Source organism: Streptomyces shenzhenensis (assembly GCF_021462265.1).
Taxonomy (GTDB): Bacteria; Actinomycetota; Actinomycetes; order Streptomycetales; family Streptomycetaceae; genus Streptomyces; species Streptomyces shenzhenensis.
In genome coordinates this window covers 57,672-112,711 of the sequence record NZ_JAJONF010000009.1, presented here as the reverse complement: position 1 = coordinate 112,711, position 55,040 = coordinate 57,672, and the positions used below count along the sequence as shown (strand labels likewise).

Below are 55,040 nucleotides of genomic sequence, written 5' to 3'. Positions count from 1 at the left end.
GAAGCAACCGGCATTCGTAGGTGTACAGCGTGATCGCCGCCGCCTCCATCCGCGCCCACCGCCGGAACCAAGCCGCCAACCCCGGCTGCCGAGCCACATGCCCCGCCGCCCGCCGTAAGGCCCCCGTGTTTCCGAGCGCGTCCTCCGCCGCCTCCACGAAGGACTCGTCCGGCATGCGGCGCCCCAGCTCCACCGACGCCACCGTGTGTTTCGAGAACCGCACCCGCTCCCCGAACTCCTCCCTGCTCAGCCCCGCGTGTTCGCGCAACGCCTGGACCACCGCGCCGAAAGTCCGCAGACTGTCCGACGGCTCCGGCTCGACTCCATCGCCCACCTAGGCCACCTCCCGCCCCACATGGTGACGGCGAGTCACCGGTACGGTCCAGTCGGTGACCGTGTACGCGGGCCCGGCGTACGTGGCTCTCACCTGGTGAACCGGCCGTTCCAGGCGCCAGATTGGGGGCATGGACGCACCCCCCATCACCGTCACCGTCAGTCGAACACTCGCCCAGCGGCTGAGTTGCACCCCGCGTGGTGCCCGGCTCGCGCGCCATCTCGCCGTTGCTCAACTCCACGTGTGGGGAGGACGGTTCGCGTCGACGGAGGTGATCGACAAGGTCTCGGTGATCGTCGCGGAGCTGGCCGCGAACGCCGTGACGCACGGCCGGGTGCCGGGGCGGGACTTCGAGCTGCGGCTCTCGCCGGTGACGGGGAGCGTGCGGATCGAGGTCACCGACACCCGGGCCGAACGGCGGCCGCCCGGCCCCCGGGAGGTACGGCCGTCGGGGCCGCTGGACGCCGGCGGGCGCGGGCTCGTGCTCGTGGACGCGTTGGCCGATCGGTGGGAGGTGCTGGAGCGGGACTGCGACGGCGCACCGGGCAAGACCGTACGGGCCGAGGTGGACCTGCCGCTTCGCCGCAGCCCCTGAGCGGGGCCTTCGGTCATCTCCTCCGTGAGGGTGCTGACCGCCGCCGCGGCGGCCGGCTGGAGGCCGGGGCGGCCGCGGCCGCGGGGGCCTCGGTCGAGATCGCCGCGCCTACGGCCCCGGAGCTCGGGCCGGCTGGTGGTCTACTGAGACGTCACCCGCGCGTCGCCTGGACGAAGTGTCCCCGGCAGCCCACGTTTCCCGGCGGCACAGTCCGCGTTGATAGCGTCCCGGTACCTCGTGCACCGCATGCCGTCCGACCGAGAGAGGCCTGATGTCCCCGACGATCCGCAGGGCCGTGATCCCCGCCGCCGGGCTGGGCTCCCGCCTGCTGCCCCTGACCAAGGCCACGCCGAAGGAGATGCTCCCGGTCGGTGACAAACCGGTGATCGAGCACACCGTGCGCGAGCTGGTGGACTCCGGGATCACCGACATCACCATCGTCGTCTCGGGCGGGAAGAGCCTGATCCAGGACCATTTCCGGCCCAACCCGGCCCTCGTCGAGCAGCTTCGCGGCGACGGGAAGACCGCCTACGCGGACGCCGTCGAGGAGGTCGCCGAGCTGGCCCGCAAGGGACACATCACCTACCTCGACCAGTACGGCCCGTACGGCAACGGCACCCCCGTGCTGAACGCCGCCCGCTCCTTCGGCAACGAGCCCGTCCTCGTGCTCTGGCCCGACGACGTGTTCGTCGCCGAGGTGCCCCGCGCCCAGCAGCTGATCCGCGCCTACGAGCAGACCGGCTGCCCGGTGCTGGCCCTGCTGCCCATGGACCCCGCCGACTCCCAGCGCTACGGCGTGCCCATAGTCAAGGAGGACCTCGGCGACGGCCAGTTGCGCATCACCGGCCTGGTCGAGAAGCCCGCGCCGGCCGACGCGCCGTCGCCGTACGCGGCCATCGGCGGCTACGTCGTCACCCCCGGCATCATCGACGAGCTGCGCGAGCAGACCCGCCGCTGGTACGAGCACCGGACCGGCGAGGTGTACCTGACCGACGCCATCAACGCCTACGCCGCCAGCCGGGCCGTGTACGGGCAGGTCATCCAGGGCCGCTGGTACGACACCGGCAACCCGGCCGACTACCTCGTCGCCCAGATGGCCTTCGCCCTCGCCCACCCCGAGTACGGGCCGGTGCTGCGCGGCCTGGTCAGCAAGCTCGACGAGGGCTAGCCAGGCCGGATGCCGTCATACCGCCCCGCGGACTCGACGATGCGCCCAGCCGCGCAAGGGCGCATCGATCACGCGTGCACGGCGGGGGGACGGCTGCACGGTCGGGTGACGGGCGGGGTTCACGCAGTGGGTGAGCCTCAGACCGACTTGGTCTCTCCACCGTCGACGCGGAGGTTCTGGCCGGTCATGTAGGCCGACTCCTCGCCGGCCAGGAAGCGTACGATCCGGGCGGCCTCCGCGGTGCTCTGCGCTCGGCGCAGCGGGATGCCGCTCGTCCAGTCGGGCGGGACGGTGCCGGGGTCGTCCTTGGTCAGCCCGGTGAGGACGTTGTTCATCCGGATGCCCTGCGGGCCGTACTCGTTGGCGTACAGCTTGGTGAAGGAGGCCAGCGCCGCCCGCATCGTCACCGACACGGGGAACATCGGGCCGGGTTCGAAGACGCCCGCGGTGGAGATGTTCACGATCGCGCCGCCGCCGGAGGCGATCAGCTGGGGTGTCACGAGGCGGGCCATGCGCACGACGTTCAGCAGGTAGAGGTCGACGCCCTCGGACCACTGCTCGTCGGTGATCTCGAGCACCGGGCCGCGCGCCGCGTGACCGCTGCTGTTGACGACCGCGTCGACCCGGCCGTACCGCGACACCGCGAGGTCGACGCACGCCCCGAGGTCCGCGACGCTGGTGTTCGAGCCGTCCAGACCGGCACCCCCGAGCGATGTGGCCAGGGCCCGGGCCCGGCCCGACGGCGACATCGCGACCACCCGGTAGCCGTTCGCGGCGAACTCCCGCACGCACGCGGCGCCGATTCCGGATCCGCCACCGACGACGATCGCGACCTTCCCGGCAGCGGACGAGGGGGTCTCAGGCACGCGCGTACTCCTTCAGGCGGGTGGCGACCAGGGACTCGAGCGCGTCGGCGGCCAGCTCGGCGTACCGGGCGAAGTCGGTGTCGTCGCCGGCGGCCGCGGCCACCCGGAAGCCGTCGGTGAGCGCGCGCCCCATGACGGCCATGTCGTGCGCCAGTTCGGTCGCGACGTCCTCCGGCACCTCCCGGTACGAGGTCCGCAGCCGGGCGATGACGAACTGGAACATCTCCTCCCGGATGGCGAGGTACCGCTGCCGGGCGAGGTTGTCCTCCAAGCGCCGTTCGAACGCGAAGACGAGGCCGATGCTCCAGAACGCGGCGGCCGGTTCCGCCAGGCTCGCGGAGGCTGCCGCCGACTCGGTGATGCTGCGTCGTAGCAGCTCACGCATGCCGCCGACGGACTCGTGGGCCTGCTTCCACACCTCCCAGCAGTAGTCGAGCAGTTCGACGAAGAGCTGCTCCTTGTTCTGGAAGTGCCAGTAGACCGATCCGATCGGCAGACCGGACACACGTGCGACATCGGCCATGGTGGTGCCCTCGTACCCGGCCTCGACCGCCAGCGAGACCACCGCCTCGAGGATCGCCCGTTTCGACACCTCGGACGCCCGGTGGGTCTTCCGCTTCGCAGCCATTGGTCCCCCTCGCTCTTCGGACTCTCGTTCTACCAAATCCAGCGCCAGCCCTTGACACCGTGATGGGCGCTAGCGATCGTAATGCCAATTCTAGAACGTTGCTTCTAGATTTCGCTCATGGAACGCGACCCGCTGCGCGCTCCACCTCATCCCGGCGGGCCTGCGATGGCGCGTGCCCGCCCTGTCCCCAGACAGGAAGCCCTCCATGAGGACCACCGATCATCTCGCTCAAGAGAAGATGAGCGGCCTGCAGATCCGCGCCGTCGTCGTCGCGATCGCCCTGATCGTGCTCGACGGCTACGACGTCTCGCTCACGTCGTTCGCCGCCCCGTACGTCGAGAAGGGCTTCGGGGTCTCGAAGGCCGAGCTCGGACTCGTCATGTCCGGCGCCCTGATCGGCATGCTCGTGGGCTCGATCATCGTCGCGCCGCTCGCCGATCGCATCGGCAGACGCAAGATGGGCGTCCTTTCCGCCGCGACGATCGCGGTCGGCATGTTCATCGGCCCGTTCGCGACACCGGAGACCGGAACCTGGCCCCTCGTCCTGAGCCGCGTCGTCACCGGCGTCGGCCTCGGCTGCCTGGTGGCCGTGGCCGGCGTCGTCCTCGCCGAGTACACGGGCAAGCGCGTGTACTCCCTGGTGATGGCCCTCTACGCCGCCGCGATCAACATCGGCGGGCTGCTCGGCGCCATGATCGTGGGCCCGATGCTCGGCGCACACGGCTGGCAGTTCGGCTGGTGGGTCGGGTTCGCCGTGAGCGCGGTCGCCGCGGTCGCCACGTTCGTCTTCCTCCCCGAATCGCTCGCCTGGCTCTCCGAGAACCGCCGCCCGGACTCGCTGCCGCGGCTCAACGCGCTCCTGGCCAAGATGGGCCGCCCCGCGGTCGAGGCGCACCCGGAGCCGGACCCGACGGCCGTCAGGGCGAAGGGCTCGCTGCGCACCGTGTTCACCGGCCGGACCGGCTTCTACACGCTGCTGATGATGGTCGGATACCTCGCGTACATGCTCAGCTTCTACTTCATGACGAACTGGGCGCCGAGCACCGTCGCGGACGCCAACCACAACCCCGCGCTCGCCCCGCAGCTCGTCGCCGCCTTCAGCATCGGCGGCATCCTCGGCAACGTGCTCTTCGGCTACCTCGGCGGCAAGTTCAACGTCCGCCTCCTCACGCCGGTCTTCCTGGTCCTGGCCACCGCCGCCCTGTCGCTGTTCGGCATCGCGGGGCCGGGGATGCCGACCGCCTGGTGGACCCTCTTCCTGGCGTCGTTCTTCCTCTGCGCGGGCACCGCCGCCTTCTACGCGATCGTCCCGACGCTGTACCCGACCCTGGCCCGCTCGACCGGATTCGGCGTCGTCATCGGCTTCGGCCGGTTCGGCGGCATCGCGGCGCCGATCGTCGGCGGCGCGGCCTTCGACGCCGGCATGGGGATGGGGGCGGCCTTCACCGTCTTCGCGCTGCCCATGCTCGTCGCCGGCCTCTGCGTCCTGGCCCTGCACCTGGGCCTGGGGCGCCGCTCCGACGGACAGGACGCCCAGCCGCAGCCCACGCTCGCCGCCAAGTCCGCGTAAGCGCCGTCCACCACTTCCGAGAAACACTCCGAGCAAGGGGAACCACCGCCATGCCACTGGCCGTCGCAGCGCTCTCCCACGCGCCCTCCTTCGGCAACGTCGATCCCGGCGGGGACACGTTCGCCGAGATCAACGCCGCCATCGACGAGGTCGCACGGTTCGTCGCCGACTACGGCCCCGACCTGGTCGTGGTCTTCGGACCCGATCACTTCAACGGGCAGCTGTACTCGCTGATGACCCCGTGGGCTGTCGGTGCGGCGGCCGAAGGCGTCGGTGACTACGGCACCACAGCGGGGCCGCTCCCCGTCGACGGCGCCGCTGCCCGCGCCTTCCACGCGGCAGTGCTGGCCGAGGGCATCGACATCGGCCGCAGCGAGCGGATGAAGGTCGACCACGGCGTGGTCCAGCCCCTGGACTTCGTGTTCGGGAAGGGCTTCACCCAGCCGATCGTGCCCGTGTTCGTGAACGCGATCGGCCTGCCGCTCTCCCCGATGCGGCGGGTGCGGCTGCTGGGCGAGGCGTTCGGCCGGGCCGCCCGGGCGATGGACAAGAAGGTGCTGTTCTTCGCCTCGGGCGGCATCTCCCACAGCCCGCCGATCCCGCGCTGGGACGGTGCCCCCGACACCGTGCACGAGCGCCTGGTCTCGTACGCGCCCTCGCCCGAGGAGCGCCACGAGCGTGAACAGATGATCGTCAAGGGCATCCAGGCGATCGCCGACGGCAAGGCGCCGAGCGACCCGCTGAACGAGGAGTGGGACACCCTCGTCCTCGACGTGCTCCGCTCCGGCGACCTCGCCCCGGTCGACGCCTGGGAGAACGGCTGGTTCATGGCGGAGGGCGGCTCGGCCGCGCACGAGATGCGCAGCTGGATCGCCGCCTACGCGGCGCTGTCGACCGACGGCCCGTACCGCTTCGCCGTCGACCACTACTGGGCGGTGGAGAAGTGGGGCGCCGGCTTCGCCATCCAGGCGGCGGTGACCGCATGAGCCGGGCAGGAAACCCCAGCCAGGCGGGAAGGACGCACTTCGCGACCTTCTGGGAGGAGATCGCGGACCTGGCGCACACGCTGCGGTACGTGGACGCGGGCGGCTACCGCACCCGAGTCCTCGACTTCGAAGGAGCGGCTCCCGACGCGCAGACGGTCGTGCTCGCCAGCGGCACCAGCGGCCACATCGAGGCGTGGACGCAGAACGTCCGCGCGTTCGTCGAGGCGGGCTTCCGAGTGATCGGCTACGACTACCCGGGCCACGGATACACCTCGCTGTCCGACCATCCGCTGGAGATCCGCGACTACGAGGAGCACCTGCTCGCGCTGCTCGACGCACTGGAGCTGCAGCGCGTGCACCTCGCCGGTGAGTCGCTCGGCGGCTGGCTCGCGCTGAAGTTCGCGCCCAAGCACCCCGACCGGCTGCGCACGGTGATCCTGTCCGCCCCGGGCGGGCGGATGGTTGGGGAGTCGCGGCTGGACCGTACCCAGTCGGTGAGCGCCCACGCGGTGAGCGAACCGACCTTCGAGAACGTGAAGAAGCGCCTGCAGGTCGTGATCCACGACCCGGACCACATCACCGACGAGCTCGTCCGCGTCCGCCAGGCGATCTACGCCCGCGAAGGGTTCAGCATGGCGAACGTCTCCGCGCTGCGGGAGCCGGAGCGGCGCCGGCGCAACCAGGTGACGGACGACGACTTCGCGGCGCTCCCGGTCCCGGCCCTCATGGTGTGGACCGACAACGAACCGACCGGCGACGAGGCCGAGGGCGCGCGCCTGTGCGCCCTGATCCCCGACGGCGAGTACCTGCTGGTCCGCGGCGCCGCGCACTGGCCGCAGTGGGAGGGCGCCGCGGAGTTCAACGCCGCGGCGGTCGCCTTCCTGAAGAAGCACCTCTGAAGAAGCACCTCTGAAGAAGCACCTCTGAAGAACCACTGCTGAGGAAGCAGGCCTGACGAAACATGCCTGGCGAAACATGCCTGATGAAAGGACCGGAGTGAGCGTCCCCCAGGAAACCGTCAACCGGATCGCGCGCGAGCTGTTCGAGGCGAAACGCGACGTGTACACCGTGCCGTACGTGAGCCCCCGGCTCCCCGAGCGCGATCTCGACGCGGCCTACGCGATCTCCGCCGAGTTCGCCGCCCTCCGCGAGCGCGAGCTGGGCGTGCGGCGGGTGGGCCGCAAGGTCGGCCTGACCAATCACCTCGTACAGCGGCGCGTGGGAATCGAGGAGCCCGACTACGGGATCATCCACGACGACATGGTGCACGCCTCGGGCACCCGCCTCCCGCTGTCCAGGTACAACCGCCTGCTGATCGAGGCCGAGGTCGCCTTCGTGCTGAAGGCCGACATCCTCGAGGCCACCCGCGAGGCCGTCGAGGCCGCGATCGACTACGTGACCCCCGCGTTCGAGGTCGTCGACTTCCGCTACGACGGATCGGTCGGGCAGATCGTCGACACCATCGCCGACAACGCCGGCTGCAGCGGCATCGTCCTCGGCGAGGAGCGGCACCCGTACGGCGAGGTCGACCTGACCAAGGTCGAGATGGTCATCACGGGCGGTGGCACCGAGATCACCCGGGGCGTCGGCAGCAATGTGCTCGAGGACCCGGTCAACGCGGTGATCTGGCTGGCCGGAACCGCGATCCGCACCGGCGAGCCGCTGCGCGCCGGCGAGGTGCTGCTGTCCGGGTCCGTCGGCTACATCGAGCCGTGGCCCGCCGACGTCGAGTGCGTCGCCACCATCACCGGACTCGGCCGCGTCGTCGCGACCGCCGACTCGAAAGGCTGAGTGACCCATGAGTGACTACCGTCCCGTCGACGCGACCACCCGCGTCGAGATCGAAGCGCTCATCGCGGAGATGCTCTACCGCCTCGACCACAACCAGGCGGACACCACCTGGGAGCTGTACACCGAGGACGGCGTCTCCATCGGCCCGATGGGGGAGATGGACCGCGAGGCCATGAAGGCCTGGGGTGCCAGGCGCGCCCGGCAGACCGACGTCGTCGGCCGCCACTTCATCGGCGGGATCCGCCTCGTGCGCGCCGACGAGGAGGTCGAGGGAACGGTGCAGTACCTCACCTTCCGCGACACCAACGAGCCGCAGACGCAGCCCGCCTCGGTCGGTGAGTTCCGCGAGCGGTACCGGAAGGTCGACGGCCGGTGGCTGTTCTCCCGCCGTGAGATCGTGCCGGTCTTCGGCGGCCGGGCGGCCGCGGCGCACGCCGCGCGGCTGGCCGGGCGAGAGGGGCCGGCGCAGTGAAGCGGGCAGCCCTCGGCAGCGTGAACCCGGTCCTGTACCACCAGTCGGTGCCGTCCTTCTCGATGCCGGAGTGGGCGGCCGCCGCCGGCTACGACGGGGTGGTCCTCGACCTCCAGCATGGTGAGCTGGGGCTCGACGCGGCCTGCGGGATCCTGCGCTCGCTCCCGCGGGACAACGCGTACGCGTACGCGCGGGTGGGCTCGCTGGACGCCGCCCCCGTCCTGCGGCTGCTCGACAGCGGGGCCCGCGGCATCATCGCGCCCACCGTCGAGTCCCGGTCCCAGACCGAGGCTCTGGTCGCCGCCACCAAGTACCCGCCGGCCGGCAACCGCAGCCTGGGCCCGTCCAGGCCCGCGCTCTACCCGGCCGACCCGGGCGACCCCGCTGACTCGTACACCGAGGCTGGCAACCGCGCGGTGTCCGCCATCGCCCAGATCGAGACGAAGGCCGGTCTCGACCGTGCCGAGGAGATCGTCTCCACGCCGGGTCTGGACTCCGTCTACATCGGGCCGGCCGACCTGGCCGTCTCCTACGGCATGCCCGGACGCGGCGACTGGGCGGACGGCCCCGTGCGCGAGGCGATCGCGTACCTGCGTGAGGTGACGACCGCGCACGGCGTCACCCTCGGCATCTACTCCGGCCGGCCGGAGTACACGGCCGGCCTGTTCGCCGAGGGCCTCGTCGACTACGTGGCCCTCGGCATCGATCTCGTCCTGCTGAACCGCGCGTTCGGCGACACCATCGCCGCGCTGAAGGCGGCACGATCCACCGGGAGCACCTCATGACCACCGCTTGCGACGTCCTCGTCGTCGGCGCCGGCCCCGTCGGCCTGACCCTGGCCAACCTGCTCGGGCAGCAGGGCGTCGACGTCCTCGTCGTCGAGCGGGAGCACGAACTCATCGACTACCCGCGGGCCGTCGGCATCGACGACGAGGCACTGCGCGCCATGCAGACCGCCGGCCTCGTCGACGAAGTGCTCCCCCACACCATCCCCGACCAGAAGATCTACATGGTCAACGGGGACCGGATGATCCTCTCCGAAGTCAACCCGACGACACGGGAGTTCGGCTGGCCGCGCCGCAACGGCTTCGTGCAGCCACTGGTCGACCAGGTGCTGCTCGCCGGCCTCGACCGCTTCCCGAACGCCACCGCGCGCTTCGGCGCCGAGGTCACCGACCTGGCCGAGGACCAGGACGGCGTGGTCGCCACCCTGGCGAACGGCGAGACGGTGCGCGCGCTGTACGCCGTCGCCGCCGAGGGCGGGGCCTCGCCCACCCGCAAGCGCCTGGGCATCTCGTTCGAGGGCGAGACCCGGCCGTCCGACGGCATCGTGATCGACGTCGCCAACGACCCGATCGGCACGCCCCACGCCGTCTTCGGCGGGGACCCGGCCCGCAGCTACGCCTCCATCGCCCTGCCCCACGGCATCAGGCGCTGGGAGTTCACGCTCTTCGAGCACGAGGCCGCCGACCTCGTCGACAGCGACGAGTTCGTCTTCGGCCTGCTGGCACCGCATGTGCCGGACCCGGCCGGGCTGGACATCATCCGCCGCCGCGTCTACCGGCACCACGCCCGCATCGCGGGGCGGTTCCGCCACGGGCGGATCTTCCTCGCCGGCGACGCCGCCCATGTCATGCCGGTCGTCGGCGGCCAGGGCTGGAACTCCGGGATCCGCGACGCCTTCAACCTCGGCTGGAAGCTGGCCGCCGTCGTCAAGGGCCTCTGCGCGGACGGCCTGCTGGACACGTACGAGACCGAACGGCTCGGCCACGTCACGCAGATGGTGGCCGTCTCCCTCGGAATGGCGAAGGAGATGACCGACCACGATCCGGTCAAGGCCGCCGAGCGCGACCGGATCGCCGCCAACCGCACCCCCGAGGAGCGGGAGGCCCAGAAGCGGCAGGCATTCAAGCCCCAGCCCAGGTTCGACCGGGGCGTCGTGGTCCACACGCCGCTGCCCGCGTTCAAGACGCTGCCGGCCCGCGACGTGCCGCGGCTCGCCGGCTCGATCTTCCCGCAGCCGCCGGCCACCGACGCGGACGGTGCGGAGATGCTGCTCGACGAGGCCACCGGGCAGGGCTGGCGTGTGATCACCTGGAACAACGACCCGACGGCCTTCCTGTCGGCACGGCGGCGCGCCGTGCTCGATCGCCTCGGCGCCCGCTTCGTGCAGGTGGTCCCGGAAACGCAGCTGCCGTGGGCGCGCAAGCAGGCCGCACCCGGCATCACCCTCGTCGGCGACCTCGGCGGCGAGTCGAGCCTGCGGGCCTGGTTCGACGCACGCCCGGTCGGCGCCGTCGTCGTCCGCCCCGACCATGTGATCGCCGCCGAGTGCCTCGCCCAGGAACTCGACGGCGTACTCGGCAAGGTCTTCGAGGCCGCCCGCATCGCGTGATCCCGGCATGTCCCCGAGAGACCCCGGACACGCCCGAACACGCCCGAACACGATGGAGAGCCGATGACCGACCCGAGCGAGGCCGCCCGGATCGACGACGTGTACTGGCGCGACGAGTACCCGCCCGTCACGGAGGACGACGCCTTCCTCGAACGCGTCGTCGCGGAGGCCGACCTGCCGTCGCTGCTCACGGCGCTGGCGGCACTGACCGGAGATCACTCGCTGATCCCGGCGGAGCTCCGCCCCCCGCTTCCCCCCGTCGACACGACCCAGCCCCCGCACGGCGGCATGGGCGAGGCCGCGCAGGCGCGTGCGCGTGAGCTCGCGCTGTCCGCGCTCAAGCGCGTACGCGACGAGGGGCTCACCCGGCCCCGTCTGCTGGACCCCGAGGAAGCACGCACCGTCGTCGACTTCATCACCGGCGGGGCGAGTGCCGAGGACGCGGCACTGATGATGCACGAGCTCGACCTGGTCGCGCGGCGTCCGGGAGCACCGGCCTGGCACGTCGACGAGGTCGCACCCGACCGCGACTTCGAGGTCGCCGTCATCGGCACCGGGATGAGCGGCATCGCGGCGATGTACCGGCTCAAGCAGGCGGGCGTACGGTTCGTCGCGTTCGAGAAGCACCCCGAGGTCGGCGGCACCTGGTGGGCCAACACCTACCCGGGCGTACGCCTCGACACCCCGACCTTCGGCTACAGCTTCTCCTTCGCGCAGCGGGCCGACTGGCCCGACGCGTACGCCGAGGGCGCGGAGATCGAGGCGTACGCCGTCGAGATCGTCGATCGCGCCGAGCTGCGCGAGCACATCGAGTTCGGCACCGAGGTCGTCTCGATGACCTGGGACGAGGCATCGGCCACCTGGGAGGTCCTGGTACGGCACGACGGAGCCGAGCAGCACCGGCGGTTCCACGCCGTCGTCGCCGCCACCGGGCAGCTGGAGAAGCCGAACATCCCGGAGATCCCCGGCCAGGACGGCTTCGGCGGCGTGCGGATGCACTCCGCACGGTGGGACCACGACGTGGACCTGACCGGGAAGCGCGTCGCGGTGGTCGGCACCGGCGCCAGCGCCTACCAGATCGTCCCGAGCATCATCGACCGCGTCGCCCACCTCGATGTCTTCCAGCGGTCCGGACCGTGGACGGTTCCCGCCCCGAACTACCACGACCCGACACCGCCGGCCCTGGCCTGGCTCAGCGAGCACGTCCCGCACTACGGACAGTGGTTCCGCTTCCAGACGTTCTGGGGCGCGCGCACCGGACGGCTGCACACCGTCGAGGTCGACCCGGAGTGGGACCGCACCGACTCGGTGTCGGCGACCAACCTGCGGGTGCGTGAGGCACTCACCGCGATCATGCGCGAGCAGTGGGCGGACCGTCCCGAGATGCTCGATGTCGTCGTGCCGGCGTATCCCCCCGGCGGCAAGCGTATGCTCCGCGACAACGGCGTGTGGGCGCGTGCGCTGCACCGGGAGCACGCCGAGGTCGTCACCTCCCCGATCGAGCGGTTCACGCCCGGCGGCATCGTCACCGCCGACGGGGAACACCACCCGGCCGACCTCGTGATCTACGCGACCGGGTTCAGGGCGTCCGACTACCTCGACCCGATCGTGGTCACCGGGCCGTCCGGACAGACCCTCAAGGAGCACTGGAACGGTGATGCGACGGCCTGGGCCGGCATATCCGTGCCCGGCTTCCCGAATCTCTTCCTCATCCAGGGACCCAACACGAACTACGTGGTGCACGGCCAGTTCCACTTCATGATCGAGTGCGGGGTCGAGTTCACCACCGAGGCGATACACCAGCTGCTGCGCCGCGGGGCGGCGTCGATCGAGGTCGGGCAGGAGACCCTGGACCGCTTCCGCGCGTGGGTCGACCGGGGCAACGCCTCGCGGGCGTGGGGGCAGCCGCAGGTGCGCACCTGGTACAAGAACTCCCGCGGCCGGGTCTCGCAGGTATGGCCGTACGGCCATCTGGAGTACTGGAAGCTGACACGGGGCGCCGACTTCGACACCGACTTCACGCTCCGCCCACGGCATGAGGCGACGTCGTGACGGCGCGGCGTGACGTGCTCGTGGTGGGTGCCGGTCCGGCCGGGCTCGTCGCCGCTCTCCTGCTCGCCGACGCGGGGGTGCGTACCACGCTCGTGGAGAAGGAGACCGGGCCGGGCGACCTGCCCCGCGCGATCAGCCTCCAGGACGAGTCGTTCCGCACCCTCGAACAGCTCGGTGTGGCCGACGCGCTCAAGGCCGAGTCCCTGCTCGACACCGGCAGCCGCTACTTCGGGCTCGGGGACCGCCTCCTGCTCGAGGCCAGGCCGGTCGCGTCGCGGCTGGGGCATCCCGCCAAGACCCAGTTCGACCAGCCGGTCCTGGAGCGGCTGCTGTGGGACCGGGCGGTCGCGCACGAGGGGCTGGAGTTCCTGCGCGGCGCCGAGGTGACCGCGATCACCCAGGACGGTGACGGGGTCGGCGTGACCGTGACGACAGGCGGGAAGACGCGGACTCTGACCGGCGACTGGCTGATCGGCGCCGACGGCGGACGCAGCTTCGTCCGCCAGGCCGCCGGGATCGATCTGGCCGGTACCACCCAGCCGCAGCGGTGGATCGTCGTCGACCTGATCGACGAGCCCCGCGCGCGGGACCCGTTCGCCGAGTTCCACGGCGACGGGAAGCGGCCGTACGTGCTCGTGCCCGGCGTCAAGGGGCGCCTGCGGATCGAGTTCATGCTCTTCGACGACGAGGACCCCGAGGAGATGACGACGCCGGAGCGGATCCGCGAGCTGGTCGTGCCGCGCTTCCGGGACGAGCTGACGCCGGACGACGTGCGCCGCGCCGCCGTGTACGTCGCGCACCAGCGTGTCGCGCGGACGTACCGCGCGGGGCGCGCGTTCCTCGTCGGTGACGCCGCGCACCTGATGCCGCCGTTCGCCGGCCAGGGCCTGAACGCCGGTGTCCGTGACGCGACCAACCTCACCTGGAAGCTGATCGAGGCGGTCACCGGCAACGCGACCGTCCGGCTGCTGGACTCGTACGAGGTCGAGCGCCGCACCCACGCGGCCGCGATGGTGACGGTCTCGGGCCGCATCGGCGCGGTGGTCATGGCGACCCACCCCGTGGTCACGCGCGTACGCGACACCGTCGTCCGCACGGTCGGTCTGATCCCCCGGGTACGCGAATTCCTCGCCGACATGCGCTTCGTCGCACCACCCGACTACACCGCCGGAGTCGCCGTCGCGCCCCGCGGCGCCACCCTCGACACCGTGACCGTGGGCCGCGCCCTGAGCCAACCGGTCGTACGCGACGCCTCCGGCGCCGAACGCGGACTCGACGCCTCCGGCGCCGAACGCGGACTCGACGCCCACCTCGGCAGCGGGTGGGCGCTGCTGCAGATCGGAGGTCCGCCCGACGCGGCGGTCGACGCGTACTGGGACGCGATCGGCGCGCGGCGACTGTGCATCCGCGCGCCGGGCGACGAGCCGGCCCCACCGGCCGACGGCACGGTCGTCGAGACCACCGCGGCGCTCACCTCCGGCGCCGGCACCCTCCCGGTCTTCGTCGCGGTACGTCCCGACCGCTACGTCGCGGCGGTCTTCGACGCGGCCGGCGAGCAACGCGTCGTCGAGCACCTCCGCGACTACGTCGACGACCGCTCCCGACGAACGGATCCGTCCTCCCGAATCCCGTACTCCCGCCCACTGCCGAGCCCACCGCTGAACAGGAACACCCGATGACCAAGTTCGTCAGCTATTACCGCGCCGACCACAGCATCGCCTGGGGGCGTCTCGACGGCGGGACCGTCTATGACGCGACCCCGACAGCGCCCTCGCTCGCCGAGGCCATCGCGGCCGGTGCCCTCGATTCCCTGGCGCACTACACCGACCGCCCGGTGGCGCTCAGCGAGGTGCGGCTCGCCCCGGTCATCCCGGAGCCCGGCAAGATCATCTGCATCGGGGTCAACTACCGCACCCACCGGGACGAGATCGGCAAGGCGGCTCCGCAGGCCCCGGTCGTCTTCGCCCGCTACGCCGACAGCCAGATGGGCCATGGCGGGGACGCCCTCAAGCCGGTGCACTCCGCGCAGTTCGACTACGAGGGCGAGGTGGCGCTCGTCATCTCCAGGCCCGCGCACCGGGTCTCCAAGGCCGAGGCCTACGACCACGTCGCCGGCTACGCGGTGTACAACGACTTCTCGGTGCGCGACTGGCAGCTCGCCGCCAGTCAGTGGCTGCCCGGCAAGACCTGGCCGGGGACCGGTGGCTTCGGCCCGTGTCTGGTGACGGCCGGCGAGGTCGGCGATGTCACCGAACTCGAACTGACGACCCGGGTCAACGGTGAGGTACGCCAGCGCGGCAAGGTCGCCGACCTGATCAACGACATTCCGTCGGTCATCGAGTACGTCACCGCGTTCACGCCGCTTTCCCCCGGCGACGTCATCGTCACCGGTACGCCGGGCGGTGTCGGGCTCTTCATGGAGCCGCGGGGATTCGTCGTCGACGGTGACGTCGTCGAAGTCGAAGTCAGCAGACTCGGGACGCTTCGCAACACCGTCCGCGACGTGTCCTGACCGGCGCAGGCAGTCAGCCGGAATCCGCGCGGCCGGAGCGGGTGCGCCCCGGCGCCGCGGCAAGTGCCGGTCTGTCCAACTCGCCCTCGACGGGGGAGTGGACAGACCGGCGTCACCGTGCGTACAACCGGTCCAGAGCCAGCTGGGTCTCGTCGTCCGCGGCGCGGAAGATCACCAACCGCTGGCCCGGATCCTCGAGCGGCACGAGCACTTCGAAACGCACCGTGAGCACACCGGCGTCAGGATGCCGCAGCGCCTTGCTCCCGCGCCCATTGACCTTGATATCCCGCTCGTCCCACAACCGTGCGAAATTCTCGTCGTGCGTCATGAATTCGGCGATGAGGCCGGTCAACGCCCGGTCCTCCGGATGCGCGGCCCACGCACCGCGCAGGTGGGCGATTCCCTCCCGGACGACGCGTTCCCGGTCGAGGTAGAACTCGCGTATCTCCGGATGCATCAGACACAGCCACATCGCATTGCGCCGTGACGGCGGCAGGGTGCCGAAATCCATGAGCAGTCGGGTCATTTCGCGGTTCCAGGCCAGGATGTCGTAGCGGTGGTTCGTCAGCATGGCCGGCAGCGGGGACAGGTCGGCGACCAGCCGGGTCAGCGGCGACGCCGCGGTGGTGGCGGGCTCGCCGGCGTCGCGCGGACGCTGCTGGGCCAGGTTGAAGAGGTAGAGGCGTTCGACGGGGGCCAGACGCAGCGCCCGGGCCAGCGCCTCCACCACGTCTGCCGAGGGCCGCAGCCCGCGCCCCTGTTCCAGCCGCACGATGTAGTCGACGCTGACCCCGGCCAGTTCGGCGACCTCCTCGCGGCGCAGTCCCGGGGTCCGCCGGGCCTGGCGGCGCGACGGCAGACCGAGATCGTCCGGGTTCAGCCGTTCGCGGCGGGCCCGCAGGAACGCGGCCAGCTCCTGTGTGGTGTCCACGGTGTGGGGCGTCATGTCCGTTCCCAACAGCCAGGGTGGGAGTGGCGTTCCCAGGAACCTCTTTCCCTTACCCGGGGCGCGCGGCGGTCACAGTCTTGTTCCCGGCAACCGATCACGAGCACAGGAGGACACGATGCCGCTCACCCTCGACACCTACCGGCTGCTGGGCCGCTCCGGGCTGAGGGTCTCACCGCTGGCGCTGGGCGCGGCGACCTTCGGCACCGACTGGGGATGGGGCGCCGAGCAGGACGAGGCACGCAAGCTGTTCGACCTCTACGTGGAGCGAGGCGGCAACTTCGTCGACACCGCCAACACCTACACCGACGGCAGCTCTGAGCGCCTGCTGGGCGAATTCGCCCGCGACCGGCGTGACACCCTGGTGCTGGCGACGAAATACACGACGCTGCGCCGGCCCGGCGACCCGAATTCCGCGGGCGGTCACCGCAAGAGCCTGTTCGCCTCGGTGGAGGCGAGTCTGCGACAGCTCGATACGGACTACCTCGATCTGCTCTACCTGCACGTGTGGGACTTCACGACACCGGTCGAGGAGATTCTGCGCGGCATGGATGATCTGGTCCGGCAGGGCAAGATCCTGTACGTGGCGATCTGCAATGCGCCGGCCTGGCAGGTGTCGCGCATGCAGACGATCGCCGACCTGCGCGGCTGGTCGCCGCTGATCGCGCTGCAGATCGAATACAACCTGATCGAGCGCACCGGGGAACGTGACCTGATTCCCATGGCACAGGAGATGGGACTGGGCGTAGTTCCGTATTCCCCCCTGGCCGGTGGGGTGCTCACCGGCAAGTACAGCCGCGACGACCTGACCGCGACGCACGTCGCGCGCGATGACGGCACCCGCAGGAGCTTCAACCTCGCCTTGGGTACGCTCACCGAACGTAACCTCTCCATCGCCGACGCCGTGAAGGATGTCGCCACGGAGCTGGGCCGCACCCCCGCCCAGGTCGCGCTGGCCTGGACCCTGCGGAAACCGGGCGTGACGGCACCGATCATCGGCGCCCGCACCCCCGCGCAGCTGGAGGACAATCTGGGCGCCCTGGAGGTCGACTTCACCGACTCCCAACTGGCCCGCCTCGACGAGGCCGGCGCGATCGGACTCGGCTTTCCGCACGACATGCTCGCCAGCGATCACATCCGCAACGTGACCGCGGGAAACCTGAAGATCGAAACCCGCCGCTGACACCGTGCCTCGTAACCCCGCCCGGCTCAAGCGCCCCGAAAGGGGCGCGGGGCTGTGTCGAATAGGCGGCTACCGCCGCGCGGGCGCGACCAGCGACGGTCCCTCGTCACCCCGCCCGGCTCAAGCGCCCCGTCAGGGGCGCGGGGAACTGCGCGACAAGCCACGACGGCACCGCACCCGGCCACGCACCGCACCCCTACGGCGAGGCGCCGGCCACGACGGCACCGCACCCGGCCACGCACCGCACCCCTACGGCGAGGCGCCGGCCACGACGGCACCGCACCCGGCCACGCACCGCACCCCTACGGCGAGGCGCCTACCCGGCCTGTCCCATCCCCGCCGCGTTCGGCCAGCTCTGCGCGTTCGGCCACCCGGTGGCCGGTGCCGGAGCCAGGTTCGGGGCCGGGGGCGCCGGCGCCGTCATGCCCCGTACCTGCGCGGCCGTCAGACCACCCCGCGCCGGCACCCCGGGCGGCGTGGGCCCGACCGGCGCGGGAGCCGGCGCCGGGACAGGGGCCGGCATCTGCATGGGCATCGGGGCCGGAGCCGGGGCCCGCGCGGGCACCGGCACCATCGGAGGCACCGGCGCCATCATCATCGGCTGCTGCTGAGGCTGCTGAGGCTGCTGAGGCTGCTGCATCTGCTGCATCTGCATGGCTGCCGCCGGCATCGGCATCCCGGCGCCGCCCTGCTGCGCGGCGACGGGGAGCGGCATGCCGACACCGGCGGCGGGAGCGGCGGCGAGCCCCGGAACGGGCCCCGCGCCGACGGCCTGTGCGAGCTGCAGGCCCGCCCCGTTGGTCTCGCTCACCAGCCGGTCAACCGCCGCCGTGCCCGAGCTGTAGCTGGTCCCGGTGCTCAGCTCAGGCACGGCGGCTCCCCTCCTGGACCCGTAGAGCACCTGCTCCATGGCGGACACCAGGCGACGCACGTCCACCTCGGGGCGCACCACGAGCCTCAGGAAGCGGCTGGAAGACCCGATCTTGTTGCCGCACTCGCGGACCAGGATCCGGTGCTCGGTGAGCATCCGGTCCCGCACCACGGTGCCCTCGGCGCCGACGGGAAGGCGCACGAAGAGGAAGTTGCCCTGCGAGGGGTAGACCGTCAGACCGGGGAGGGTGGCGAGCTGGCTGGCCATCTCCAGGCGGTCCTTGCGCACCTGCAACAGGCTCTGCGCGTACTCGGCGCCGTGCTCCTTGAGCATGAAGACGACGTACTCGGCGAACGCGTTGAGGTTCCACTTCGGCAGCATCGAGCGGACCTTGCCGGCCAGGGCGGGGTTGGCGACCATGTAGCCGAAGCGGATGCCGTGCAGGCCGAAGTTCTTGCCGAGGCTGCGCAGCACGATGACGTTCGGCCGCAGCATGGCCTCCTGGACGACGCTGGGCTCGGCCTCGGCGTCGGCGAACTCCAGGAACGACTCGTCGACGACGATCAGGTCCAGGTCGGCCATGGCGTCCATGAACTGCACCAGCGCCTGCTTGTGCAGGAAGCCGCCGTCGGGGTTGTTGGGGTTGCAGATGACGGCGGCCCTGGTGCCCCGCTTGCGGATGAACTCGGCGTACTGCGCGAGGTCCAGGGCGAAGCCGCTCGACTCCTGGAGCGGGAACATGTCGACGCGCTTGCCGGTCTCCATCGGCTGGTCGGTCCAGCGGCCGAAGGTGGGGACGGGGACGGCGAGGGACTCGCGGACCAGCAGGTGGTCGATCCAGGTGATCAGCTCGGTGGAGCCGTTGCCCATGGCGACGGCCTGCGGGGGGAGCTGGAAGAGCTGGCACAGCTCGGCGGTGATGGTGTCGGCGCTGCTCGGGTAGAAGGTGATGATGTCCTTCAGCCGGGCGGCCATCGTTTCCATCATGGCCGGGGTGGGGAAGTAGGGGTTGCAGGGAACGCAGAAGTCGACCGGGCCGGTACCGTCGCCCCCCTCGCGGGTCAGCGCCGCCATCGACGGGCTGTGTTCGCCGCTACGGAACAACGAGGTGACGTTGCCGGCCATTTAACCTCCGTATGAGGCGGGCCCGGTGGGGACGTCCGGGCCCGTCGTCTTGGGCGGCCCGCGCGGGGGAGCACGGGCCGCCCTTGGGTACGGATACGCCTGCGGCGTTGTTCAGTCAGTGTGGAAAAAGTGTGAGTTCGTGTTTCGTCCCAGGCGTGGGCGCGACCAGCCCCTTACCGGCCGCGCCCACGCGCCTCAGGCGCCGAACGAATGAACCGTCCGGGTCCGGTAGACCTGCCCCGGCCGCAGCACCGTCGACGGGAAGTTCGCGTGGTTCGGCGAGTCCGGGAAGTGCTGTGTCTCCAGGCACAGCGCGTCGCCCTGCCGGTAGGTCCGGCCGCCGGTGCCCGTCAGCGTTCCGTCGAGGAAGTTGCCGGAGTAGAACTGGAGCCCCGGCTGGTCGGTGGCGATCTTCAGCGTGCGGCCGGAGCGCGGGTCGCGCAGCGTGGCGATGTGCTCGGGCTTCGCGGTGATGCCCTTGTCCAGGACCCAGTTGTGGTCGAAGCCCTTGGCCTGCACCTGCTGCGCGTGCCCGGCCCGGATGTCCCGTCCGATGGTCTTCGTCTCCCGGAAGTCGAACGGGGTGCCGCGGACGGTGGCCAGCTCACCGGTGGGGATCAGGCCGGAGTCCGTCGGCGTGTACCGGCCCGCCGCGATGGTCAGCTCGTGGTCCTCGACGGTCCCGCTGCCCTCGCCGGCGAGGTTCCAGTAGACATGGCTGGTGAGGTTGACGACCGTGGCCTTGTCGGTGGTGGCGTGGTAGTCGATGATCCACTCGCCGCGCCGGGTCAGCGTGTACGTCACCTTCGCCTTGAGCGTGCCCGGGTAGCCCATCTCGCCGTCGATGCTCGTGTAGTGCAGGACGAGACCGACGTCCGAGCCCTTCACGAACGGTTCGACGTCCCACACGTGCTTGTCGAAGCCCTGGCTGCCGCCGTGCAGGCTGTTCACGCCGTCGTTGACGGAGAGCTGGTAGGTCTTGCCGTCGAGGGTGAACTGCCCCTTGCCGATGCGGTTGCCGTAGCGGCCGATGAGGGCGCCGAAGTACGGGGACTTGGCCACGTAGTCGTCGATGTTGTCGAAGCCGTTGACCACGTTGGCGTAGTGGCCGCGCCGGTCCGGGAGCTCCAGGGTCTGGACGACACCGCCCCAGTTGAGGACCTTGAGCCGGGTGCCGCCGTTCTCCAGCGACCAGCGGTAGATCTTCGTGCCGTCGGCGAGCTTCCCGAAGGACTCCCTCACCGGCTTCCTGCCCCCCGAGGCGGCCTCGGCCGTACCGCTGCCGAGTGCGGTGGCGGCGATACCCGCGGCCGCGGCCCCCGCGATGACTGTGCGTCTGTTCAGTTCCATGTGCGGCTCCTGCATATAGGAGGGGCCCCGCCTTCCGGCGGGGCCCTGACTGACTACGAACCGGACTTGCGCTTGTTCCACACGTCGAAGCCGACCGCCGCGAGGAGGGCGAGGCCCTTGATGACCTGCTGCCAGTCGGTGCCGACGCTGAGGAGGTTCATGCCGTTGTTCAGCACGCCGAGGACGAGACCGCCGATGATGGCACCGAGGATGGTGCCGACACCGCCGCTCATGGAGGCGCCGCCGATGAACGAGGAGGCGATCGCCTCCAGTTCGAAGCCGTCGCCCGCCTTCGGCGAGGCCGCGTTCAGCCGGGCCGCTACCACCAGACCGGCCAGGGCCGCGAGCACGCCCATGTTCAGGAAGACGTAGAAGGAGACCTTCTTGTCCTTGACGCCGGACAGCTTCGCCGCCGGCAGGTTGCCGCCGATCGCGTAGATGTGCCGGCCGAAGACCGCGTTGCGCATCACGTAGCCGTAGCCGACGACCAGCGCGCCCAGGACGATCAGGATGATCGGGGCGCCCTTGTAGCTGGCGAGCAGCATGGTGAGGACGAGGATCGCGGCGACCAGCGCGGTCAGCTTGAGCAGGAACAGCCGGGTGGGCGGCACGTCCAGCGCGAACTCCTGCTGGCGGCGCCGGTCGCGGAACTCCTGCCAGACCACGGCGGCGATCAGCACGATGCCCAGCAGCAGCGTGATGTTGTGGTAGTTGGTGTGCGGGCCCACCTCGGGCAGGAAGCCGTTGCCGAGGTTCTGCAGCCCGTTCGGGAACGGGCCGATGGTCTGGCCCTGCAGCAGGATCTCGGTGAGACCGCGGAACAGCAGCATCCCGGCGAGGGTGACGATGAACGACGGTATGCCGAAGTAGGCGATCAGCAGCCCCTGGGCGGCGCCCGCGAAGGCACCCATCAGCAGGCACAGCACCAGTGCGATGGGCCAGGCCACCCCGTGGTTGACCGTCAGCACGGCCGCGAAGGCGCCCACGAACGCGGTCAGCGAGCCGACCGACAGGTCGATGTGCCCGGCGATGATCACCATCATCATGCCGATGGCGAGGATCAGGATGTAGCTGTTCTGCAGCACCAGGTTGGAGACGTTGCGCGGCAGCAGCAGGTCGCCGTTGGTCCACACCGCGAACAGGGCGACGATCAGACCGAGCGCGATCAGCATGCCGTACTGGCGCATGTTGCGGCGCAGCCCGTCGAGCACCAGCTGGACAAGGCCGGTGCCGGCGGCCGATCCGCTCTTGCCCGGCGGCGCGGGCGCCGGGCTCTTGGCGGTGACATCCGTGCTCATCGCGATACCTCTTTGTCCTTCGTCATATGGCGCATCAGCACTTCCTGAGTGGCCTCGGCGCGCGGCACCTCACCGGTCAGGCGGCCCGCGGCCATGGTGTAGATGCGGTCGCACATGCCGAGCAGTTCGGGCAGCTCGGAGGAGATGAAGACGACCGCCTTGCCCTGGGCGGCGAGCTGGTCGATGACCGTGTAGATCTCGTACTTGGCGCCCACGTCGATCCCGCGGGTCGGCTCGTCGAGGATCAGCACGTCCGGACCCGCGAAGATCCACTTGCTGAGCACGACCTTCTGCTGGTTGCCGCCCGACAGCTTGCCCACCGGCTCGAACACCGTCGGGGCCTTGATGTTCATGGACTTGCGGTAGCCCTCGGAGACCTGCCGCTCCTCGTGCTCGTCCACGATCCCGCGCTTTGCGACCTTTTTCAGCGCGGTCAGCGAGATGTTGCGGTTGATGGTGTCGATGAGGTTGAGACCGTAGTGCTTGCGGTCCTCGGTGACGTACGCGATGCCGTGCCCGACCGCCTCCGCGACCGACTTGGTACGGATCTCGGTGCCGTCCTTGAGGACCGAGCCGCCGTCGTAGCGGCCGTAGGTCCGCCCGAAGACGTTCATCGCGAGTTCGGTGCGGCCGGCGCCCATCAGGCCCGCGATACCGACGATCTCCCCGCGCCGGACGTCGATCGACACGTCGTCGACGACCTTGCGTTCGTGGTCGATCGGGTGCCGCACGGTCCAGTTGCGGATCTCCAGGGCCGGCGCCGAGCCCGTCTCGCCCTCGTACGCGGTCCGCTCCGGGAAGCGGTGGTCCAGGTCGCGGCCGACCATGCCCGCGATGATCCGCTCCTCCGTCGTCTCCTTCGACTTCACGTCGAGGGTCTCGATGGAGTGGCCGTCCCGGATGATCGTCACCGAGTCGGCGACCCGGCGGATCTCGTTCAGCTTGTGCGAGATGATGATCGAGGTGATGCCCTGGTTCTTCAGCTCCAGGATCAGGTCGAGGAGTTTGCCGCTGTCCTCGTCGTTCAGCGCGGCCGTCGGCTCATCCAGGATGAGCAGCTTCACCTTCTTCGACAGCGCCTTGGCGATCTCCACCAGCTGCTGTTTGCCCACGCCGATGTCGGCGACGCGGGTCTCCGGGTGGTCGTCGAGACCGACCCGGCGCAGCAGTGCGGTGGCGTGCCGCAGGGTCTCCCGCCAGTCGATGAACCCGCCCTTGGCGTGTTCGTTGCCGAGGAAGATGTTCTCCGCCAGCGAGAGGTACGGCGACAGCGCCAGCTCCTGGTGGATGATGACGATGCCGCGCTGCTCGCTCGCCCGGATGTCACCGAACTTGCAGAGCTCCCCCTCGAAGAGGATGTCTCCCTCGTAACTGCCGTGAGGATGGACGCCGGAGAGGACCTTCATCAGGGTCGACTTGCCGGCGCCGTTCTCCCCGCAGATGGCATGGACCTCGCCCTGACGGACGGTCAGGGTGACGTCCGACAGCGCCTTGACGCCGGGAAAGGTCTTGACGATCGAGCGCATTTCCAGGACGGGTCCCGCCATGGTCTGCCTTCCAATCAGTGCTTGTCGATCAGGGCCGGCGGATTACTTGAGCTGGGCGTCGGTGTAGTAGCCGCCCTTGACCAGGACGTCCTCGTAGTTGGACTTGTCGACGCTCACCGGCTGCAGCAGGAAGGCGGGGACGACCTTGACGCCGTTGTCGTACGTCTTGGTGTCGTTGACCTGCGGGGTCTTCTTGTTCAGAGCGTCGTCGACCATGGTCGCGGCGACCTCGGCGAGCTTGCGGAGGTCCTTGTAGACGGTCTGCGTCTGCTCGCCCGCGATGATCGACTTCACCGAGGCCAGCTCGGCGTCCTGGCCGGTGATGACGGGCAGCGGCTGGCTGGAGGAGCCGTAGCCGTCCGACTTCAGCGCGGCGATGATGCCGATCGAGATGCCGTCGTAGGGCGAGAGCACCGCGTCGACCTTCGCGGACTTGTAGGAGGAGGTGAGGACGTCCTCCATGCGCGCCTGCGCGGTCGCGCCGTCCCAGCGCAGCGTGGTGACCTTGTTCAGCGCGGTCTGGCCGGACCTGACCACCAGCTGCTTCTTGTCGATGTACGGCTGGAGCACGCTCATCGCGCCGCTGAAGAAGTACTTGGTGTTGTTGTCGTCGTTGGAGCCGGCGAACAGCTCGATGTTGAACGGGCCCTTCTTGCCGCTGTCCAGGCCCAGCTTGTGCACGATGTACGTGCCCTGCTCGACACCGACCTTCTCGTTGTCGAAGGACGCGTAGTAGTCGACGTTCTTGGTGCCGAGGATCAGCCGGTCGTAGGCGATGACCGGGATGTTGGCGTCCGCGGCCTCCTGGAGCACGTTGTTCAGGGACTTGTTGTCGATGGCCGCGATGACCAGGCCCTTGACGCCCTGGGTGATCAGGTTCTCGATCTGCGAGACCTGGGTGTCCGGGTTGTCCTCGCCGAAGACCAGCTTGGTCTTGTAGCCCTTGGCCTTGATGTCCTTGACGAGGTTGTTGCCGTCGTTGATCCAGCGCTCGGAGGACTTGGTCGGCATCGCGATGCCGATGGTGCCGCCCTTGGCGCTGCCGCTGTTCTCCTTGCTGCCGCCCTCGCTGCTCTGGCCGCACGCGGACAGGGTGAGAGCGAGGGAGGCGGCCCCGGCTATGAGGGTGAGGGCGCTTCTACGAGTGCGCATGGTGATCGTCCCTGTTCTTTCTCGTCGTTGAGATGTGTCAAGCAAGGTCTGTTCGAAGCGCCCCGAGGGGCAACGCCCCAAGGGGCGCGGGGAACTGCGCGACCAGCCACCGACGGCCCGCAGTCCCCATCGGTCATTCGGCGGCACTCTCGACGGGGAATCGGTTGAGAGAACCCGGCAGACGCGACCCCAGCGGCGCCATGTCCCCGTCCGCCCCGTGCCGGGCCAGCAGGTCCAGGGCCAGCCGACCCCGACGCACCCGCTCCCGCGCCGTGTCCAGGGTCACGTCCCGCAGATGGGTGCCCCACGGGTAGATGCCGGGCGCCTTGGACAGCCCGAACTTCAGGTAGATCGGCGCGCCGCGCCGGATCAGCTCGGCGACCTCGTACATCCGGACGTAGCCGCCGAGGTCGTCGGGGGCCTCGATGTACATGTCCATGGGGGCGGCGGACACCCGGCGGATCTCGGTGAGGTGATCGAGCGTCAGGTCGCTCGGCACGTTCAATGAGTCGGCGCCGAGGCGCTCGAAGACCGCGTACGAGGCGGGGTTGACCGGCCCGACCAGCGCGGACACCTTCAGGGTGGTGTCCGCCGGGATGATCCCGGCCTGCCGGGCCCGGTGCAGCGTCCACAGCACGCCCTCGTCGGCGACCAGCAGGCACTTGACGCCCAGTTCGGTCGCCCGGACGGCGTCCTCGACGCACCCGGCGACGGCGTCGTGGCCGCGGGCGCGCAGTCCGCCCCCTCGCGAGTCGGAGCGCACCGAGCCGCCGATGTCCCAGGTGCCGCGCGGGCCGGTGAACAGGCAGAGCTCGATGTCCCTCTCGTTCGTCGCCTCGACCATCTCGGTGATCTCGGCGTCGGTGAGCATCCACACACCGCTGCCCTGGCTGATCCGGTGGATCGGTACGTCGAGCCGCGAGGACTCCTTGAGGACGACGGCCAGCGCCTCGGGACCCTCGCAGGAGGGGATCTCGGTGCGCCACTTGCCGCCGCCCGGGAAGCTGTGGGCGGAGGCGTCGGCGGGGTCGAGGGCGGGCGCGCCCAGACCGAGGGCGGTGAGCGCCTGCTCACCGGGTCGGCGGGCCGCCGTAACGGAAGCGTCGGTCGTCACAAGCTGTCCTTCGTGTTCGGTATTTCGGACAAGGTTCGCGGCTCAGGGCAGAGAAAAGGCTTGGTGGTACGCCGGCCACGGCGAGTCAGGGCACGCCGCGACCGGCGTACGGCTAGGGACGGAGCAGCACCTTGCCCACCTTCGGATCACCGGCCCCCACCAGCTCGATGGCCTGGGGGAATTCGGTCAGCGGCAGCTCGTGCGTGACCAGCGGCAACGGGTCGAGGAGGCCGGCCCCGAAGACGCGCACCGTGTGCGCCCAGGCGTCCGGCGGCGCCCCGAAGACGGTGTGCACCTCCAGTTGCCGTACGACGAGGTCGGTCGGGTCCAGGCCCTCGGCACCGGCGGCCGGGATGCCGGTCAGGACCAGGCGTCCGCCGCGCCTGAGCAGGGAGGCGGCGGTGCGCGCGGCGGACGCGGACCCGGCGGTCTCGATGACGACGTCGAAGTCGTCGGGCAGGTGCTGGTCCCTGGTGCGGAAGTCGGTCGCCCCGAACCGCCGGGACAGCGCCTCCCGGTCGTTCCGGGTGCCCACCACCAGCAGCTCGCCCGGCGAGATCGCGTGCAGGAACTGCACGGCGAACATGCCCAGCGTCCCGGTGCCGACCACCGCGACCCGCTCACCCGGCTGGGCGTTGCCCTTGAGGGCGGCGGCCGCGATGCAGGCGGCGGGCTCCAGCAGGGCCGCGGCCGTCAGGTCGGCGTCGTCCGGGAGGGCGTGCAGCAGGCGGGCCGGGATGGTGAGGGTGGCGGCCATGGCGCCCGGCTGGGTGAAGCCGGTCTCCTCGTAGCCGTCGGTGCACAGGGTGGTCTCGCCGGCGTGGCAGCGCTCGCAGACCTGGCAGTTCCGGAACCCCTCACCGACGACCTTGCGGCCGACGAGCGAGGCGGGCACCCCGGGGCCCGTCTTCGACACGGTCCCCGACCACTCGTGGCCGGGCGTCAGCGGGTAGCGCACATACCCCTCGGGCCGGTTCCCCTGGTACACCTCGCGGTCGCTTCCGCAAATACCGACCGCGTGCACGGCGACCAGGGCCTCGCCGGGACCGGGCTCGCGGGGCATGTGCTCCTCGATCCGGTGGGCGCCCGGCGCCTCGACGACGACCCGCGAGCTCACTTCGAGCCCTTCGGCTTGCGCTGCTCCCAGCCCTCGGCCCACAGGTCGAACCGGGCCTGCTGCTGCGGGAACTCGGCGGCCGCGTCGGCGTCGAACTCGACCCCGAGCCCCGGCGCGTCGGAGAGGTGGAAGTACCCGTCCACGACCTGCGGCGCCCCCTTGACCACCTTCTTGATGTCGGCGTCGGCGAAGTCGTTGAAGTGTTCCAGGATCTTGAAGTTCGGGGAGGTGAACCCGACCTGCAGGGAGGCGGCGGTGAGCACGGAGCCGCCCACGTTGTGCGGGGCGACCAGGACGTAGTGCGTCTCCGCGGTGGCGGCGAGCTTGCGCGTCTCCCAGATTCCACCGATGTGGCCGACGTCCGGCTGGATGATGTCCACGGCCTGGCTCTCGAAGAGCTCGCGGAACTCGATCCGGTCGTGGATGCGCTCACCGGTGGCGACCGGGATGTCGACCTTGGCGGCCACCTTCTCCAGCGCCTTCAGGTTCTCCGGCGGGCAGGGCTCCTCCAGCCAGGCCGGCTTGAAGGGCGCGAGCTCGCGCACCAGCCGTACCGCGGTCGAGGGCGAGAACCGGCCGTGCATCTCCAGCATCAGCTCGGCGTCCGGTCCGATGGCGTCCCGCACGGCCTCGATGAGGGACACGGCGTACAGGGTCTGCTCGTGGTCGAGCTCGAAGTGCCCGGTGCCGAACGGGTCGATCTTCAGCGCCCGGTACCCGCGCTCCATGACCCCCTGGGCCGCCTTGTGATAGGCCTCCGGGGTCCGCTCGGTGGTGTACCACCCGTTGGCGTAGGCCTTGACCTTGTCGGTCACCTTGCCGCCGAGCAGCTGCCACACCGGGACGCCCAGCGCCTTGCCCTTGATGTCCCAGCAGGCCATCTCGACGACGGCGATCCCGGACATGACGATCTCGCCCGCGCGGCCGTAGTCGCCGTACTTCATCCGGCGCGCGAGGTCTTCCACTGCGAACGGGTCCGAACCGAGAATGTGGTTGGCCTCGGCCTCCCTCAGGTAGCCGATCAGCGCGTCGGTGTGACCGAGCATCCGGGTCTCGCCGACTCCGGTGATCCCCTCGTCGGTGTGCACCTGGACGTATGTCAGGTTGCGCCACGGCGTCCCGACCACGTGTGTGCTGATTCCGGTGATGCGCACGGCGGTTGCCTCTCAGCTGTTCGAGATTTCGTCACACGTTCGAAATGCTGGCGTGACAGTAAGGATGGGGCGGCGGGGGTGTCAATGGGTCGAACAGGTAACAGTTTCGGCAAGACTTGCGATAAGTTTTCGGTCCGACACAGAACCTTCACAGAGGTGCCTGGTGATGTGACCCGCGGGGAACTTAGTCTTCCCGCGTCATGGACTACTGCCACCCGTGCCGACGGCACCTCAACGGCGCGCTCGCCTGCCCGGGGTGCGGCACCGCCGCCGAAACGCTACGCGCGTCAGCGCGGGAAGCAGCCGCCTCCGAACCGGCCGTGGCCGGTGGAACGCCCTACTCGCAGCAGGAGTTCGCGGCCGACGGGTACGGCCCGGAGGACGACGGCGGCGGCGAGGGTGACGGCGACGGCGAGGACGACGAACCGCCGGCGGGTGGCCGGGCCGAGCGGCGCAGGGCGGCACGCGGCGGCCGGAGCCGGGGGCGGGCCGCCGAGAACCCCGCCGAGGAGGGCCCTGACGACCCGTCCGGCCCCGGCGGAAGCCGTCGCGACCGCAAGGCCGCGGCGCATCGCCGCCGGCGCCGCAGGGTCCTGCTGGTGGCCGTGGCGTGCGTACTGGCGGCGGGCGGCCTGAGCCTCGCCCAGCTCGGCACGGACGCCCTGCCGTTCACGACCCCCGACACGGCCGCGGGGAGCGGCAGTACGACCGACGGCGGTGCGTCGACGTCGTCCCCGGGTACGACCGGCCGGCCTCTGGGCGACACCTCCGGCGCGACGGGCGCGACGGGCTCCGCCTCGGCCACCGCTTCCGCGTCCCCGTCCCCGTCCTCCTCGAAGGACAAGGCGTCCGCTTCCCCGTCGGCGTCCCCGAAGGGCACGGACGCGCAGTCGGCGACCACGGGTCCGGGCTCGGTGACGGCCCCGGCGTCGACACCGACGGCCACCGGAGCGTCGACACCGACGGCGGACCCGACGCCGTCGGACCCGTCGCCGGACCCGTCTCCGAGCCAGACGTGCAAACGGTTCTTGTGGTGGTGCACGTAGCGGGCGCTTCTCGAACGCGCCCGTCGAACGCGCCCCCTCCGGGGGTGCGAGGCGGTATCGATCTGCGGCTCCGCCGCGTGGGCGCGACCGGCCCCCACCGCTCCGCACCCGAATCACTGCCAAAGCAAATCCAGCGAACGTGTCACATTCGGCGGACCCGTTCCGTCGTAGGTGTGCAACCCCCTGAACCGCAACGGAGGAGCACACCGTGGAACCCCGCCTGAACCTCTTCGCCAGCCCCACCGCCAACAAGCTGATCAAGCACTTCGCCGCCGCCGGCAGGGCCACCCAGGAGACGTCGATCCCCGACTCCACCCTGGAGCTCGTGAAGATCCGCGCCAGTCAGATCAACGGCTGCGGCTTCTGCCTCGACATGCACACGAAGGACGCGGCGGCCGCCGGCGAGACCCAGCAGCGCCTCCACATGGTCGGCGCCTGGCGCGAGGCCACCGTGTTCACCGAGGCCGAGCGCGCGGCTCTGGAACTCGCCGAGCAGGGCACCCGCATCGCCGACGCGGCCGGCGGCGTGCCGGACGAGGTCTGGGCGAACGCCGCCAAGCACTACGACTCGGAGGAACTCGTCGCCCTGGTGGCGACGATCGCCGCGATCAACGCCTTCAACCGGCTGAACGTCATCTTCCAGCAGCCGGCCGGCGACTACCGGCCCGGACAGTTCGCGTAACGCACCCCGAGGGGCCGGCGCCGTCAGGCGCCGGCCCCTAATGAGCGTCCAGCATGCTGCGCAGCAGGTCCCGCAGTGACAGCCGCTCCTCGTCCGACAGCCCCGCCAGCGGCTCGCGCGCGAAGCGCAGGCCCTCGCGCAGGTCACGGGCGACCCGGCGGCCCTCGTCCGTCGCCGCGGCCAGCTTCACCCGGCGGTCCGCCGGGTCGGGCCGTCGCTCCACGAGCCCGCGCGCCTCCAGCCGGTCCACGATCCCCGTCACGTTGGACGGCTCGCACTTCAGCTTCTGCGCCAGCTTCCGCATCGGCAGCGGCTCCAGTGACAGCAGGCTGAGCAGCCGCGCCTGCGCCCCGGTGAGGGCGTGCTCGCCCGCCGCCTCCTCGTAGTCAGCGTAGAAACGGGACACGACGTCCCCGATGAGCTCGACGACCTCCAGGGTCAGGGCGTCGGGTCTGCGGGTCCGCGCTGGGCTGGACTGTGAGGTGGACATGAACTCCAGGATACCGGGTTACTTGACATCCTGAAATATTCAGGAGCATGGTTGTTTCAGGTAGTGAAGTATTTTCGGAAAGGCGCATGTCATGATCAACCGCGAGTGGCACCTGCTCAACCGTCCCGTCGGCTGGCCGAAGCCCGAGGACTTCGCCCTGGTCGAGGCGGAGGTCCGCACGCCGGGAGAGGGACAGGTGCTGGTACGGAACAAGTACCTCTCCGTCGACCCGTACATGCGCGGCCGGATGAGTGCCGCCAAGTCGTACGTCGCCCCCTTCGAGCTGGGCAAGGTCATGCAGGGCGGCGCGGTCGGCGAGGTCGTCGAGTCGAACGCCGAGGGCATCGCGGCCGGCGACCACGTCCTGCACTTCCTCGGCTGGCGCGAGTACGCGGTCGTGGACGCGAAGAACGCCGTCAAGGTCGACGCGCAGGCCGCGCCCCTGCCGGCGTACCTCGGCGTCCTCGGCATGACCGGCCTCACCGCCTACGCGGGCCTGCTGCGCACCGCCTCCTTCAAGGAGGGCGACTCGGTCTTCGTCTCCGGCGCGGCCGGCGCGGTCGGCAGCCAGGTCGGCCAGATCGCCAGGCTCAAGGGCGCCTCGCGGGTGATCGGCTCGGCCGGCTCCGACGAGAAGGTCAAGCTGCTGACGGAGGAGTACGGCTTCGACGCGGCCTTCAACTACAAGAACGGCCCGGTGAGCGAGCAACTGCGCGCCGCCGCGCCCGACGGTGTGGACGTCTACTTCGACAACGTCGGCGGCGACCACCTGGAGGCGGCCATCGGCCGGCTGAACCGGGGCGGCCGGATCGCGATCTGCGGCATGATCTCCGTCTACAACAGCACCGAGCCCGTCCCCGGCCCGAAGAACCTCGCCCGGCTCATCCAGACCCGCGGCCGGATCGAGGGGTTCCTGGTCGGCGACCACTACGACCTGCAGCCGCAGTTCGTCGCCGAGGTCGGTCCGTGGGTGGCCTCCGGAGAGCTGAAGTACCGCGAGACGGTCGTCGAGGGCATCGAGAACAACCTGGAGGCGTTCCTCGGGGTCCTGCGCGGGGACAACACCGGCAAGATGATCGTCAAGCTCTGACGCGTCCGCGTGACGCCGGCCCGGCCGTGGCCGTCGCGCTGTGCGGAGGCCGCACCCCTGGACGTGGGGTGCGGCCTCTCGTGTGCCGGGTGCGGGCCGTGCGCGGCCGCCGGCGGCCACGCGGCGGCAGCCGCGTATCGGCCACCGCCCGGCGCGCCCCTGGGCCGGGCCCCGCACCCGCGTTCAGCGCGTCTCGAGCACGGCTCTGTGCACGGCCATCACCAGGGCGTTGTTCTCCGGTGCCGCACCTCCCGGAAACGCGAACCTCCTTCGCGTGTAGCCGTAGGCGACCCCGCTCCGCGGATCCGCGAACGCCTGGGAGCCCGCCGCGCCGCTGTGGCCGATCGTGCCCGCGCCGAGGAAGGGGTGCCAGGTGTCGGCCGTCGCCTGGAAGCCCAGGCCGTACGCCTTGTGGGCGCGGGCCACCAGGTCGTAACCCACCGAGTGGAACTGGCCGAACTCCGCCACCGTGTCCTCCTTCAGCAGCGGGGCCTTGCCGCCGATCTCGCTGAGCAGGGCCGCGTACATCCCGGCCAGGCCGCGTGCCGACGCCACCCCGCCGAAGGAGGCCGGGCCCTTGGCCCGGACCTGTCGGTCGTTCGGGAGGGCCGCCAGGTCCGTGGGCTCGGCCGCGTGCTCGTTGAAGGCGATCCCCGCCAGGGTCCGCGGGCCGGCCGGGACGGAGTCGAGCAGGGCCTGCTGTTCGGGCGTCGGCCGCATCGGCAGGGTGGTGCGGAAGCGCGGCTCGTGCGCGGCCGGCAGGCCCAGGAAGAAGTCGAGGCCGTAGGGGGCCCGGACCCGCTCCTCGTACACGTCCTGGAGGGTACGGCCGGTCGCGCGCCGTACCACCTCGCCGGTGAGCGCCCCGATCACCAGGGCGTGGTAGCCGAAGGCCGTGCCCGGGCGCCAGAACGGCCGCTGGTCGGCGAGGCGTTCGGCCGTCGCCCGGTCGTCTGCCAGCTCCTGCGGGCTGAACCCGGTGTCGGTGCCGACCAGGCCCGCCCGGTGCGCGAGCAGGTCCCGCAGGGTCAGCGCGCCCTTGCCCTCCGCGGCGAACTCCGGCCAGTAGTAGGTGACTTTACGGTCCAGTTCCAGCGTGCCGTCCTGCACCAGCATCGCCACGACCAGGTGCGCCGCCCCCTTGGTGGACGAGAGCACGCCGTACAGGGAGTCCCCGCCGGCCCCCTCGCCCGCCCACAGGTCGACGACCTGCCGGCCGTCGACGTACGCACACAACTGCCCCTCGTGGTCGGCCGGTTCGCCGGCGACGAAGGCGGCGAACTCCTCGCGCACCGCCTCGAAGCCCTCCGCGACCGTGCCCTGGACGGTGATCTCCTGCGTCATCCGCTCTCCTCAACCGAGCCGCCGGGGGCAGCTCCCACTGTGAACAACGCCCTGCCCACCCGGGCGACCTGCCCCTTCGGACAATCCCGCGACGGAGGCCGGCGCAGGGTGCACGCCCACCTCCTCCGCGGGTTCCTGAGATCGGTACGGCGAGATGTGCCTGTTCGACTCAACCGTGGCATGCCGAAGCGCACACACCGCGGAGAACCCCGCAGCGGCGCAGCCCCGGCCCATGGCGACGATTCCCCGCACCGGGCCACCCGGGCACGCCGGTAAAGTTTTCGCCATGCGTGATCTCGGGGCGGGTTTCGGTTATCTCCTCAAGGGCCAGCGGTGGGTCGGCCGGCACGGCAGGCAGTTCGGTCTCGGTCTGCTGCCCGGCCTGATCACCCTCGTCCTCTACGCGGCCGCCCTGGTCGCCCTCGCGATATGGGGGGAGGACTTCGTCGCCTGGGCCACCCCGTTCGCCGACGACTGGTCCAGCCCCTGGCTCGGCCTCTTCCGCGGCTTCCTCACCGCCGTCCTGTTCGCCCTCGGCCTGCTGCTCGCCGTCCTCACCTTCACCGCGGTGACGCTGCTGGTGGGCCAGCCGTTCTACGAGAACCTCTCCGAGAAGGTCGACGGGGACGTCTCGCCCGACGGCACCGCGCCCGAGTCCGGGCTGCCGTTCTGGCGCGAGCTGTGGATCTCGGCCCGGGACAGCCTGCGCATCCTGGTCCGCGCCTGCCTGTGGGGCGTGCTCCTGTTCGCCCTCGGCTTCCTGCCCTTCGTCGGGCAGACCGCCGTCCCCGTCGTCGGCTTCTTCGTGACCGGCTTCTTCCTCACCGAGGAACTCACCGCCGTGGCCCTCCAGCGCCGGGGCGTCGACCTGCGCGCCCGGCTCACCCTGCTGCGCTCCCGCAAGACCCTGGTGTGGGGCTTCGGCACCCCGCTGGGCCTGGCCTTCCTGGTCCCGTTCGTCGCGGTGTTCCTGATGCCGGGCGCGGTCGCGGGCGCCACCCTCCTCGCCCGCGACCTGCTGGGCGAGGAGACGGCGGAGGCGGACGAGCCGGCGGACGAACCCGTCAGCCCCTGAACGACGCGTCGGCCGCCACGGTCACGATGGCCCGCACCTGGTCGATGATGTCCACCCGGTTCCGTACGAACTCCGGGTCGGTCACCTCCGTGGTGTTCCCGGCGCCGAACTCCAGCACCGGCGTGTGCACATGCCCGCCGGGCAGCGTGTCGTGCAGCCCGAGCCGGTCGCGCAGCAGCGTGGCCCGGTAGGCGATCTCGTTGGACAGGTAGTTCCCGCCGCCCCCGGCCCGGGCGGTGGACCCGGCGGTCGGCCCGTCGGCCCGTACGACGGGATCGCCGCCGCCCGCCGGGATCTCGGTCACCTCGGTGTGGTCGTACACCGGGAAACGCCCCGTGTCCGCCGCCACGATCGCCGCACTGGGAAGCGTGGTGGTCGTCCACTGCGGCTGCGAGGCCGGGCCGGTGACCGGGACGGTCCCGGTCCGGCTCACGTTCTCGTTGTCCGGGAACCCGCCCCGCCAGGCCCCGTTCGTCCGCTCCACGTCGAACCGTCCGACCCGCCCCTGGCTCACCGTCGTGAACAGGTCCACCTTCGGCAGGTACGGCCGCAGGGTCCGCTCCACCGTCCCCGCCGCGAAGTCGTCCCAGCGCACCGGGAAGACGGCCGTCTCGACCCGTGCGGGCCCCTCGGCGGTCTCGATCACCGTCCCGTCGAGGGCCAGCGCGCTCGCCCCGGACGGATTGGAGATCCGGATGTCCCGGTCGAGCGTGAACGGGTCGAACCCGGTGACGAGGATCCGCCGCACGCCCCTGCCCGGATACCGGATGTCCGTCTGCCCCCGGGAACTCCGCTCCAGCACGTCCAGCAGAGCCGCCCGCTGCCGCTCGCTCACCCGGAACCCGGGCTCCCAGGCGCGCACCTGCCGGGTCATCCCGAGCCGCGCCCAGTACAGCGGCCGGTCGTCGTCCCGGCTCAGGTCGCCTCTCGCCGGCCCCCGCCCCTGGGCCCGGTCCACGGCCCGCCGCCACAGCACCGAACCCCGCCGTTCGACGACCCGCCGGGCCTGCGGGTAGGAGTGCGCGTCCGCCAGGGCTCGGGCGAACTCCGGTGCCACGTCGTCGAACCCGGACCGCCGGAGTATCTCCTGTGGCACCGCCTGGTCGAGCCGTCGCTCCTCGACGGTGAGGGAGGGGGCGGGGGCGGGCGTGGCGTGCGCCGCGCTGGGGGCAAGCCCCCCGGCCAGCAGCACGACGCCGAGGATGCCGATCTGAACACGTAGGGAAGTCAAGGGAGTTGGCCTTCCGTCGCAGTGGGGTGCGTGGTGCCGATGGGGCGCAGTATCGCGTGCTGCCCGCGCCTTGGTCTACGCCGTGGTCTACACCAGGCACCCCACTGCGGCGGTCTGCGGGACCGGGTGTTCGGGGCGGGGGATGGTTCGTGGGTGTTTGTGAAGGGTTCGTACGAGATCGCGACGCGACGTCCGATCACCGGCCGTCGGCTCGCGGCCACGCTAAGGTCGGAGTCGGGACATGCCCCCTGAGCAGCCCCGGTCCGGGACCTGACCCCTGGACCGGGGCTTGTGTGTCGTCGGCGGTGTCAGTCCCGCACGCCGAAGCCGTACACCGTCTCCGAGCGGTACACCGCGCCCGGTTCCAGGCGGGTGCTCGGGAACTCCGGCCGGTTGGGGGAGTCCGGGAAGTGCTGGGTCTCCAGGGCGACACCGTCGCCGGGGGCGAAGGGGCCGGTCAGGTGCTCGGCGGTGTAGAGCTGGACGCCGGGTTCGGTGGTGGCCACGGTGAGGGTGCGCCCGGACCCCGGGTCGTGCAGCTCGGCGATCTCCACCGGCTCCTCGGTCACCCCCTTGTCGAGGACGAGGTTGTGGTCGTAGCCGGAGCCGACCTTGCGGGCGGTACGGAAGTCGAACCGGGAGCCCGAGACGTCCTTGAGCACCCCCGTCGGGATCAGGTCCTCGTCCACGGGGGTGTAGCGCGAGGCCGCGATCCGCAGTTCGTGGCCGCCCGCGTCACCGGAGCCCGCCAGGTTGAAATAGCTGTGGTTGGTGAGGTTCACGACGGTCGGTGCGTCGGTGACCGCCTCGTAGGAGATGTGCAGCGCGCCGGAGTCGTCCAGCGTGTACGTCACGGCGACCGCCAGCCGCCCCGGGAACCCCTCCTCCCCGTGCGGACTCACCCGCGACAGCCGCACCCCGTGCTCGACGGCCGCCACCTCCCACACCCGCTTGTCGAAACCGCGGGCGCCGCCGTGCAGGGAGTTGGGCGCGTTGTTCGGCTCCAGGGCGTAGGTCACGCCGTCCAGCGGGAAGCGGGCCCGCGCGATCCGGTTCGCGTACCGGCCGACCACGGCGCCGAAGTAGGGCCCCGGGTTCTCCAGGTAGCCGTCCAGGCCGGCGAACCCCAGCACCACGTCCGCCGTCCGCCCGTCCCGGTCCGGGACCTCGACCGACTGCACGATCCCGCCGTACGACAGCACCCGCACCCGGGTCCCCGCGCGCTCCAGCGTCCAGCGGTGCACCTCGGTGCCGTCGGAAAGTGTGCCGAAAAGTTCACTCATGTGGAAAACCCTAAGGCAAGGTCAGGTCAGCGGTTCCTGCGCAGTGATGGCGCGGTAGGCGATCGCCGCGAGCTTCGACTGGCCGTCGGTGCTCGGATGGAACCAGTCCCAGCGACTGAGCTGACCGGTCCCGAAGCGGTACGCGTACACCGCGCCGCCGTCGAACCGGCACCGCCGGTCCTTGGCGCAGACCTCCTCCAGCACCTTGTTGTACTCCTCGACGCGTTGCTGCACCTTGTCCCGGCGCACGGTCGCCGCGCTGGTCAGATCGTCCGCGTCGGCCAGCATGGACGGGCAGATGCCCAGCTTCCACACCTGCTTGCCCAGCGGATTGGTCCGCCCCTCGGACCACAGCCGCTTCAGGTTCGGCACGCTCGCCACGTACACCTGTGTCTTCGGCAGCGACCTGCGCAGGGTGCCCAGCGCGTCCTCGAACTCGGCGCGGAAGTCGGCCACCGAGGTCATCGCCCGCACCGAGGTACGGCAGGCGTCGTTGGCCCCCACCATCACCGTCACCAACTGCGGCCTGCGCACCACCGCGTCGGCCATCTGACCCGGCAGGTCGGCCATCCGGGCGCCGGTCTCCGCGTAGTTCCAGCTGTGGTCGGCCGCCCTGGCCCGCCCCAGCAGCCGTACCGCCAGGCTGTCCACCTGGTCGCTGGTGCCGGTCGCCCAGGACACCTCCGGGCAGTCCGAGAGCACCGTGCAGGCGTCGAAGCCGCGGGTGATGGAGTCGCCGACGGCCGCGATCGAGGCCGGGCTGCGGTCCCACACCCGCACGGCCTGCGTGGCCCGTGCCCGCTCGCTCTTCGACGCGGCGGGGGAACCGCCCAGGACGCCACACCCGGCCACCCCCAGCGCGGCGGTGACGGCGACGGCGCCTGCCAGGGCACGCGAACCCCGGCGTCGCTGCTTGCGCATACCCCGTCGGTCCTCTCCGTCGGTCAGTTCGTCCCCCTTCATAACAACGCACGGGAGTTCCCGCCCGCGTCCTGCAACGGACCACCCCCGTACAAGCGTCCCCCTGGGTGAATGGCGGAGGTTTCCTGGCCGCGGGACCGACGGTACGTCACACTCCTTGCGCCACCGCACGGTAGCCTCGCCATCAACGCGGCCGTCGTGCCACTGCCGCCAGCCAGCAAGCAAGATGTCCCGCTCTGCCCGGAGGTTCCGGTGACGACACGTGGAGTTCTGTACGTGCACTCCGCGCCGCGCGCGCTGTGCCCGCACGTCGAGTGGGCCGTCGCCGGGGTGCTCGGCACGCGCGTCAACCTCGACTGGATCCGCCAGCCGGCCGCCCCCGGCACCTGGCGCTCCGAGTTCTCCTGGCAGGGCGAGGTCGGCACGGCCTCCAAACTGGCGTCCGCACTGCGCGGCTGGCACCTGCTCCGCTTCGAGGTCACGGCCGAACCCTGTGCGAAGGCCGAGGGCGAGCGCTACAGCTGCACCCCCGACCTCGGCATCTTCCACGCGGTCACCGGAATCCACGGCGACATCCTCATCCCGGAGGACCGCCTCAGGGCCGCCCTGACCCGCTCCCAGCGCGGCGAGACGGCCTTGGAGGCCGAGATCGCCAAGCTGCTGGGCAAGCCCTGGGACGACGAACTGGAGCCGTTCCGCTACGCGGGCGAGGGCGCCCCGGTGAGGTGGCTCCACCAGGTGGTCTGAGCGGCGTCGGTTTTCGCCGGAAGTGCCGCGGTATGCCGTCTGGCGACCGCGGCGCCGTCGTGGTTGATCGCGCAGTTCCCCGCGCCCCTAAAGGGGCGAGCGCCCCTTTAGGGGCGCGGGGCTGTGTCCATTTGCGGCTGCCGCCGCGTGGGCGCGACAAGCCCCCACCGGGCCGTCGGCCGAAAACGAAACGCGAAGTGGCCCGAACTCCAGCAAGGAGTCCGGGCCACACGCCGCTCACGGCAAGAAACCTCACACGGTCCGGAACGCGAGCACCACGTTGTGCCCACCGAACCCGAACGAGTCGTTCAGCACGGCGATCCTGCCCTCGGGCAGCTGACGCGCCTCGCCCCGCACCACGTCCGCGTTCACCTCGGGATCGAGATCGTCGAGGTTGATGGTCGGCGGAGCCGTCCGGTTCACCAGCGCCAGGATCGACGCGACGGTCTCGATCCCGCCGGCACCACCCAGCAGATGACCGGTCATCGACTTGGTCGCGGAGATGGCCATGTGGTCGACGTCGTCGCCGAACACCTTCCGCAGCGCCTTGATCTCGGCCACGTCACCCTGCGGCGTGGACGTGGCGTGCGCGTTGACGTGCATGATCTCGGCCGGCTTCAGATCCGTGTTGTCGAGCAGGTTCTGCAGCGCGTGCGCGATGCCGTTGCCCGACGGCTCCGGCTGCGTGATGTGGTGCGCGTCGGCCGAGATGCCCTGGCCGATCGCCTCCGCGTAGATGCGCGCCCCGCGCGCCTTCGCGTGCTCCTCGGACTCCAGGACGATCACGCCCGCGCCCTCGCCGAGGACGAAGCCGTCACGGCCGGAGTCGTAGGGACGCGACGCACCCTCGGGGTCGTCGTTGTTCTTGGACATCGCCATCATGTTGCCGAACGCGACGATGGGCAGCGGGTGGATCGCCGCCTCGGTGCCGCCGGCCACGACGACGTCCGCACGGCCGGTGCGGATCATCTCGATGGCGTACCCGATGGCCTCGGCGCCGGAGGCGCAGGCCGACACGGGCGTGTGCACACCGGCCCGCGCACCCAGCTCGATACCGACGTTGGCGGCCGGCGAGTTGGGCATCAGCATCGGCACGGTGTGCGGGGAGACACGGCGTACGCCCTTCTCCTTGAGTACGTCGTACTGGTCCAGCAGGGTCGTCACACCGCCGATGCCGGAGGCGATGACGGTGCCGACCCGGTCGGGGTTGGCGGACACGTCCTCGCCGGCCTTGGCGGTGAAACCGGCGTCCTTCCAGGCCTCCTTGGCGGCGATCAGCGCGAACTGCGCGGACCGGTCCAGTTTGCGGGCCTGCGGGCGCGGGATGATCTCGCCGGGTTCCACGGCGATCTGCGCCGCGATCCGGACGGGCAGGTCGGCCGCCCAGTCCTGCTCCAGGAGGCGGACGCCGGACTTGCCGGCGACCAGGGCCTCCCAGAACGAAGCTGCGTCGCCACCCAGCGGTGTGGTTGCGCCGATACCGGTGACGACCACGGTGCGATTGGTCGGGCTCACGGGAATTCTTTCTCCAACGGATACGGGATTCGACGGCGCCACCGCCGGGTGGCGGGGCATTGCAGCCAGAGGCTAGTTAACTGCCTCAGGCCTGGTGCTTGAGGATGTATTCGGTCGCGTCGCCGACGGTCTTGAGGTTCTTGACGTCCTCGTCCGGGATCTTGACGTCGAAGCGCTCTTCGGCGGCGACGACGACCTCGACCATGGACAGCGAGTCGACGTCCAGGTCGTCGGTGAAGGACTTGTCCAGCTGGACGTCCTCAACCGGGATGCCGGCGATCTCGTTCACGATCTCGGCGAGACCTTCGACGATCTCTTCCTGAGTGGCGGCCATGTCAGGCGCTCCTTCTTAGATGTTCCAGACGGTTGCTGCGGTGGTGCAGTCGGCTTTCCCGCATCGGATGCATGATCCGGCACGGAGTGCCTAGGGGAGGGTAACGACAGTGGCGGCGTAGACGAGACCCGCCCCGAACCCGATGACGAGCGCGGTGTCGCCGCTCTTCGCCTCGCCGGTCGCCAGGAGCCGCTCCATCGCGAGCGGGATCGAGGCGGCCGAGGTGTTGCCGGTGGTGCGGATGTCACGGGCGACCGTGACGTGCTCCGGCAGTTTGAGAGTCTTCACCATCGAGTCGATGATCCGCACATTGGCCTGGTGCGGGATGAAGACGTCCAGGTCGTCCGCGCTGATTCCGGCCGCGTCCAGCGCTTGCTGGGCGACCTTCGCCATCTCGAACACGGCCCAGCGGAACACCGCCTGGCCTTCCTGCGTGATCGCCGGAAACTTGATGTTCCCCTGGCTGTCCTGGGGAAGCGCGGACCGGTCGCCGAAGTGGAGACGGTCCCAGGAGACCGTCTGCTTGATGGTCTCCGACTTGTCGCCCTCCGACCCCCAGACCGTCGGGCCGATCGCCGGCTCCTGCGAGGGGCCGACCACGACCGCGCCGGCGCCGTCGCCGAACAGGAAGGCCGTGGTCCGGTCCTCCAGGTCGGTGAGGTCGCTGAGCCGCTCCACGCCGATGACGAGCACGTACTCGGCGGAACCCTCCACCACCATGCCCTTGGCGAGCGTGAGGCCGTAGCCGAAGCCCGCGCAGCCGGCGGAGATGTCGAAGGCGGCCGCCTTGTTCGTGCCCAGCCTGTCGGCGATCACGGTGGCGATGGCCGGGGTCTGGCTGAAGTGCGAGACGGTCGAGACGACCACGGCGCCGATCTGCTCGGCGTCGATGCCCGCGTCCGCGATCGCCTTGCCGGACGCCTCGATGGACATCGCGGCGACCGTCTCCTCGGGGCCCGCCCAGTGCCGGGTCTCGATCCCGGAACGCGACCGGATCCATTCGTCGGACGAGTCGATCGTCTCCAGGATCACCTCGTTGGGCACCACGCGGGTCGGGCGGTAGCCGCCGACACCGAGGATGCGCGCGTACGGAGCACCCTTGCTGGGATTGATCTTCGACATCGCAATGGGCTCCTGATTCAGTTGTGCTCGGCGATGAGCTCGCGCGCCGCGTCGAGGTCGTCGGGGGTCTTGAGGGCCAGCGTCCGCACGCCGGGCAGGGCGCGCTTGGCCAGGCCGGTCAGGGTGCCACCGGGGCACACCTCCAGCAGGGCGGTGACGCCGAGCTCCTTGAAGGTCTCCATGCACAGGTCCCAGCGGACCGGGTTGGCGACCTGGCCGACGAGCCGCTCCACGATCTCCTCGCCGGACGCGACGGCCTGCCCGTCCCGGTTGGAGACGTAGGTGAACTTCGGGTCGAGGGGCGCGAGCTCCTTGGCGGCCTCGGCCAGCTTGTCGACCGCGGGGGCCATGTGGTGCGTGTGGAAGGCGCCGGCGACCTTGAGGGCGACGACCTTGCGGACGCCCTCGGGCTTGTCCTCGTTCAGCGCGGCGAGCTGCTCCAGGGTGCCTGCGGCGACGATCTGGCCCGCGCCGTTGATGTTCGCCGGGGTCAGACCGAGCTTCTCCAGGTGCGCGAGCGAGACCTCCGGGTCGCCGCCGAGCAGTGCCGACATACCGGTCTCGGTGATCGCGGCGGCCTCGGCCATCGCGAGCCCGCGCCTGCGGACGAGGGTCAGTGCGGCGGTGTCGTCCAGGACGCCCGCGAAGGCGGCGGCGGTGATCTCACCGACGCTGTGCCCGGCGACCGCGCCCGGGGCGACGTCCGTGATGGCACCGAGTGCCGCGCCGGACACGAGTCCCGCGGCGACGAGCAGCGGCTGGGCGATCGCGGTGTCCCGGATCTCGTCCGCGTCGGCGTCCGTGCCGTAGCGCACCAGATCGAGACCGATGGCGTCCGACCAGGCACGCAGACGGTCCTCGACACCGGGGAGGTCGAGCCAGGGGGTCAGGAAGCCAGGGGTCTGGGCGCCCTGGCCGGGAGCGACGAGTACGAGCACTCTCACACTCTCTCTTGGGGACGGCCACGGCCGCCCGTGGGGACAGGGACGAAGAACACGAGGGGGTTTTGTGGAGCCCCGACAAAATCCTATGGCTGGAGATCTCCATCGACCAGACGCCCCAGGATCAGCGCGATCCGCAGTGTGAAGGCGGATCGTACATCGGAGGGCGACCATCCGGTGACGTCAGTCACACGTCGAAGCCGGTAGCGCACGGTGTTCGGGTGAACGAAGAGCATCCGGGCCGCGCCCTCCAGGCTGCTCGCCTGCTCCAGATAGACGCTCAGCGTTTCCAGCAACGCCGAACCGGCTTCTTCCAGTGGTCTGTAGATCTCCTCCACCAACTGCTCGCGCGCGCTCGGATCGCCCGCGATGGCGCGCTCCGGAAGCAGATCGTCCGCCAGCACCGGGCGGGGCGCGTCCTGCCAGGCGGAACAGGCCTTGAGCCCGGCGGCGGCGGCCTGCGCGGACCGCGTGGCCGCCAGCAGGTCCGGCACCACCGGCCCCGCGACCACCGGCCCCGCGGCGTACGGCCCGATCAGCGACTTGGCCACGGCCAGCGGATTGTCGTTGCCGCCCGCGATGACGACGAGCCGGTCCCCGAGCACCCCGGTCAGCACCTGCAGCTTGGCGTGCCGGGAGGCCCGCCGGATCGCCTCCACGGTCAGCTCGCTGTCCCCGTCGGGCGCGGTCCCGAGTACGACGCACACGTTGTCGGGCGAGTTCCACCCGAGCGCCGCGGCCCGGCTGACGGCCCCCTCGTCGGCCTCCCCGCTCAGCACGGCGTTGACCACCAGCGACTCCAGCCGCGCGTCCCAGGCACCGCGTGCCTCGGCGGCCTGGGCGTACACCTGGGCGGTGGCGAAGGCGATCTCACGCGCGTACACCAGCAGCGCCTCGCGCAGCACGCTCTCGTCGCCCGGGGCCGCGACCTCGTCGATCGCGCTCTCCATCACCTCGATGGTGGTCCGCACCATCTCCACGGTCTGCCGCAGCGTGATCGCCCGGGTCAGTTCCCGCGGCGCGGTCCCGAACACGTCCGTCGAGATCGCCTGCGGGGCGTCCGGGTGCCGGAACCACTCGGTGAAGGCCGCGATACCCGCCTGGGCGACGAGCCCGATCCAGGACCGGTTCTCCGGGGGCATGGCCCGGTACCACGGCAGGGTCTCGTCCATGCGCGCGATGGCCTGGGCGGCGAGGCTGCCGGACGACTTCTCCAGCCGCTTCAGGGTCGCGGAGTTCGGGTGGACCTGATGAGCCGAGGGATCGGACTTGCGTGTTACGGGTTCGGGCACGGGGACAAGACTGCCTTATCGGTACGGGCGCCTGCGCCGCCGGGTGCCTGCTGCGGTCTACGGTGGTCCCGTGATGGACGTCAGGCGCGCCGCGGAGCGCTATCCGGGAGGAGACCCGGCGGCCGGCATCGAGACCCGGCACGCCTTCTCCTTCGGCCCGCACTACGACCCCGGCAACCTGCGCTTCGGGGCGGTCATCGCCTGCAACGAGGAGCGGCTGGCACCGGGCGCGGGCTTCGACGAGCATCCGCACAGCCACACGGAGATCGTGACGTGGGTCGTCGAGGGTGAGCTGACTCACCGCGACTCCGCGGGCCACGAGACGGTGGTCCGCCAGGGGGACCTGCAGCGCTTGAGCTCGGCGGGCGGCGTCCGCCACGTGGAACGCAACGACGGCCCCGGCCCGCTGACCTTCGTCCAGATGTGGCTGGCCCCGCTGCACCCCGGCGGCGAACCGTCGTACGACCTCGTCCGTGGCATCGCCGACTCCACGCCCTACGCCGTCCCGGAGGCCGGCGCGATGCTCCACGTCCGCCGTCTGACGGTGGGGGAGCGGACGGCTGTGCCGGACGGGGCGTATGCGTACGTCCATGTCGTGCGGGGCGAAGTGCGGCTCGGCGGGGAGGAGCTGGGGCCGGGGGATTCGGTTCGGGTGACGGGGGCGAAGGACCTGGCGGCGGAAGGGCTGACGCGGGCCGAGGTCCTGATGTGGGAGATGGCCGCACGCTGAGCCGTCCGCGCCCGGCGGCCCGTCACGGCCGGTGTGGAGCCCCCGACGACCTGCCGCCTCCAGGGCGCGCGTGGCCTGGGCGGGACGAGTGCTACACCGACTCGCCGAGGTCTTGCGCGATCCAGCCCGGTGCGTCCAGGCGCACGGGCCGAGCGCCGACCAGCGTCGCCAAGTGCGTCTCGAGGGTCGCGAGTTCGGCGGCACCGAGCTGCCGCTCCCACTGGTCGCGCAACTCGTCGAAGACCGCTTCGCCCTGTCGCAGCACCTCGAAGCCGAGTGGGGTGACGTGAAGGCGTTTGCGGCGAGCGTCGCGGGGGTCCGTGTCGCGTGCCACGTATCCGCGTTCCTGCAGCACAGCGATGGTTTTCGCCGCTGCCTGCTTGGAGACCGACAGGCGCCGGCCCAGTTCTGAGGCGTTGTCGGCGCCGGCGGTGATGGCGCGCATGGCGAAGTCGTGGACGGGGCGCACGTCCTCGTAGCCGCGGCGGGCCAGTTCGGCGGTCGCGGCGTCCACCAGCGAGCGGAAGCCTCCGAGCAGGAGCAGTGCGAGATCGGCGCCGGATCGAGACATGGAAGAAGACTACGGCCACGCGCATGGACAACGACAACCTTGTTGTCTAATGTCATGGACAACAAGGTTGTCGAAACGAGGGGGACACATGAGGGGGACCATGGACGTCACGCCTACGGGCCGCACCCTGCCGGGGCTCACCCACCACCACGCAGAGGTCAACGGAACCCTGCTGCACTACGTGGCAGCGGGAACCAGTGGATCCCCGATCCTCCTGGTCCACGGGTTTCCCGAGACCTGGTGGACCTTTCACAAGCTCATCCCGCTTCTCGCGCGGACCCACCGGGTCTTCGCCGTCGACCTGCGCGGCTTCGGCGACTCCGGCCACGGGCAGGGCCCGTACGACAGCAGGACCTCGGCCGAGGACCTGCACCTTCTCGTCGAACAGCTTGACGTCGGCCCGGTCCACCTCACCGGTCAGGACATCGCCGGGGCGACCGTCTTCCGCCTGGCGACCGCCCACCCGCGGAACGTCCTCAGTCTCACCGCGATCGAGATGGGCCTGCCCGGGTTCGGCCTCGAGGCGCTGGGCGACATCACCCACGGCGGCACCTGGCACATCGGCGTTCTCGCCGCCCCCGGCATCCCTGAGATGCTCCTGGCCGGACGCGAGCGCGCATTCCTGGGACAGTTCGCGTTCCCCGCCATGAGCGCGACCCCAGGAGCGATCACCGACGCCGACATCGAGGAGTTCGTCCGCACCTACTCGCGCCCCGACGGCTGGCGCGGAGCGACCGGCCTCTACCAGTCGATGCTGCGGGAAGGCCCCGAGATCAAGGCGCTCGCCGACACACACGGCCTGACCATGCCCGTACTCGCGCTCGGCGCGGGCGGCGGCCCCTTCACGGCCGGCACCATGTCACAGGTCGCGGCTACCGAGGTCAGCTCGGTGTCGCTCGACGGCGTGGGTCACTACGCCGCGATGGAGGCCCCCGAAGAGCTGGCCAAGGCCGTTCTCGAATTCGTCGGGAACGTCGACGCCGTCCACGGTTCCAGGTGACCGACAGGAACGACCATCCTGACCTGGACCCTGGTCACCGCCCCCTCAGCCGCGCACCTCCGCCAGCACCGCGTCCGTGAACGCCGGCCACGCCTCGATCGCCCAGGGACCGAAAGCCCTGTCCGTCAGCGCCACGCACGCCAGCCCTGCCTCCGGGTCCACCCACAGGAAGGTGCCCGCCTGCCCGAAGTGCCCGAACGTGCGCGGCGACGACGAGGAACCCGTCCAGTGCGGGGCCTTGCCGTCCCGGATCTCGAACCCCAGCCCCCAGTCGTTCGGGTTCTGGTGCCCGTACCCCGGCAGCACCCCCTTCGTCCCCGGGTACTGCACGGTCAGCGTCGCCTCCGCCACCGTCCGCGGATCCAGCAGTCTCGGTGCCTGCACCTCCGCCGCGAACCGCAGCAGGTCCGCCACCGACGACACCCCGTCCTTCGCCGGCGACCCCTCCAGCGACGTCGACGTCATGCCCAGCGGCTCCAGCACCGCCTGCCGGGCGTACTCGGCGAACGGCATCTCCGTCGCCTTGGCGACGTGGTCGCCGAGCATCTCGAACCCGGCGTTGGAGTACAGCCGCCGCTCCCCGGGCGGCGCCATGACCCGGTGCTCGTCGAAGGCCAGCCCCGAGGTGTGCGCGAGCAGATGCCGTACCGTCGCCCCCTGCGGCCCCGCCGGCTCGTCGAGTTCGACCGCCCCCTCCTCGTACGCGACGAGCACCGCGTACGCGGCGAGCGGCTTGGTGACGGAGGCCAGCGGGAAGCGGTGCCCGACCGGCCCGTGGGTTCCGAGGACCGTCCCGTCGGCCCGTACGGCACCCGCCGCGGCGGTGGGGACGGGCCAGTTCTCGATCGACGCGAGGCTGTTCAGCGACATGCCGTCGAGCGTAGGCGGCTCAGAGCGCCAGAGTCATCGTGGGGTCCGGCTTGTGGACGAAGCCGAGCGCGGCGTAGAGCGGCTCGGCCTCGGCGGACGCGGTCAGCATGACCTGTCCCGCGCCCCGCTCACGGAACCAGGCCAGCAGTTCCTCCATGCACGCGCGCGCGTACCCGCGGCGCCGGGCGTCCGGGTCGGTGGCCACGCTGAAGACGTACCCGGAGCGGCCGTGCGGGTTCCGCGCCTTGCCGATCCGGTAGTCGACGGTCCCGGCGACCAGCGCCGCCAGCGCTCCCGGCCGCAGCGGATGGTCGACGACGAACGCGGCGAAGTCCCCGTCCGGTTCGCCCAGCTTCTCCTCCAGCGCCGGCCGCGCCAGGGCGTGCCATTGCGTGGAGCCGTCCCCACCGGGCAGCGCGTCGATCATCACCTGGCGCAGGCGCAGCACTTCCGCCACGTCCTCGGCCGTGGCACGGCGTACGAGACTCATGCCCCGCACGCTAGCCACCGCCCGCGGTCTTCGTCGCGCGTATTTCTTGGCGGGTTCCGCTTGCTTCGAGTGCACTCCAAGGCCATAGCGTGGACGTATGACGGTGATGCAGACCACGACCGCGGCCCCCACCGAGCAGCCCGACATCGCGCCCGCCGACATCTGTTCCGCCCCACCCCGGCGGCACCCGCGTCCCGAAGGCCAGGACCGTTACACGATCAGCGAGGTCGTCGCCTTCACCGGCCTGACCGCCCACACCCTGCGCTGGTACGAGCGGATCGGCCTCACGTCCGACATCGACCGCTCCCACACCGGTCAGCGCCGCTACAGCAACCGCGACCTCGACTGGCTGGACTTCGTCACCAAGCTTCGCCTGACCGGCATGCCGGTGGCCGACATGGTGCGCTACGCGGAGCTGGTGCGGGAAGGGGAGACGACCTACCCCGAGCGCCGCGAACTGCTGGAACAGACGAGGAGGGACGTCCTGTCCCGGATCGCCGAACTGCACGACACCTTGTCGGTGCTGGACCGAAAGATCAGTTTCTACGAAACCGGCGGCAACTGAAGCGCGCCCCAAAGGGGCGCGGGGCTGTATTTGATGTGCGGCTGCCGCCGCGTGGGCGCGACCAGCCCCCACGGACCCGCAGCCGAACGACTGCCGATCACAGCTCCGCCAGCAACTCCGCCTTCTTCGCGGCGAACTCCTCATCGGTCACCAGCCCCGCCTGATGCAGCTCCCCCAGATGCCGGATCCGTTCGGCGATGTCCGCGGGATCCCGCCGCCCGGCCGGCACCGGCACCGCGGCGGCCCCCTTGGCCCGCAGGGCCTCCAGTACCGCCGCCGCGAACGGCAACGACTCGTGCACCGGGCCGTACCCCAGCCCGAACACCACGGTCGCCGGATCCTGGTCGGCCGGGACCGCCGGCGCCGACCCCGCGAGGTCCCGGTCTCGCCGCAGCAGTCGTAGATGCCCCTCGAAGGCCTCCGGCGACCGCCACTCCACGCCGGCCAGGTCGGCGACGGCGAAGCTCTGGTCGCCGGCCTTCCACTTCGCCGTGGACGCGCCCGTCCACGACCACCGGAAGTGCACGGCGCTGCCGTCGAAGCTCGCCTTCCCGTCGTACGCCTTGAACTGCCGGGGCCCCTCGGGCGCGGCGACCAGGAACCGCTCCGCCGGTCCGGACTCGGTGAGCAGCGGTCGCAGTTCGTCGGCGTAGTACTCCGCGAGGGTCGCCCGCTCGGCCGGGACCACCAGGCGGTACGGGTCGCTGCCCTCCTTCAGCTGTCCGGCCGCCGCCTCCAGCAGGGGATCCGCGCCCGGGCGGGGCCGGGCACTCAGGACGACCGTGCCGCGTTTGCCGGGCATGAGCGTCACGCCCTCCAGAGCGGCGAGCGGCACCCGGCGTTCACCCAGACTCTGGAACAGCTTGGGTGTTCGAATCCCCCGTTCGTAGCGGATGAGCACGGAGTCGGACTCGAACTCCCAGGCAGCATGAAATCCGGCCAGTACATCACCCATGCGGCTCATCGTATGCGGCACGTGCTTCTCAGTCCCATCCCCGCGCATACCGCACTTCCTGCTGTCTCTACGCGCGTCCGGCCATCAACGTGCCGGACAAACCCGCCCGGCACCCGTCATCGTCGTGGGCGCAGGTCACCGCGCCATATGCGCCGACTCCGACGTCGGCGAGGTTGCGCAGACTGTCCGTGCCGGGCTCGAAGTAACCGGCGTGGCCCTCGGCGTCGTGCGCCGACAGCACCCGGGCGCCGAAGGAGGAGGAGACGGGGTCGGCCCCGTGGCCGAGACCGCCGAGCTCCAGATAGGGGACGTCCTGGATCCAGTCGGTGGCGTCCCGCATCGCCCACACCCTGGCCGAGGTGCCCAGGTGGGAGGCGTTCTCGACCCGCATCCCGGGGCTCGCGGCCACGGCTATGTCGGCCACCTGCTCCGGCATGGCGTGCGCGGCCACCCCGCAGACCACCGAGCCGTAGCTGTGGCAGAACAGCGCCACCGGCGTCTCGCCGGGCAGCGCGCGCAGCAGCGCGTTGAGGCGTACGGCGCCCTGCTCGGCGGCCATCCCGGTCGCCGCGCCCACGCCGAGGCCGTCGGGCGCGGTGTAGTCGGCCCAGGCGATCACCGCCGTGCGGGTCGTGGGGCTCGCCGTGCGCTCGGCCCGGTACAGCGACTTGGCCATGCCGACCGGCGCGGTGTACCGGCGGTACGTCCGCTGGAAGGTGAGCAGGTCGGTGTCGACCCCGGGGACGACGACGGAGATCCGCTCGGCCCTGGTGAGGTCGCCGAACACCTCGGCGACCCGGCCGCTGCCGTCCGGGTCGAAGGCGAGGATCTGCCGTCCCTTCGCCATCAGCGCCTCGTAGCGGTGCATGCGACGGCCGGCGTCCTGTTGCCCGGCCGTGCTGAGCCGGGGGTCGTGCATGCGCTTCTTCTCGAGGGCGCGCTGCTGGTCGAGGGCGATGTCGTTGGCCCGGTAGCGCAGTCGGGCCGGGGCGCCGTTCATGTTGCCCACGGCGAGCGGGTAACGGCGCACGAGCCGGTCGCGCTCCCGTGCGGTGAGCGACGCGAAGAACTGGGCGAGGAGCGCGGGCGACGCCTTCGGGTCCGGCAGGCGCAGGCCGTCGACCCTGCCGTGCTCCCATTTGTCGAGGGAGGTCTGCAGGGCGGTGGTCTCGCGGTGCGTGCGCAGGGCGGTCCAGCCGGTGGTCGCGAGCATCACGAAGACGACGGCCAGGGCCAGCAGTGCGCGCCAGACGTTGAGCGGCGGGGAGGTGTCGAAGGAAGTCACTGGGAGGACACACTAGGAGAACGAGGGGGTCTCGCGGTAACCGAGTGACAGTTATCACGTTTCGGCAAACGTGAGGCCGATCTCAGGCCCGTGTGAAGGGATTCAGCCCTCGCGCCAGTTCCCGGTGAGCGCCGGTCCCACCTGATCGAGATACGACGCGGTGAGTTGACGGATCGTCGTGACGCTGAAGTCCTCGCCGACCGACCAGTGCCGCTCGGTGACCCGGACGACCGCGCCGAACACCGCGACCACGAGCCGCGGCCGGGGATCGCGGTCCGGGTCGACGCCCTCCCGCTCGGCGACGATCCGCGCGATCTCCTCCTCCGTCTCCGACTGGCGCCGCAGATGGGCGGCGAACAGGGCCGGGGTCGCCTCGATCATCTTGTACGTGCGCAGGAACAGTTCGACCGGCACGTACCGCTCGATGGCCTGCTCGATGGTGTCCCAGCTGTCCAGGACCGACCGGCGCAGCGCTTCCAGCGGGGGCTCCTCGGGCGGGCGGCGGCGCACCGCCTCGACGTAGTGCTCCTCGGTGAGCCGCGGCACGAAGAAGGCCACGTCCTCCTTGCTGGCGAAGTAGCGGAAGAAGGTGCGCTGGGAGACGTCGACGGACGCGGCGATCTCGTCGACGGTGGTGTGCTCGTAGCCCTGGGTCACGAACAGTTCGAGCGCGGCGCGCAACAGCGCGTCCCGGGTGCGCTGTTTCTTGCGTTCGCGCAGCGTTTCCATGCCTGACAGTTACTGACTAGTGATTTTGTTTGTCAACTGTCAGTGGCTGTCACTAGCCTCGAAGGCATGACTAGTCAGACCACGATCGACACGGCGGGGTCGGGGGACAAGGCGGTTGCCGCCCCGTCGGACCGGCCGCCGGCCTCCGGCCTGCGCGGCCATCCCTGGTTCACCCTGATAACCGTCGCCGTCGGGGTCATGATGGTGGCTCTCGACGGCACCATCGTGGCCATCGCCAACCCGGCGATCCAGAAGGACCTCGGCGCCACCTTCGCCCAGGTCCAGTGGATCACCAACGGCTACTTCCTGGCCCTCGCGGTCTCCCTGATCACCGCGGGCAAGCTCGGCGACCGCTTCGGCCACCGGCAGACGTTCCTGATCGGCGTCGTCGGCTTCGCCGCCGCCTCGGGCGCCATCGGCCTCTCCGACAGCATCGGCCTGGTCGTCACCTTCCGCGTCTTCCAGGGGCTGTTCGGCGCGCTGCTGATGCCGGCCGCGCTCGGCCTGCTGCGCGCCACCTTCCCGGCCGAGAAGCTCAACATGGCGATCGGCATCTGGGGCATGGTGATCGGCGCCTCCACCGCGGGCGGTCCCATCCTCGGGGGTGTGCTGGTCCAGCACGTCAGCTGGCAGTCGGTGTTCTTCATCAACGTGCCGGTCGGCGCGCTCGCCCTGGTCCTCGGCCTGGTGATGCTGCTCGACCACCGCGCCGACAACGCGCCGCGCTCCTTCGACCTGCTCGGCATCGCCCTGCTCTCCGGCGCCATGTTCTGCCTGGTCTGGGCCCTCATCAAGGCGCCGAGCTGGGGCTGGGGCGACGGCAAGACGTGGACGTTCATCGCCGTGTCGGCGCTGGGCTTCGGCCTCTTCTCCTTCTGGGAGACGAGGGTGAAGGAGCCGCTCGTCCCGCTGGGCCTGTTCCGCTCCGTCCCGCTCTCGGCGGGCGTCGTGCTCATGGTCCTGATGGCCATCGCCTTCATGGGCGGCCTGTTCTTCGTGACGTTCTACCTCCAGAACGTGCACGGCATGGACCCGGTCGACGCCGGTCTCCATCTCCTCCCGCTCACCGGCATGATGATCGTCGGCTCCCCGCTGGCCGGCGCCGCGATCACCAGGCTCGGCCCGCGCATCCCGCTGGCCGGCGGCATGGCGGCCACCGCGATCGCCATGTACGGCATGTCCACGCTGAACGCGGCCACCGGCAGCGCGCTCATGTCGCTCTGGTTCGCCCTGCTCGGCCTCGGCCTCGCGCCGGTCATGGTCGGCGCCACCGAGGTCATCGTCGGCAACGCGCCGATGGAGCTGTCCGGTGTGGCCGGCGGTCTCCAGCAGGCCGCGATGCAGATCGGCGGCAGCCTCGGTACGGCGGTTCTCGGCGCCGTGATGGCCTCCAAGGTCGACAGCGATCTGCCGGGCAACTGGGCCGACGCGGGGCTGCCGAAGCTGACCTCCGCCCAGCTGGCCCAGGCCTCGGAGGCGGTCCAGGTCGGTGTCGCGCCGGTCGCCAAGGGGACGCCGGAGGAGATCGCCGCGAAGATCACGGGCGTCGCGCACGACACGTTCATCTCCGGCATGAGCCTCGCCTCGCTGGTCGCGGCGGGCGTGGCGGCGGCCGCGATCCTGGTCGCGCTGTTCACCAAGCGCGGCGAGAACGCGGACTCGGGCGCGGGCGTCGGCCACATCTAGTGCTGCGACCGGAAAGGTTCACCGGCTCGCGACGCCCGGCACGGCACCTCGCCGCGTTGTCGCATCACCCGAGTACATCCAGTACGCGGGCGATGCTCCGCCTTGCGATGCACCGCACCGGACGCCGCGAGCTTTCCGGCAAACCTTCCCGGCCACAGCACTAGCGTTCACGCACCGGATCCGTATGTCCCCTTTGTCTGGATGGAGTTCCCCTATCAAGGTGACTCCGCTAAAGATTCCTGGCCTTCGGCGCGCACGCCAGGTGACAGTGGGACAACCGGGCTGGTTGAGCCGGGACTCCCCGCGCTTCGGCGCGGGGAGGGATCACAGTGGGTCAAGTCCTTTGCGGGGCAGGGGAGGACACCGGCCGCGGCGCGCTGCTGGAGGGGGGCAGCGCGCGGGCAGGTCTGCCGGGGCGGAAGCGGGGTACCCGGTCATCAACCCGAACAGTCCGTGCGGACCGAGGAGTTGATGATGGCGAGCTTCGGGCAACGAACACGCGGGTACCCCCGTTCACGTGGCCGCGTAGGCCCACGGGACGGGCTGGACCGCGACACGCTGGGCATCATCGGCACGATCTGCGCGGTCGCCGGCTTCTTCACGCTGGGGATCGTGCTGGGGCCGTTGGCACTGGCGTGCGGCTGGTTCTCCATGGGTCGGGCATGGAACCCGAAGAGCTCGATACCGGCGCTGGTCGCGGTGGTGCTGGGGGCGATCGACACGCTGCTGGCGCTGCTGTGGCTGGGCGGCGTATCGCTCTAGCGCGCGGGCCGGTGGGGCTGGTCGCGCCCACGCGCGGCGCAGCCGCCCATCGATACAGCCCTGCGCCCCTGAGGGGCGCGCTGCACAGCCGTGTCCTACACAGCTGCGGGCAGTCGTGCCGCTGGGGCGGCACGGGTGGGCGCAGCGGCACCGGTCGGCGCCGGTGAGCGCACCCCTCGCCGCCACCTCGGCGCTGAGGGCGGCGACCTCCGCCCTGAGCGCCCGCACTTCCTCGGTCAGCTTCCTTGCAGCGGGCAGTGGTGCCTCCCCCAGTGCCTCAAGGGCCTGGGAGGTGCCCCCAGGGGCGATGGGGGTCCCCCCGCTCGAGCGAAGTCGAGAGCGGGGGAGGGTGTGCGCTGGGGGTCCCCCCGGCCGAAGGCTGGGGGAGGCACCCGGTCGGCGCCGGTGAGCGCGCCCCACCCCCCGCCGTCACCTCGGCGCTGAGGGCGGCGACCTCCGCCCTGAGCGCCCGCACTTCCTCGGTCAGCATCCCGATCGCCTCGGTCTGCCGGCGTTCCTCCATGTCGTCCTTCTCGAACCGTGCGATGAACCACGTGGCGATGTTGGCCGTCACCACACCCAGCAGGGCGATCCCGGCGAGCATCAGGCCCACCGCGATCATGCGGCCCAGCCCCGTCGTCGGCGCGTGGTCCCCGTACCCCACCGTCGTCATCGTCGTGAACGACCACCACAGCGCGTCACCCAGCGTCCGGATGTTCCCGTTCGGCGAGTCGCGTTCCACCGAGAGCACGGCCAGCGAGCCGAACATCAGCAGCCCCACCACCGCGCCCACGACATACGTCGTCAGCCGGATCTGCGAGGCCATCCGCGCCCGCCGGCCCACCAGTATCAGCGTGGCGACGAGCCGCAGCAGCCGCAGCGGCTGGAGCAGCGGCAGCACCACCGCGCCCAGGTCTGCCCAGTGCGTCCGCACGAACTCCCGGCGCCGGGGCGCCAGCGCCAGCCGCACCAGGTAGTCGAGGGCGAAGGAACCCCACACCACCCACTCCGCCACCGTGCACGCGGCGGTGAGCACGTGCCCGGCCGAACGGTCCACGATCGGCAGCGCGTAGGCGACGGCGAAGCCCACCGCGAGCGCCAGCAGAGGCCGTTGAGTGAGCTGCTCCCAACGAACCTGCGCGGACTGTTCCTTCATGTGCGCATCGTAGGCATCATCCGCGCCCCGAAGGGGCGCGGGACCGCGTCGAGCTGCGGCTCCGCCGCGTGGGCGCGACCAGCCCCCACCGGACCCGCAGCTCCCCTACCCTCTTCCCCGGCCGAAGCCGAGCGCAACGGCTACGCGTCGCCGCCCGCCACGCCCGGGTGCGCCGCCGTGACGTCCAGCAGCTGGTACCGGTCGATGGCCTGCTTGAGCACCGAGCGGTCGAGCCTGCCCTCCCGGGCCAGTTCGGTCAGCACCGCGACCACGATCGTCTGCGCGTCGATGTGGAAGAACCGGCGCGCCGCGCCCCGCGTGTCGGCGAAGCCGAACCCGTCGGCGCCCAGCGACTGGTACGTCCCCGGCACCCAGCGCGCGATCTGGTCCGGAACCGATCGCATCCAGTCGGACACGGCCACGAACGGACCCTCGGCGTCGCTCAGCTTCCGCGTCACCCACGGCACCCGCTGCTCCTCGTCCGGGTGCAGCAGGTTGTGCTCCTCGCAGGCCACGGCCTCGCGCCGCAGCTCGTTCCAGGAGGTGGCGGACCAGACGTCGGCCCTGACGCCCCAGTCCGCGGCGAGGATCCGCTGGGCCTCCATGGCCCACGGGACCGCCACGCCCGACGCCATGATCTGCGCCGGGAGCGTGCCCGCCGTGCCCGCGCTGATCCGGTGGACACCCTTGAGGATGCCCTCCACGTCCACGTCGGCCGGCTCGGCCGGGTGCTGGATCGGCTCGTTGTAGAGGGTCAGGTAGTAGAAGACGTTCTCGCCGTGCGGGTGCTCCGCGTCCCCGCCGTACATGCGGCGCAGGCCGTCCCGGACGATGTGGGCGATCTCGTACGAGTACGCCGGGTCGTAGGCCACGCACGCCGGGTTCGTCGAGGCGAGCAGCTG

At 70.8% G+C, this 55,040-nt stretch carries 53 protein-coding genes and 1 pseudogene (2 of these 54 cut by a window edge); 24 read left to right on the top strand and 30 right to left on the bottom strand.

Annotated features, from left to right (window positions below; translation table 11 throughout):
* Window positions 1-334: the 5' end (the start) of a helix-turn-helix domain-containing protein gene (locus tag LQ326_RS14975; RefSeq protein ID WP_234536649.1), read on the bottom strand. The gene continues 488 nt to the left of window position 1, outside the view; only the first 334 of its 822 coding nucleotides appear in the window; it begins with the start codon at window positions 332-334; the stop codon falls past the left edge of the window.
* Between the two features lie 130 nt (window positions 335-464).
* Here LQ326_RS14975 and LQ326_RS14970 point away from each other — a divergent pair, with 130 nt between their 5' ends.
* Complete coding sequence (locus LQ326_RS14970) at window positions 465-929, top strand: ATP-binding protein (RefSeq protein ID WP_234536647.1); 465 nt, start codon at window positions 465-467, stop codon at window positions 927-929.
* A gap of 271 nt (window positions 930-1,200) precedes the next feature.
* Window positions 1,201-2,097, top strand: coding sequence for a UTP--glucose-1-phosphate uridylyltransferase (locus LQ326_RS14965; protein WP_234536646.1), 897 nt, complete (start codon window positions 1,201-1,203; stop codon window positions 2,095-2,097).
* Window positions 2,098-2,234: 137 nt separating this feature from the next.
* Here LQ326_RS14965 and LQ326_RS14960 read toward each other — a convergent pair whose 3' ends face one another.
* Together LQ326_RS14960 and LQ326_RS14955 are read right to left on the bottom strand one after the other, a co-directional pair.
* The gene (locus tag LQ326_RS14960) at window positions 2,235-2,963 is read right to left on the bottom strand and encodes an SDR family oxidoreductase (RefSeq protein ID WP_234536644.1); all 729 of its coding nucleotides are present in this window, start codon (window positions 2,961-2,963) and stop codon (window positions 2,235-2,237) included.
* The gene (locus tag LQ326_RS14955; protein ID WP_234536642.1) at window positions 2,956-3,591 is read right to left on the bottom strand and encodes a TetR/AcrR family transcriptional regulator; all 636 of its coding nucleotides are present in this window, start codon (window positions 3,589-3,591) and stop codon (window positions 2,956-2,958) included. The genes LQ326_RS14960 and LQ326_RS14955 overlap by 8 nt, the downstream gene beginning before the upstream one ends.
* 205 nt (window positions 3,592-3,796) lie before the next feature.
* Between LQ326_RS14955 and LQ326_RS14950 the strand changes: the two genes are divergently transcribed.
* From LQ326_RS14950 to LQ326_RS14905, 11 genes and pseudogenes are all read left to right on the top strand, one after another.
* Complete coding sequence (locus LQ326_RS14950; RefSeq protein ID WP_234536639.1) at window positions 3,797-5,161, top strand: MFS transporter; 1,365 nt, start codon at window positions 3,797-3,799, stop codon at window positions 5,159-5,161.
* 50 nt (window positions 5,162-5,211) lie between these two features.
* Window positions 5,212-6,147, top strand: a complete 936-nt coding sequence (locus LQ326_RS14945) for a 3-carboxyethylcatechol 2,3-dioxygenase (protein ID WP_234536637.1) — start codon at window positions 5,212-5,214, stop codon at window positions 6,145-6,147.
* A complete protein-coding gene (locus LQ326_RS14940; protein WP_234536635.1) occupies window positions 6,144-7,046 on the top strand; it encodes an alpha/beta fold hydrolase in 903 nt (300 codons plus the stop codon). Before LQ326_RS14945 ends, LQ326_RS14940 begins: the two co-directional genes overlap by 4 nt.
* 97 nt (window positions 7,047-7,143) lie before the next feature.
* Window positions 7,144-7,938 carry a 2-keto-4-pentenoate hydratase gene (locus LQ326_RS14935; RefSeq protein ID WP_234536632.1) on the top strand — a complete coding sequence of 265 codons (795 nt, stop codon included), beginning with the start codon at window positions 7,144-7,146 and terminating at the stop codon, window positions 7,936-7,938.
* Window positions 7,939-7,945: 7 nt separating this feature from the next.
* Window positions 7,946-8,410: a nuclear transport factor 2 family protein gene (locus LQ326_RS14930; RefSeq protein WP_234536629.1), complete on the top strand. Its 465-nt coding sequence runs from the start codon at window positions 7,946-7,948 to the stop codon at window positions 8,408-8,410.
* Window positions 8,407-9,195 carry an HpcH/HpaI aldolase family protein gene (locus LQ326_RS14925; protein ID WP_234536627.1) on the top strand — a complete coding sequence of 263 codons (789 nt, stop codon included), beginning with the start codon at window positions 8,407-8,409 and terminating at the stop codon, window positions 9,193-9,195. The genes LQ326_RS14930 and LQ326_RS14925 overlap by 4 nt, the downstream gene beginning before the upstream one ends.
* Complete coding sequence (gene mhpA, locus LQ326_RS14920; RefSeq protein WP_234536624.1) at window positions 9,192-10,805, top strand: bifunctional 3-(3-hydroxy-phenyl)propionate/3-hydroxycinnamic acid hydroxylase MhpA; 1,614 nt, start codon at window positions 9,192-9,194, stop codon at window positions 10,803-10,805. Before LQ326_RS14925 ends, mhpA begins: the two co-directional genes overlap by 4 nt.
* Window positions 10,806-10,868: 63 nt before the next feature.
* Entirely contained in the window at window positions 10,869-12,857 is a 1,989-nt protein-coding gene (locus tag LQ326_RS14915; RefSeq protein WP_234536622.1) for a flavin-containing monooxygenase, read from the top strand.
* Window positions 12,854-13,864, top strand: a pseudogene (locus LQ326_RS49215) (FAD-dependent monooxygenase); the annotation flags it as partial. The gene LQ326_RS14915 and the pseudogene LQ326_RS49215, both read left to right, overlap by 4 nt.
* Window positions 13,865-13,867: 3 nt before the next feature.
* Window positions 13,868-14,536 (top strand): hypothetical protein, encoded by a 669-nt coding sequence (locus LQ326_RS49210; RefSeq protein WP_491074087.1) that lies wholly within the window; start codon window positions 13,868-13,870, stop codon window positions 14,534-14,536.
* Entirely contained in the window at window positions 14,533-15,369 is an 837-nt protein-coding gene (locus tag LQ326_RS14905) for a fumarylacetoacetate hydrolase family protein (protein ID WP_234536616.1), read from the top strand. Before LQ326_RS49210 ends, LQ326_RS14905 begins: the two co-directional genes overlap by 4 nt.
* Before the next feature lie 112 nt (window positions 15,370-15,481).
* Here the strand turns inward: LQ326_RS14905 and LQ326_RS14900 are convergent, their stop codons facing one another.
* Complete coding sequence (locus LQ326_RS14900; protein WP_234536613.1) at window positions 15,482-16,315, bottom strand: helix-turn-helix transcriptional regulator; 834 nt, start codon at window positions 16,313-16,315, stop codon at window positions 15,482-15,484.
* 118 nt (window positions 16,316-16,433) lie between these two features.
* Between LQ326_RS14900 and LQ326_RS14895 the strand changes: the two genes are divergently transcribed.
* Window positions 16,434-17,498, top strand: coding sequence for an aldo/keto reductase (locus LQ326_RS14895; RefSeq protein ID WP_234536608.1), 1,065 nt, complete (start codon window positions 16,434-16,436; stop codon window positions 17,496-17,498).
* A 316-nt stretch (window positions 17,499-17,814) separates the two neighbouring features.
* Here the strand turns inward: LQ326_RS14895 and LQ326_RS14890 are convergent, their stop codons facing one another.
* The 8 genes from LQ326_RS14890 to LQ326_RS14855 all read right to left on the bottom strand — a co-directional run bounded on the left by LQ326_RS14890 (window position 17,815) and on the right by LQ326_RS14855 (window position 28,226).
* Complete coding sequence (locus LQ326_RS14890) at window positions 17,815-19,494, bottom strand: pyridoxal phosphate-dependent aminotransferase (RefSeq protein ID WP_234536605.1); 1,680 nt, start codon at window positions 19,492-19,494, stop codon at window positions 17,815-17,817.
* A gap of 195 nt (window positions 19,495-19,689) precedes the next feature.
* Complete coding sequence (locus LQ326_RS14885; protein WP_234536602.1) at window positions 19,690-20,844, bottom strand: aldose epimerase family protein; 1,155 nt, start codon at window positions 20,842-20,844, stop codon at window positions 19,690-19,692.
* Window positions 20,845-20,897: 53 nt separating this feature from the next.
* A complete protein-coding gene (gene mmsB / locus LQ326_RS14880) occupies window positions 20,898-22,142 on the bottom strand; it encodes a multiple monosaccharide ABC transporter permease (protein ID WP_234536599.1) in 1,245 nt (414 codons plus the stop codon).
* A complete protein-coding gene (gene mmsA, locus LQ326_RS14875; protein ID WP_234536597.1) occupies window positions 22,139-23,689 on the bottom strand; it encodes a multiple monosaccharide ABC transporter ATP-binding protein in 1,551 nt (516 codons plus the stop codon). Before mmsA ends, mmsB begins: the two co-directional genes overlap by 4 nt.
* A gap of 42 nt (window positions 23,690-23,731) precedes the next feature.
* Window positions 23,732-24,841 (bottom strand): multiple monosaccharide ABC transporter substrate-binding protein, encoded by a 1,110-nt coding sequence (gene chvE, locus LQ326_RS14870; RefSeq protein WP_234536594.1) that lies wholly within the window; start codon window positions 24,839-24,841, stop codon window positions 23,732-23,734.
* Window positions 24,842-24,974: 133 nt separating this feature from the next.
* Window positions 24,975-25,955, bottom strand: a complete 981-nt coding sequence (locus LQ326_RS14865) for a hypothetical protein (RefSeq protein ID WP_234536590.1) — start codon at window positions 25,953-25,955, stop codon at window positions 24,975-24,977.
* A 112-nt stretch (window positions 25,956-26,067) separates the two neighbouring features.
* Complete coding sequence (locus LQ326_RS14860; protein ID WP_234536588.1) at window positions 26,068-27,072, bottom strand: zinc-dependent alcohol dehydrogenase; 1,005 nt, start codon at window positions 27,070-27,072, stop codon at window positions 26,068-26,070.
* Entirely contained in the window at window positions 27,069-28,226 is a 1,158-nt protein-coding gene (locus LQ326_RS14855; RefSeq protein WP_234536586.1) for a mandelate racemase/muconate lactonizing enzyme family protein, read from the bottom strand. The genes LQ326_RS14860 and LQ326_RS14855 overlap by 4 nt, the downstream gene beginning before the upstream one ends.
* A 200-nt stretch (window positions 28,227-28,426) precedes the next feature.
* Here LQ326_RS14855 and LQ326_RS14850 point away from each other — a divergent pair, with 200 nt between their 5' ends.
* Both LQ326_RS14850 and LQ326_RS14845 read left to right on the top strand, forming a co-directional pair.
* Window positions 28,427-29,272 carry an SCO2400 family protein gene (locus tag LQ326_RS14850; protein ID WP_268207086.1) on the top strand — a complete coding sequence of 282 codons (846 nt, stop codon included), beginning with the start codon at window positions 28,427-28,429 and terminating at the stop codon, window positions 29,270-29,272.
* A 208-nt stretch (window positions 29,273-29,480) separates the two neighbouring features.
* Complete coding sequence (locus tag LQ326_RS14845; protein WP_234536578.1) at window positions 29,481-29,954, top strand: carboxymuconolactone decarboxylase family protein; 474 nt, start codon at window positions 29,481-29,483, stop codon at window positions 29,952-29,954.
* A gap of 37 nt (window positions 29,955-29,991) precedes the next feature.
* Here LQ326_RS14845 and LQ326_RS14840 read toward each other — a convergent pair whose 3' ends face one another.
* On the bottom strand, window positions 29,992-30,444 hold the full coding sequence (locus LQ326_RS14840) for a MarR family winged helix-turn-helix transcriptional regulator (protein ID WP_234536576.1): 453 nt from the start codon (window positions 30,442-30,444) through the stop codon (window positions 29,992-29,994).
* 91 nt (window positions 30,445-30,535) lie between these two features.
* Here LQ326_RS14840 and LQ326_RS14835 point away from each other — a divergent pair, with 91 nt between their 5' ends.
* Window positions 30,536-31,534, top strand: coding sequence for an NADP-dependent oxidoreductase (locus LQ326_RS14835; protein ID WP_234536574.1), 999 nt, complete (start codon window positions 30,536-30,538; stop codon window positions 31,532-31,534).
* A 183-nt stretch (window positions 31,535-31,717) separates the two neighbouring features.
* Here LQ326_RS14835 and LQ326_RS14830 read toward each other — a convergent pair whose 3' ends face one another.
* Entirely contained in the window at window positions 31,718-32,878 is a 1,161-nt protein-coding gene (locus LQ326_RS14830; RefSeq protein WP_234536571.1) for a serine hydrolase domain-containing protein, read from the bottom strand.
* 286 nt (window positions 32,879-33,164) lie between these two features.
* Here LQ326_RS14830 and LQ326_RS14825 point away from each other — a divergent pair, with 286 nt between their 5' ends.
* Window positions 33,165-33,953 (top strand): EI24 domain-containing protein, encoded by a 789-nt coding sequence (locus LQ326_RS14825; RefSeq protein WP_234536569.1) that lies wholly within the window; start codon window positions 33,165-33,167, stop codon window positions 33,951-33,953.
* Here LQ326_RS14825 and LQ326_RS14820 read toward each other — a convergent pair.
* The 3 genes from LQ326_RS14820 to LQ326_RS14810 all read right to left on the bottom strand — a co-directional run bounded on the left by LQ326_RS14820 (window position 33,943) and on the right by LQ326_RS14810 (window position 37,388).
* On the bottom strand, window positions 33,943-35,184 hold the full coding sequence (locus LQ326_RS14820; RefSeq protein ID WP_234536566.1) for a pyroglutamyl-peptidase I: 1,242 nt from the start codon (window positions 35,182-35,184) through the stop codon (window positions 33,943-33,945). The two genes, LQ326_RS14825 and LQ326_RS14820, sit on opposite strands and share 11 nt — an antisense overlap.
* A 308-nt stretch (window positions 35,185-35,492) precedes the next feature.
* On the bottom strand, window positions 35,493-36,467 hold the full coding sequence (locus LQ326_RS14815) for an aldose epimerase family protein (RefSeq protein ID WP_234536563.1): 975 nt from the start codon (window positions 36,465-36,467) through the stop codon (window positions 35,493-35,495).
* Window positions 36,468-36,488: 21 nt separating this feature from the next.
* Entirely contained in the window at window positions 36,489-37,388 is a 900-nt protein-coding gene (locus tag LQ326_RS14810; protein ID WP_234536560.1) for an SGNH/GDSL hydrolase family protein, read from the bottom strand.
* Between the two features lie 252 nt (window positions 37,389-37,640).
* Here LQ326_RS14810 and LQ326_RS14805 point away from each other — a divergent pair, with 252 nt between their 5' ends.
* Window positions 37,641-38,135 carry a DUF3145 domain-containing protein gene (locus LQ326_RS14805; RefSeq protein WP_093503479.1) on the top strand — a complete coding sequence of 165 codons (495 nt, stop codon included), beginning with the start codon at window positions 37,641-37,643 and terminating at the stop codon, window positions 38,133-38,135.
* 252 nt (window positions 38,136-38,387) lie between these two features.
* Here the strand turns inward: LQ326_RS14805 and fabF are convergent, their stop codons facing one another.
* From fabF to LQ326_RS14780, 5 genes are all read right to left on the bottom strand, one after another.
* On the bottom strand, window positions 38,388-39,650 hold the full coding sequence (gene fabF, locus LQ326_RS14800) for a beta-ketoacyl-ACP synthase II (protein WP_234536557.1): 1,263 nt from the start codon (window positions 39,648-39,650) through the stop codon (window positions 38,388-38,390).
* Window positions 39,651-39,735: 85 nt separating this feature from the next.
* Window positions 39,736-39,984, bottom strand: coding sequence for an acyl carrier protein (locus tag LQ326_RS14795; protein WP_070027634.1), 249 nt, complete (start codon window positions 39,982-39,984; stop codon window positions 39,736-39,738).
* 90 nt (window positions 39,985-40,074) lie between these two features.
* Window positions 40,075-41,106 (bottom strand): ketoacyl-ACP synthase III, encoded by a 1,032-nt coding sequence (locus LQ326_RS14790; RefSeq protein WP_234536555.1) that lies wholly within the window; start codon window positions 41,104-41,106, stop codon window positions 40,075-40,077.
* Window positions 41,107-41,123: 17 nt separating this feature from the next.
* Entirely contained in the window at window positions 41,124-42,044 is a 921-nt protein-coding gene (locus LQ326_RS14785) for an ACP S-malonyltransferase (RefSeq protein WP_234536554.1), read from the bottom strand.
* 89 nt (window positions 42,045-42,133) lie between these two features.
* Window positions 42,134-43,339 carry a PucR family transcriptional regulator gene (locus LQ326_RS14780; RefSeq protein WP_234536552.1) on the bottom strand — a complete coding sequence of 402 codons (1,206 nt, stop codon included), beginning with the start codon at window positions 43,337-43,339 and terminating at the stop codon, window positions 42,134-42,136.
* Between the two features lie 73 nt (window positions 43,340-43,412).
* On the opposite strand from LQ326_RS14780, the gene LQ326_RS14775 reads away from it, so the two are divergent.
* On the top strand, window positions 43,413-44,069 hold the full coding sequence (locus LQ326_RS14775) for a pirin family protein (RefSeq protein WP_234536902.1): 657 nt from the start codon (window positions 43,413-43,415) through the stop codon (window positions 44,067-44,069).
* A 91-nt stretch (window positions 44,070-44,160) separates the two neighbouring features.
* Here the strand turns inward: LQ326_RS14775 and LQ326_RS14770 are convergent, their stop codons facing one another.
* Complete coding sequence (locus LQ326_RS14770; RefSeq protein WP_234536550.1) at window positions 44,161-44,640, bottom strand: MarR family winged helix-turn-helix transcriptional regulator; 480 nt, start codon at window positions 44,638-44,640, stop codon at window positions 44,161-44,163.
* A 100-nt stretch (window positions 44,641-44,740) separates the two neighbouring features.
* On the opposite strand from LQ326_RS14770, the gene LQ326_RS14765 reads away from it, so the two are divergent.
* Window positions 44,741-45,640, top strand: coding sequence for an alpha/beta fold hydrolase (locus LQ326_RS14765; RefSeq protein WP_234536548.1), 900 nt, complete (start codon window positions 44,741-44,743; stop codon window positions 45,638-45,640).
* A 45-nt stretch (window positions 45,641-45,685) separates the two neighbouring features.
* On the opposite strand, the gene LQ326_RS14760 is transcribed toward LQ326_RS14765, so the two are convergent.
* Together LQ326_RS14760 and LQ326_RS14755 are read right to left on the bottom strand one after the other, a co-directional pair.
* Complete coding sequence (locus tag LQ326_RS14760; RefSeq protein ID WP_234536546.1) at window positions 45,686-46,510, bottom strand: serine hydrolase domain-containing protein; 825 nt, start codon at window positions 46,508-46,510, stop codon at window positions 45,686-45,688.
* A gap of 19 nt (window positions 46,511-46,529) precedes the next feature.
* Window positions 46,530-47,000 carry a GNAT family N-acetyltransferase gene (locus tag LQ326_RS14755; RefSeq protein WP_234536544.1) on the bottom strand — a complete coding sequence of 157 codons (471 nt, stop codon included), beginning with the start codon at window positions 46,998-47,000 and terminating at the stop codon, window positions 46,530-46,532.
* Between the two features lie 97 nt (window positions 47,001-47,097).
* Between LQ326_RS14755 and LQ326_RS14750 the strand changes: the two genes are divergently transcribed.
* Window positions 47,098-47,565 carry a MerR family transcriptional regulator gene (locus tag LQ326_RS14750; protein WP_234536541.1) on the top strand — a complete coding sequence of 156 codons (468 nt, stop codon included), beginning with the start codon at window positions 47,098-47,100 and terminating at the stop codon, window positions 47,563-47,565.
* 97 nt (window positions 47,566-47,662) lie between these two features.
* Here the strand turns inward: LQ326_RS14750 and LQ326_RS14745 are convergent, their stop codons facing one another.
* The 3 genes from LQ326_RS14745 to LQ326_RS14735 form a co-directional block, all read right to left on the bottom strand.
* Window positions 47,663-48,520: a DUF4429 domain-containing protein gene (locus tag LQ326_RS14745; protein WP_234536537.1), complete on the bottom strand. Its 858-nt coding sequence runs from the start codon at window positions 48,518-48,520 to the stop codon at window positions 47,663-47,665.
* A gap of 67 nt (window positions 48,521-48,587) precedes the next feature.
* Complete coding sequence (locus tag LQ326_RS14740) at window positions 48,588-49,805, bottom strand: alpha/beta hydrolase (RefSeq protein WP_234536535.1); 1,218 nt, start codon at window positions 49,803-49,805, stop codon at window positions 48,588-48,590.
* Window positions 49,806-49,907: 102 nt separating this feature from the next.
* Entirely contained in the window at window positions 49,908-50,534 is a 627-nt protein-coding gene (locus LQ326_RS14735; protein WP_234536533.1) for a TetR family transcriptional regulator, read from the bottom strand.
* Window positions 50,535-50,600: 66 nt separating this feature from the next.
* On the opposite strand from LQ326_RS14735, the gene LQ326_RS14730 reads away from it, so the two are divergent.
* Complete coding sequence (locus tag LQ326_RS14730) at window positions 50,601-52,220, top strand: MFS transporter (RefSeq protein WP_234536531.1); 1,620 nt, start codon at window positions 50,601-50,603, stop codon at window positions 52,218-52,220.
* 474 nt (window positions 52,221-52,694) lie between these two features.
* Entirely contained in the window at window positions 52,695-52,982 is a 288-nt protein-coding gene (locus LQ326_RS14725) for a small hydrophobic protein (protein ID WP_234536899.1), read from the top strand.
* A gap of 277 nt (window positions 52,983-53,259) precedes the next feature.
* Here LQ326_RS14725 and LQ326_RS14720 read toward each other — a convergent pair whose 3' ends face one another.
* Together LQ326_RS14720 and aceE are read right to left on the bottom strand one after the other, a co-directional pair.
* Complete coding sequence (locus LQ326_RS14720) at window positions 53,260-54,138, bottom strand: potassium channel family protein (RefSeq protein ID WP_234536529.1); 879 nt, start codon at window positions 54,136-54,138, stop codon at window positions 53,260-53,262.
* 140 nt (window positions 54,139-54,278) lie between these two features.
* Window positions 54,279-55,040 carry the 3' end of a pyruvate dehydrogenase (acetyl-transferring), homodimeric type gene (aceE, locus tag LQ326_RS14715; RefSeq protein ID WP_234536527.1) on the bottom strand. 1,986 nt of this gene lie beyond the right edge of the window, so only the last 762 of its 2,748 coding nucleotides appear in the window; its start codon lies beyond the right edge, outside the window; it ends in the stop codon at window positions 54,279-54,281.

What these genes read in the sequence shown, in the direction of transcription:
- LQ326_RS14895 (WP_234536608.1), top strand. Translation starts at nt 16,434, where the DNA reads ATGCCGCTCACCCTCGACACCTACCGGCTGCTGGGCCGCTCCGGGCTG.
- LQ326_RS14970 (WP_234536647.1), top strand. Translation starts at nt 465, where the DNA reads ATGGACGCACCCCCCATCACCGTCACCGTCAGTCGAACACTCGCCCAG.
- LQ326_RS14945 (WP_234536637.1), top strand. Translation starts at nt 5,212, where the DNA reads ATGCCACTGGCCGTCGCAGCGCTCTCCCACGCGCCCTCCTTCGGCAAC.
- mmsA (WP_234536597.1), bottom strand. Translation starts at nt 23,689, where the DNA reads ATGGCGGGACCCGTCCTGGAAATGCGCTCGATCGTCAAGACCTTTCCC.
- LQ326_RS14725 (WP_234536899.1), top strand. Translation starts at nt 52,695, where the DNA reads ATGGCGAGCTTCGGGCAACGAACACGCGGGTACCCCCGTTCACGTGGC.
- chvE (WP_234536594.1), bottom strand. Translation starts at nt 24,841, where the DNA reads ATGCGCACTCGTAGAAGCGCCCTCACCCTCATAGCCGGGGCCGCCTCC.
- LQ326_RS14795 (WP_070027634.1), bottom strand. Translation starts at nt 39,984, where the DNA reads ATGGCCGCCACTCAGGAAGAGATCGTCGAAGGTCTCGCCGAGATCGTG.
- LQ326_RS14720 (WP_234536529.1), bottom strand. Translation starts at nt 54,138, where the DNA reads ATGAAGGAACAGTCCGCGCAGGTTCGTTGGGAGCAGCTCACTCAACGG.
- LQ326_RS14745 (WP_234536537.1), bottom strand. Translation starts at nt 48,520, where the DNA reads ATGGGTGATGTACTGGCCGGATTTCATGCTGCCTGGGAGTTCGAGTCC.
- LQ326_RS14950 (WP_234536639.1), top strand. Translation starts at nt 3,797, where the DNA reads ATGAGGACCACCGATCATCTCGCTCAAGAGAAGATGAGCGGCCTGCAG.
- LQ326_RS14965 (WP_234536646.1), top strand. Translation starts at nt 1,201, where the DNA reads ATGTCCCCGACGATCCGCAGGGCCGTGATCCCCGCCGCCGGGCTGGGC.
- LQ326_RS14790 (WP_234536555.1), bottom strand. Translation starts at nt 41,106, where the DNA reads ATGTCGAAGATCAATCCCAGCAAGGGTGCTCCGTACGCGCGCATCCTC.
- LQ326_RS14750 (WP_234536541.1), top strand. Translation starts at nt 47,098, where the DNA reads ATGACGGTGATGCAGACCACGACCGCGGCCCCCACCGAGCAGCCCGAC.
- mmsB (WP_234536599.1), bottom strand. Translation starts at nt 22,142, where the DNA reads ATGAGCACGGATGTCACCGCCAAGAGCCCGGCGCCCGCGCCGCCGGGC.
- LQ326_RS14890 (WP_234536605.1), bottom strand. Translation starts at nt 19,494, where the DNA reads ATGGCCGGCAACGTCACCTCGTTGTTCCGTAGCGGCGAACACAGCCCG.
- LQ326_RS14810 (WP_234536560.1), bottom strand. Translation starts at nt 37,388, where the DNA reads ATGCGCAAGCAGCGACGCCGGGGTTCGCGTGCCCTGGCAGGCGCCGTC.
- LQ326_RS14735 (WP_234536533.1), bottom strand. Translation starts at nt 50,534, where the DNA reads ATGGAAACGCTGCGCGAACGCAAGAAACAGCGCACCCGGGACGCGCTG.
- LQ326_RS14885 (WP_234536602.1), bottom strand. Translation starts at nt 20,844, where the DNA reads ATGGAACTGAACAGACGCACAGTCATCGCGGGGGCCGCGGCCGCGGGT.
- LQ326_RS14730 (WP_234536531.1), top strand. Translation starts at nt 50,601, where the DNA reads ATGACTAGTCAGACCACGATCGACACGGCGGGGTCGGGGGACAAGGCG.
- LQ326_RS14915 (WP_234536622.1), top strand. Translation starts at nt 10,869, where the DNA reads ATGACCGACCCGAGCGAGGCCGCCCGGATCGACGACGTGTACTGGCGC.
- mhpA (WP_234536624.1), top strand. Translation starts at nt 9,192, where the DNA reads ATGACCACCGCTTGCGACGTCCTCGTCGTCGGCGCCGGCCCCGTCGGC.
- LQ326_RS14905 (WP_234536616.1), top strand. Translation starts at nt 14,533, where the DNA reads ATGACCAAGTTCGTCAGCTATTACCGCGCCGACCACAGCATCGCCTGG.
- LQ326_RS14930 (WP_234536629.1), top strand. Translation starts at nt 7,946, where the DNA reads ATGAGTGACTACCGTCCCGTCGACGCGACCACCCGCGTCGAGATCGAA.
- LQ326_RS14775 (WP_234536902.1), top strand. Translation starts at nt 43,413, where the DNA reads ATGGACGTCAGGCGCGCCGCGGAGCGCTATCCGGGAGGAGACCCGGCG.
- LQ326_RS14900 (WP_234536613.1), bottom strand. Translation starts at nt 16,315, where the DNA reads ATGACGCCCCACACCGTGGACACCACACAGGAGCTGGCCGCGTTCCTG.
- LQ326_RS14835 (WP_234536574.1), top strand. Translation starts at nt 30,536, where the DNA reads ATGATCAACCGCGAGTGGCACCTGCTCAACCGTCCCGTCGGCTGGCCG.
- LQ326_RS14840 (WP_234536576.1), bottom strand. Translation starts at nt 30,444, where the DNA reads ATGTCCACCTCACAGTCCAGCCCAGCGCGGACCCGCAGACCCGACGCC.
- LQ326_RS14825 (WP_234536569.1), top strand. Translation starts at nt 33,165, where the DNA reads ATGCGTGATCTCGGGGCGGGTTTCGGTTATCTCCTCAAGGGCCAGCGG.
- LQ326_RS14765 (WP_234536548.1), top strand. Translation starts at nt 44,741, where the DNA reads ATGGACGTCACGCCTACGGGCCGCACCCTGCCGGGGCTCACCCACCAC.
- LQ326_RS14770 (WP_234536550.1), bottom strand. Translation starts at nt 44,640, where the DNA reads ATGTCTCGATCCGGCGCCGATCTCGCACTGCTCCTGCTCGGAGGCTTC.
- LQ326_RS14755 (WP_234536544.1), bottom strand. Translation starts at nt 47,000, where the DNA reads ATGAGTCTCGTACGCCGTGCCACGGCCGAGGACGTGGCGGAAGTGCTG.
- LQ326_RS14940 (WP_234536635.1), top strand. Translation starts at nt 6,144, where the DNA reads ATGAGCCGGGCAGGAAACCCCAGCCAGGCGGGAAGGACGCACTTCGCG.
- LQ326_RS14850 (WP_268207086.1), top strand. Translation starts at nt 28,427, where the DNA reads ATGGACTACTGCCACCCGTGCCGACGGCACCTCAACGGCGCGCTCGCC.
- LQ326_RS14830 (WP_234536571.1), bottom strand. Translation starts at nt 32,878, where the DNA reads ATGACGCAGGAGATCACCGTCCAGGGCACGGTCGCGGAGGGCTTCGAG.
- LQ326_RS14815 (WP_234536563.1), bottom strand. Translation starts at nt 36,467, where the DNA reads ATGAGTGAACTTTTCGGCACACTTTCCGACGGCACCGAGGTGCACCGC.
- LQ326_RS14955 (WP_234536642.1), bottom strand. Translation starts at nt 3,591, where the DNA reads ATGGCTGCGAAGCGGAAGACCCACCGGGCGTCCGAGGTGTCGAAACGG.
- LQ326_RS49210 (WP_491074087.1), top strand. Translation starts at nt 13,868, where the DNA reads ATGGTGACGGTCTCGGGCCGCATCGGCGCGGTGGTCATGGCGACCCAC.
- LQ326_RS14760 (WP_234536546.1), bottom strand. Translation starts at nt 46,510, where the DNA reads ATGTCGCTGAACAGCCTCGCGTCGATCGAGAACTGGCCCGTCCCCACC.